Source organism: Mycoplasma sp. 2248 (genome assembly GCF_034863245.1).
Taxonomy (GTDB): Bacteria; Bacillota_I; Bacilli_A; order Mycoplasmatales; family Metamycoplasmataceae; genus Mycoplasmopsis.
On record NZ_JAYFFC010000005.1, the window covers coordinates 1 to 57,498 of the forward strand.

At 28.3% G+C, this 57,498-nt stretch carries 51 protein-coding genes and 1 rRNA gene; 26 read left to right on the forward strand and 26 right to left on the reverse strand.

The window, feature by feature from the left end; all coding sequences use genetic code 4:
- Positions 1 to 145 precede the first annotated feature (145 nt).
- From rpmB to rpsL, 9 genes are all read right to left on the reverse strand, one after another.
- Positions 146 to 337, reverse strand: a complete 192-nt coding sequence (rpmB, locus tag VBM91_RS01870) for a 50S ribosomal protein L28 (RefSeq protein ID WP_323188685.1) — start codon at positions 335 to 337, stop codon at positions 146 to 148.
- Positions 338 to 470: 133 nt separating this feature from the next.
- Positions 471 to 2,405, reverse strand: coding sequence for a DNA topoisomerase IV subunit B (locus VBM91_RS01875; protein ID WP_323189103.1), 1,935 nt, complete (start codon positions 2,403 to 2,405; stop codon positions 471 to 473).
- A gap of 40 nt (positions 2,406 to 2,445) precedes the next feature.
- On the reverse strand, positions 2,446 to 3,303 hold the full coding sequence (ylqF, locus tag VBM91_RS01880) for a ribosome biogenesis GTPase YlqF (RefSeq protein ID WP_257089194.1): 858 nt from the start codon (positions 3,301 to 3,303) through the stop codon (positions 2,446 to 2,448).
- Positions 3,304 to 3,310: 7 nt separating this feature from the next.
- Positions 3,311 to 3,571 carry a hypothetical protein gene (locus VBM91_RS01885; RefSeq protein WP_323176776.1) on the reverse strand — a complete coding sequence of 87 codons (261 nt, stop codon included), beginning with the start codon at positions 3,569 to 3,571 and terminating at the stop codon, positions 3,311 to 3,313.
- Positions 3,572 to 3,573: 2 nt separating this feature from the next.
- Positions 3,574 to 4,299 carry an RNA methyltransferase gene (locus tag VBM91_RS01890; protein ID WP_323188687.1) on the reverse strand — a complete coding sequence of 242 codons (726 nt, stop codon included), beginning with the start codon at positions 4,297 to 4,299 and terminating at the stop codon, positions 3,574 to 3,576.
- On the reverse strand, positions 4,280 to 4,822 hold the full coding sequence (locus VBM91_RS01895; protein WP_323188688.1) for a tRNA (cytidine(34)-2'-O)-methyltransferase: 543 nt from the start codon (positions 4,820 to 4,822) through the stop codon (positions 4,280 to 4,282). The genes VBM91_RS01890 and VBM91_RS01895 overlap by 20 nt, the downstream gene beginning before the upstream one ends.
- 152 nt (positions 4,823 to 4,974) lie before the next feature.
- Entirely contained in the window at positions 4,975 to 7,065 is a 2,091-nt protein-coding gene (gene fusA / locus VBM91_RS01900) for an elongation factor G (protein ID WP_257089179.1), read from the reverse strand.
- A 14-nt stretch (positions 7,066 to 7,079) separates the two neighbouring features.
- Positions 7,080 to 7,550, reverse strand: a complete 471-nt coding sequence (rpsG, locus tag VBM91_RS01905) for a 30S ribosomal protein S7 (RefSeq protein WP_257089177.1) — start codon at positions 7,548 to 7,550, stop codon at positions 7,080 to 7,082.
- 50 nt (positions 7,551 to 7,600) lie between these two features.
- The gene (gene rpsL, locus VBM91_RS01910; RefSeq protein WP_257089175.1) at positions 7,601 to 8,017 is read right to left on the reverse strand and encodes a 30S ribosomal protein S12; all 417 of its coding nucleotides are present in this window, start codon (positions 8,015 to 8,017) and stop codon (positions 7,601 to 7,603) included.
- A gap of 392 nt (positions 8,018 to 8,409) precedes the next feature.
- Here rpsL and eno point away from each other — a divergent pair, with 392 nt between their 5' ends.
- Positions 8,410 to 9,771, forward strand: a complete 1,362-nt coding sequence (eno, locus tag VBM91_RS01915; protein WP_323188690.1) for a phosphopyruvate hydratase — start codon at positions 8,410 to 8,412, stop codon at positions 9,769 to 9,771.
- Between the two features lie 40 nt (positions 9,772 to 9,811).
- On the opposite strand, the gene plsY is transcribed toward eno, so the two are convergent.
- Positions 9,812 to 10,561 carry a glycerol-3-phosphate 1-O-acyltransferase PlsY gene (plsY, locus tag VBM91_RS01920; RefSeq protein ID WP_323188691.1) on the reverse strand — a complete coding sequence of 250 codons (750 nt, stop codon included), beginning with the start codon at positions 10,559 to 10,561 and terminating at the stop codon, positions 9,812 to 9,814.
- A gap of 82 nt (positions 10,562 to 10,643) precedes the next feature.
- On the opposite strand from plsY, the gene def reads away from it, so the two are divergent.
- From def to VBM91_RS01940, 4 genes are read left to right on the forward strand one after another with little or no spacing between them, the layout of a single operon-like run.
- Positions 10,644 to 11,201 (forward strand): peptide deformylase, encoded by a 558-nt coding sequence (gene def / locus VBM91_RS01925; RefSeq protein ID WP_323177696.1) that lies wholly within the window; start codon positions 10,644 to 10,646, stop codon positions 11,199 to 11,201.
- Positions 11,202 to 11,233: 32 nt separating this feature from the next.
- Positions 11,234 to 12,550: a hypothetical protein gene (locus tag VBM91_RS01930; RefSeq protein ID WP_323188693.1), complete on the forward strand. Its 1,317-nt coding sequence runs from the start codon at positions 11,234 to 11,236 to the stop codon at positions 12,548 to 12,550.
- Between the two features lie 2 nt (positions 12,551 to 12,552).
- On the forward strand, positions 12,553 to 13,485 hold the full coding sequence (locus VBM91_RS01935) for an MSC_0882 family membrane protein (RefSeq protein ID WP_323188694.1): 933 nt from the start codon (positions 12,553 to 12,555) through the stop codon (positions 13,483 to 13,485).
- Positions 13,485 to 14,072 carry a DJ-1/PfpI family protein gene (locus tag VBM91_RS01940; RefSeq protein WP_323188695.1) on the forward strand — a complete coding sequence of 196 codons (588 nt, stop codon included), beginning with the start codon at positions 13,485 to 13,487 and terminating at the stop codon, positions 14,070 to 14,072. The genes VBM91_RS01935 and VBM91_RS01940 overlap by 1 nt, the downstream gene beginning before the upstream one ends.
- 74 nt (positions 14,073 to 14,146) lie before the next feature.
- Here the strand turns inward: VBM91_RS01940 and VBM91_RS01945 are convergent, their stop codons facing one another.
- The 5 genes from VBM91_RS01945 to VBM91_RS01965 form a co-directional block, all read right to left on the reverse strand.
- On the reverse strand, positions 14,147 to 14,893 hold the full coding sequence (locus VBM91_RS01945; RefSeq protein ID WP_323189104.1) for a PQ-loop domain-containing transporter: 747 nt from the start codon (positions 14,891 to 14,893) through the stop codon (positions 14,147 to 14,149).
- A 120-nt stretch (positions 14,894 to 15,013) separates the two neighbouring features.
- On the reverse strand, positions 15,014 to 15,841 hold the full coding sequence (locus VBM91_RS01950) for an HAD family hydrolase (protein WP_323188697.1): 828 nt from the start codon (positions 15,839 to 15,841) through the stop codon (positions 15,014 to 15,016).
- 4 nt (positions 15,842 to 15,845) lie between these two features.
- Positions 15,846 to 16,178 (reverse strand): histidine triad protein HinT, encoded by a 333-nt coding sequence (gene hinT, locus VBM91_RS01955; protein ID WP_323176764.1) that lies wholly within the window; start codon positions 16,176 to 16,178, stop codon positions 15,846 to 15,848.
- Positions 16,178 to 17,407 (reverse strand): HinT-interacting membrane complex lipoprotein P60, encoded by a 1,230-nt coding sequence (locus VBM91_RS01960; RefSeq protein ID WP_323188698.1) that lies wholly within the window; start codon positions 17,405 to 17,407, stop codon positions 16,178 to 16,180. The genes hinT and VBM91_RS01960 overlap by 1 nt, the downstream gene beginning before the upstream one ends.
- A complete protein-coding gene (locus VBM91_RS01965) occupies positions 17,407 to 19,560 on the reverse strand; it encodes a HinT-interacting membrane complex protein P80 (RefSeq protein WP_323188699.1) in 2,154 nt (717 codons plus the stop codon). The genes VBM91_RS01960 and VBM91_RS01965 overlap by 1 nt, the downstream gene beginning before the upstream one ends.
- An 89-nt stretch (positions 19,561 to 19,649) precedes the next feature.
- Between VBM91_RS01965 and VBM91_RS01970 the strand changes: the two genes are divergently transcribed.
- On the forward strand, positions 19,650 to 20,195 hold the full coding sequence (locus VBM91_RS01970) for a hypothetical protein (RefSeq protein ID WP_323177705.1): 546 nt from the start codon (positions 19,650 to 19,652) through the stop codon (positions 20,193 to 20,195).
- A gap of 56 nt (positions 20,196 to 20,251) precedes the next feature.
- On the opposite strand, the gene rrf is transcribed toward VBM91_RS01970, so the two are convergent.
- The 4 genes from rrf to rpmH all read right to left on the reverse strand — a co-directional run bounded on the left by rrf (position 20,252) and on the right by rpmH (position 22,963).
- Positions 20,252 to 20,357: ribosomal RNA gene (rrf, locus tag VBM91_RS01975) — 5S ribosomal RNA — on the reverse strand.
- Between the two features lie 78 nt (positions 20,358 to 20,435).
- Positions 20,436 to 22,484: a membrane protein insertase YidC gene (gene yidC, locus VBM91_RS01980; protein ID WP_323189105.1), complete on the reverse strand. Its 2,049-nt coding sequence runs from the start codon at positions 22,482 to 22,484 to the stop codon at positions 20,436 to 20,438.
- Positions 22,484 to 22,807 carry a ribonuclease P protein component gene (rnpA, locus tag VBM91_RS01985; RefSeq protein WP_323189106.1) on the reverse strand — a complete coding sequence of 108 codons (324 nt, stop codon included), beginning with the start codon at positions 22,805 to 22,807 and terminating at the stop codon, positions 22,484 to 22,486. The genes yidC and rnpA overlap by 1 nt, the downstream gene beginning before the upstream one ends.
- Before the next feature lie 9 nt (positions 22,808 to 22,816).
- Positions 22,817 to 22,963 carry a 50S ribosomal protein L34 gene (gene rpmH / locus VBM91_RS01990; protein WP_257089135.1) on the reverse strand — a complete coding sequence of 49 codons (147 nt, stop codon included), beginning with the start codon at positions 22,961 to 22,963 and terminating at the stop codon, positions 22,817 to 22,819.
- A gap of 208 nt (positions 22,964 to 23,171) precedes the next feature.
- Between rpmH and serS the strand changes: the two genes are divergently transcribed.
- Positions 23,172 to 24,437, forward strand: coding sequence for a serine--tRNA ligase (gene serS / locus VBM91_RS01995; RefSeq protein WP_323189107.1), 1,266 nt, complete (start codon positions 23,172 to 23,174; stop codon positions 24,435 to 24,437).
- Positions 24,438 to 24,564: 127 nt separating this feature from the next.
- Complete coding sequence (locus VBM91_RS02000; RefSeq protein ID WP_323189108.1) at positions 24,565 to 25,692, forward strand: HAD family acid phosphatase; 1,128 nt, start codon at positions 24,565 to 24,567, stop codon at positions 25,690 to 25,692.
- 36 nt (positions 25,693 to 25,728) lie between these two features.
- Here VBM91_RS02000 and VBM91_RS02005 read toward each other — a convergent pair whose 3' ends face one another.
- From VBM91_RS02005 to VBM91_RS02015, 3 genes are all read right to left on the reverse strand, one after another.
- Positions 25,729 to 25,941 carry an RNA-binding S4 domain-containing protein gene (locus tag VBM91_RS02005; RefSeq protein WP_323176757.1) on the reverse strand — a complete coding sequence of 71 codons (213 nt, stop codon included), beginning with the start codon at positions 25,939 to 25,941 and terminating at the stop codon, positions 25,729 to 25,731.
- A 2-nt stretch (positions 25,942 to 25,943) separates the two neighbouring features.
- Positions 25,944 to 27,071: a DNA polymerase III subunit beta gene (locus VBM91_RS02010; RefSeq protein ID WP_323189109.1), complete on the reverse strand. Its 1,128-nt coding sequence runs from the start codon at positions 27,069 to 27,071 to the stop codon at positions 25,944 to 25,946.
- Positions 27,072 to 27,194: 123 nt separating this feature from the next.
- The gene (locus VBM91_RS02015; protein WP_323189110.1) at positions 27,195 to 28,601 is read right to left on the reverse strand and encodes a DnaA ATPase domain-containing protein; all 1,407 of its coding nucleotides are present in this window, start codon (positions 28,599 to 28,601) and stop codon (positions 27,195 to 27,197) included.
- Positions 28,602 to 28,864: 263 nt separating this feature from the next.
- Here VBM91_RS02015 and VBM91_RS02020 point away from each other — a divergent pair, with 263 nt between their 5' ends.
- The 6 genes from VBM91_RS02020 (at position 28,865) to VBM91_RS02045 (ending at position 44,169) form a co-directional block, all read left to right on the forward strand.
- A complete protein-coding gene (locus VBM91_RS02020; RefSeq protein ID WP_323189111.1) occupies positions 28,865 to 31,147 on the forward strand; it encodes an AAA family ATPase in 2,283 nt (760 codons plus the stop codon).
- Positions 31,147 to 31,704 carry an aminoacyl-tRNA hydrolase gene (gene pth / locus VBM91_RS02025; protein ID WP_323189112.1) on the forward strand — a complete coding sequence of 186 codons (558 nt, stop codon included), beginning with the start codon at positions 31,147 to 31,149 and terminating at the stop codon, positions 31,702 to 31,704. Before VBM91_RS02020 ends, pth begins: the two co-directional genes overlap by 1 nt.
- Positions 31,685 to 32,560 carry a tRNA lysidine(34) synthetase TilS gene (gene tilS, locus VBM91_RS02030; protein ID WP_323189113.1) on the forward strand — a complete coding sequence of 292 codons (876 nt, stop codon included), beginning with the start codon at positions 31,685 to 31,687 and terminating at the stop codon, positions 32,558 to 32,560. Before pth ends, tilS begins: the two co-directional genes overlap by 20 nt.
- A gap of 56 nt (positions 32,561 to 32,616) precedes the next feature.
- Positions 32,617 to 34,713 (forward strand): ATP-dependent zinc metalloprotease FtsH, encoded by a 2,097-nt coding sequence (ftsH, locus tag VBM91_RS02035; protein WP_323189114.1) that lies wholly within the window; start codon positions 32,617 to 32,619, stop codon positions 34,711 to 34,713.
- Between the two features lie 94 nt (positions 34,714 to 34,807).
- Positions 34,808 to 43,216, forward strand: a complete 8,409-nt coding sequence (locus VBM91_RS02040; protein WP_323189115.1) for an ABC transporter permease — start codon at positions 34,808 to 34,810, stop codon at positions 43,214 to 43,216.
- Complete coding sequence (locus tag VBM91_RS02045; RefSeq protein ID WP_323177717.1) at positions 43,216 to 44,169, forward strand: ABC transporter ATP-binding protein; 954 nt, start codon at positions 43,216 to 43,218, stop codon at positions 44,167 to 44,169. Before VBM91_RS02040 ends, VBM91_RS02045 begins: the two co-directional genes overlap by 1 nt.
- 133 nt (positions 44,170 to 44,302) lie before the next feature.
- Here VBM91_RS02045 and lysS read toward each other — a convergent pair whose 3' ends face one another.
- Both lysS and VBM91_RS02055 read right to left on the reverse strand, forming a co-directional pair.
- On the reverse strand, positions 44,303 to 45,766 hold the full coding sequence (gene lysS, locus VBM91_RS02050) for a lysine--tRNA ligase (RefSeq protein ID WP_323189116.1): 1,464 nt from the start codon (positions 45,764 to 45,766) through the stop codon (positions 44,303 to 44,305).
- A 223-nt stretch (positions 45,767 to 45,989) separates the two neighbouring features.
- On the reverse strand, positions 45,990 to 46,526 hold the full coding sequence (locus VBM91_RS02055; protein WP_323189117.1) for a hypothetical protein: 537 nt from the start codon (positions 46,524 to 46,526) through the stop codon (positions 45,990 to 45,992).
- A gap of 61 nt (positions 46,527 to 46,587) precedes the next feature.
- Here VBM91_RS02055 and VBM91_RS02060 point away from each other — a divergent pair, with 61 nt between their 5' ends.
- Positions 46,588 to 47,202: a ribonuclease HII gene (locus tag VBM91_RS02060; RefSeq protein WP_257089108.1), complete on the forward strand. Its 615-nt coding sequence runs from the start codon at positions 46,588 to 46,590 to the stop codon at positions 47,200 to 47,202.
- A gap of 68 nt (positions 47,203 to 47,270) precedes the next feature.
- On the opposite strand, the gene VBM91_RS02065 is transcribed toward VBM91_RS02060, so the two are convergent.
- Positions 47,271 to 47,657, reverse strand: coding sequence for a hypothetical protein (locus VBM91_RS02065; RefSeq protein WP_323189118.1), 387 nt, complete (start codon positions 47,655 to 47,657; stop codon positions 47,271 to 47,273).
- 91 nt (positions 47,658 to 47,748) lie between these two features.
- On the opposite strand from VBM91_RS02065, the gene VBM91_RS02070 reads away from it, so the two are divergent.
- The 10 genes from VBM91_RS02070 to rplS all read left to right on the forward strand — a co-directional run bounded on the left by VBM91_RS02070 (position 47,749) and on the right by rplS (position 54,008).
- The gene (locus VBM91_RS02070; RefSeq protein WP_323189119.1) at positions 47,749 to 48,303 is read left to right on the forward strand and encodes an inorganic diphosphatase; all 555 of its coding nucleotides are present in this window, start codon (positions 47,749 to 47,751) and stop codon (positions 48,301 to 48,303) included.
- Positions 48,304 to 48,418: 115 nt separating this feature from the next.
- The gene (locus VBM91_RS02075; RefSeq protein WP_323189120.1) at positions 48,419 to 48,607 is read left to right on the forward strand and encodes a hypothetical protein; all 189 of its coding nucleotides are present in this window, start codon (positions 48,419 to 48,421) and stop codon (positions 48,605 to 48,607) included.
- Positions 48,608 to 48,660: 53 nt separating this feature from the next.
- The gene (locus VBM91_RS02080; RefSeq protein WP_323189121.1) at positions 48,661 to 49,152 is read left to right on the forward strand and encodes a hypothetical protein; all 492 of its coding nucleotides are present in this window, start codon (positions 48,661 to 48,663) and stop codon (positions 49,150 to 49,152) included.
- Positions 49,079 to 49,459, forward strand: a complete 381-nt coding sequence (locus VBM91_RS02085; protein WP_323189122.1) for a GNAT family N-acetyltransferase — start codon at positions 49,079 to 49,081, stop codon at positions 49,457 to 49,459. Before VBM91_RS02080 ends, VBM91_RS02085 begins: the two co-directional genes overlap by 74 nt.
- Before the next feature lie 83 nt (positions 49,460 to 49,542).
- Positions 49,543 to 50,343: an energy-coupling factor transporter ATPase gene (locus VBM91_RS02090; RefSeq protein WP_323189123.1), complete on the forward strand. Its 801-nt coding sequence runs from the start codon at positions 49,543 to 49,545 to the stop codon at positions 50,341 to 50,343.
- Entirely contained in the window at positions 50,334 to 51,581 is a 1,248-nt protein-coding gene (locus VBM91_RS02095) for an ATP-binding cassette domain-containing protein (protein WP_323189124.1), read from the forward strand. The genes VBM91_RS02090 and VBM91_RS02095 overlap by 10 nt, the downstream gene beginning before the upstream one ends.
- Positions 51,581 to 52,606, forward strand: a complete 1,026-nt coding sequence (locus tag VBM91_RS02100) for an energy-coupling factor transporter transmembrane component T (RefSeq protein ID WP_323189125.1) — start codon at positions 51,581 to 51,583, stop codon at positions 52,604 to 52,606. Before VBM91_RS02095 ends, VBM91_RS02100 begins: the two co-directional genes overlap by 1 nt.
- A gap of 121 nt (positions 52,607 to 52,727) precedes the next feature.
- A complete protein-coding gene (gene rpsP, locus VBM91_RS02105) occupies positions 52,728 to 52,976 on the forward strand; it encodes a 30S ribosomal protein S16 (protein ID WP_257089094.1) in 249 nt (82 codons plus the stop codon).
- Complete coding sequence (gene trmD, locus VBM91_RS02110; RefSeq protein WP_257089092.1) at positions 52,976 to 53,662, forward strand: tRNA (guanosine(37)-N1)-methyltransferase TrmD; 687 nt, start codon at positions 52,976 to 52,978, stop codon at positions 53,660 to 53,662. The genes rpsP and trmD overlap by 1 nt, the downstream gene beginning before the upstream one ends.
- Positions 53,652 to 54,008 (forward strand): 50S ribosomal protein L19, encoded by a 357-nt coding sequence (rplS, locus tag VBM91_RS02115; protein WP_257089090.1) that lies wholly within the window; start codon positions 53,652 to 53,654, stop codon positions 54,006 to 54,008. Before trmD ends, rplS begins: the two co-directional genes overlap by 11 nt.
- Positions 54,009 to 54,085: 77 nt before the next feature.
- On the opposite strand, the gene ligA is transcribed toward rplS, so the two are convergent.
- Positions 54,086 to 56,233, reverse strand: a complete 2,148-nt coding sequence (gene ligA / locus VBM91_RS02120) for an NAD-dependent DNA ligase LigA (protein WP_323189126.1) — start codon at positions 56,231 to 56,233, stop codon at positions 54,086 to 54,088.
- A 131-nt stretch (positions 56,234 to 56,364) separates the two neighbouring features.
- Here ligA and VBM91_RS02125 point away from each other — a divergent pair.
- A partial coding sequence (locus VBM91_RS02125) for a trigger factor-related chaperone (RefSeq protein WP_323189127.1) occupies positions 56,365 to 57,498 on the forward strand: 1,134 nt, incomplete at its 3' end.

Here is a 57,498-nt window from a genome sequence, read left to right on the forward strand (position 1 = left end):
AACTTCTTTGCTATCAAAAGCATGAATATTATAACACTATTTTTTTTATTCAAAGCTTTTTTTAAAAAAATTAAAAAAAATAAATTACTTGATCAAGGTAATTTATTTTGATTATATGTTTAATTTAAAAGTATTAGAGAAATGATTAAATTAACCCTTTGTTTTTAAGAGTTTTTAATGTTTTTGCACTTACTCTTAATGTCATTTTTTGACCGTCTATTGTAACTCTAACTTTTTGTAAGTTAACATTAAATTTTCTTTTTGTAGCATTTAATGCGTGTGAACGTTTGTTACCTGATTGAGGTCCTCTACCTGTTAAAACGTCTCTTCTTGACATAATTTCTTCCTTTCTATAAGTAATAAATGTTTATAAACTTTTATTTAGTCTTTATAAAAAGAGTAAAAATAAAATTCTTTGATATTATAGCAAAAAACTTTATTTTATTGTTTTTTTATAAAAATCATTTTGCTTAATTAGATATGTTTAATTTTTCAATGAAATTATCTTCAAGTGTAAAGTTTACATTTTGATCAATTCAATATCTTCTGTTTTCAGCATTTTCTCCCATAAGAACTGAAACTCTTCTTTCAGCAATGAGAGCATCTTCAATTGTTACTTGAACTAATGTTCTTGTTTTAGGATCCATAGTTGTTTCTCACAATTGGTCAGCATTCATTTCTCCAAGACCTTTATATCTTTGGAGTTCATATGATTCTTTTATATTTTCCAGCATATCACTTAAATCATCTTCATCTCATGCATAAAGAATTTTTTTACTGCTCTTAAGAGTCACTTTATATAATGGAGGAAGTGCAAGGAAAATTTTTCCTTGTTCAATCATTTGTTTCATAAATCTATAAAAGAATGTTAACAATAGAAGTTGAATGTGAGCACCATCAGTGTCAGCATCGGTCATAATGATTATTTTTCCATATTGGGATTTTTCAATATCAAAATCTCTACCGTATCCTGCTCCAATTGCATTAATAATTGTGTTGATTTCTTCATTTTCAAGAACTTCAGACATTTTTTTCTTTTCAGAGTTAATCACTTTTCCACGTAATGGTAAGATAGCTTGAAATCTTCTATCTCTTCCACTTTTTGCTGAACCACCAGCTGAGTCCCCTTCGACTAGAAATAACTCATTTTGTTCATTATTTTTACCAGTCGCAGGTTTTAATTTGTCGCTTAAAATTAATTTTTCTTTACCTGTTTGCTTTGTTTTTCTACTTTCATCTTTTAATGATTTTTGTTTTTGTCTTAAATCATATGAAGATTCAATTTTATCTATGATTAATTTAGCTTGCTCTTTGTGTTCGCTTAATCAAAAATCTAAATATTTAAAGACAATTTCTTCAACAACAGGTTTTGCGTCTGGAGTTCCTAATTTATCTTTAGTTTGACCTACGAATTCAAGAATACTTTCAGGAATTTTTAAAGAGAGGACGCAACTAAGTCCTTCTTTAATGTCTGCTCATTCATAAATTCTTTGACCTTTAACTACATTTTCTTTTGACACAAAGTTATTAACTGATTTAACAAATGCAGTTTTTAGTCCAACCAGATGTGAACCACCATCACTTGTTTTAACATTGTTAACAAAACTAAGAATTGTATCTTCATATTGAGTTGTTCATTGAAAAGCAAAATCAACAGAGATACCTCTTTTTTCATCTTGAAATGAAATAGGTTTTGAAACTAAATCTTTTGAATCATTTAAAAAGTTTAAGAATGATTCAAGACCTTTAGTGTATTCATAAATTTCTGTTTTATCACTGTTTTGATCTCTTAAGATTATTTTTAAATTAGAAATTAAGAAAGCTCTTTCTTTAAGTCTTTCTGAAATTTTGTCAAAACTTAACTTAGCTCTTTTAAAAAGTGGATAATCAGGTCAGAAAGTCACTATTGTTCCAGTATTTTTAGATACACCTACCTCGTGAGTTCTTTGAAGGATTTTTTCTTGTTGAAATTCAGTTAAATAGATCTTTTTATCTCTCGAAACTTCGACAACAACTTTTGTTGATAAAGCATTAACAACACTAGCTCCAACACCGTGAAGACCTCCTGATGTTTTATACGCACTATCATCAAATTTTCCACCTGTATGCAATTCAGTGAAAGCAGCTTCTACAGCTGTTTTTGTTGAACCTTTAATTTTATCAACCGGAATACCACGTCCATTGTCTTGAACTGAAACACCACCATCATTTCTTAATGTAACAATTATTTCAGTTGCATAACCAGCTAGTGCCTCGTCGATTGAGTTATCTACAATTTCTCAAACTAAGTGATGTAAACCATGTACATCTGTTCCACCAATGTACATACCAGGTCTTTTTCTAACAGCTTCAAGCCCTTTTAATTGTTGAATATTACTTGCATTATATGTATTGTTTTGACTCATAGTTTAAATATTATAAAAGATTAAATAAAAAACATACGAATTAATCGTATGTAACTCCTTCTAAATTTTTAGCTCAATTTATAAAATGTTGGTAAGTTTTTACAGTGTCAATTCTTTGGTTTTCTTTATAAATTTTAAATCTTTCACCATAGCTAAATAATTGTGAGTAAATTTCAATATCATCTTGAGATGGTTTTAGACCTAATTGTTCTAATTTTTCTGGATAATATTTTGAAATTAATCCATAAAACTTCATTGAAACAACCTCTGGTGAGAAATTATCTAATTTAATAGCACCTGTGATTAATAATTTAACAGCAACTTCTTGATCTTCAAATTTAGGAAGCAAAATACCTGGTGTATCTAAAAATAAATATTCACCATTGACAACTCACTTATTTTCTCTGGTTACACCTGGATAGTTAGCGACTTTTAAAGTTTTTTTGTCTGAAACTAAATTGATAAGTGTACTTTTTCCACAGTTTGGAACACCAACAACAAATGATTTCATTCTGGTTATCAACATCCCTTTTTCTCTGTTTTTATTAATTCTTTCTTGTGAAAGTTTTTTAATTGTTTTTAAAATAACTTGTTTTGAAGATGATTTTCTAAGATCTAATCATAATAACGTTTCGTTTGCAAATCTTTTTTCAATTTTTGCTTTTTTGGATTGATCCATTAAATCTGATTTAGTAATAATGAACAATCTCTTTTTTTGTGGTGCAATTTTGTCAAAGTCTTCGTTATATGAACTAATTGGACATCTTGCATCTAAAACTACTATAAAAATATCAGCTAATGAAGCTTTTTCTTTTAATTCCTTGAAAGCCTTAGCCATATGACCAGGGAATCATTGAATTAAATTCTCATATTTTTGTTCTTTGTGTTCTAATTCCATATTTATCCTATTTATTTAATTTTTCCAGTTCTAATCTAAGTTTATTAACTTCTTCAGCAAGAATTTTATTTTCTTTGTAAAGTTCTTTATATTGAGCTTTATATAATTCTGTTCTTTCGGTTGATTCATTTATTTCATTAACAATTTCATTAATTTGTCTAATCAATTCATTTAAATGACTTTCAACTTCTGTTTTATTGTACCCTTCTAAAGATAAATGAAAGTTATAGTTTTTAATTTGTTCAATTAAATTATCGAATTTATTCATAATTACCCATTTCTAACTTTGTTCAACACAATTGCTGCAGCAGTTGCTACATTTAAACTTTCAAATGAAATTGGAATGTAAACTTTTTCATCAGATAATGAAGCAGCTTGTTTATCAATTCCTTTACCTTCGTTTCCTAAAATAATGACAATTTTTTCTTCTCTTGAAAAATCAATTTCATTTAACTTCTTAGCATTTGTGTCTAACATAGTTGCATATAAAATATAGTTTTGTTTTTTAAGTTCCTCTAAAATACCAATATTATTTGTCTTGATTAAATTTAAATCAAAAAGCGCCCCTTGTGAAGAACGAATAACTTTTGGATTAAAGTAATCAAAGTTTTGGATGATAACAGTATCAAAATCAAAGGCTCTTGCCAATCTAAAAATTGTCCCTACATTTCCAGGTTCTTGCAAATTATTTAAAAATAAAACTCTGTTACTAATTGATTTTGAGACATCAGGAAATTTACAAATACCTATAATCCCTTGTGGTGTAGATGTGTCTGATAAATAATTTAAGATTTCATCTGTGACTAAAATCGAATCAGCAAATTTATTTTTATTAACTACTTCAATTGTTTCTAGCAAAATACCCTTTTCTTTCGCTTCATTGACTAAGTGATAACCTTCAACTAAAAACTTAGATTCTTTACTTCTATATTTTTTATCTAAAAGTTTATAAACATCCTTGATAAACTGATTTTGCTTACTGGTTATTATTTTCATCATATTGTTCTAAGTAATGTTTTCCTTTTTCAACTTCAAATTTTGATAAATCTTTAAAATCAAGTTGTCTCATAACTTCAAAACCTAAAATAGCAACACAGTTAGCAAGATTAATTGAACGCATAGCTGAAACCATCGGTATTCTGATGCAATCTTCTAAATTATCTTTTAAGATTCTTTTATCAATACCTGTAGATTCTCTACCAAACATTAATCACACTTCACCAGTTTGTTGGTGAACTTCATTATATTTAACATTTGTATATGTCTCTAAACCATATCTAGTTACATAAAAGATTTTTTTATCTTTATACTTATTGTAAAAATCTTCATATGAGTCATGAATTTCATGTTGAATGTCGCTGAGCATTCTTCCTGCACCTGCTCTTTTAAGATATTTAGGATGAAGATCAAAACTTGTTGGTTTGATAATATGTAATTTTGCACCTAGTGCATAACAAGTTCTGATTATATTCCCTGTATTTGGGGCGATTTCCGGTTGATATAAAACTATATTTAACATAATACTATTATACATAGTATTATGATGCTGATTAATAACTCGTTGATTATTAAGTTAATTTTACTTTTGCAATAGTGTATAAGTTAAATAAGTAAAAAATAAAAGTAGGATATACCTACTTTTTTAAATTATTTAAAGTGAAAATTTAAATATTAATCTTCATCTTTATCTTGAATGTTTCTACGTTTAATAATTTCATCAGCAATTGATTTTGGAGTTTTTTCATAGTGATCAAATTGCATTTGGTATGTTCCACGTCCACTTGTCATAGATCTAAGTTCTGTTGAGTAACCGAACATTTCTGAAAGAGGAACCATTGCTCTAACAATAACAGCTCCATCATTTCTTTGTTCTTGGTCGTTAACAAGCCCTCTACGTCTTGATAAGTCACCGATAACATCTCCGATGTGATCTGATGGAACAACTACTGAAACATCCATAATTGGTTCTAATAATACTGTACCAATTTTATCTTTTGCTTTTGTAAGTGCTTTAGAAGCAGCGATTTTGTAAGCCATTTCTGATGAGTCAACGTCGTGGTATGATCCATCGAATAATGTAGCTTTAACGTCGATCATTGGGTAACCAGCTAAAATACCAGCTGCCATTTTTTCTTCAAGACCTTTTTGAATTGATTTAATGTATTCTTTAGGAATTTTTCCACCAACAATTTTGTCCACGAATTCAAATCCACCATCTGGGTTTGGTTCGAATTTGATTCATACGTGTCCATATTGTCCTTTTCCTCCTGATTGTTTGATGTGTTTTCCTTCAACTTCAGCAGGAATTGTAATTGTTTCACGGTATGAAACTTGAGGTGCTCCAACTTTAGCTTTAACACCAAATTCACGTTTTAAACGATCAACAATAATGTCTAAGTGTAATTCACCCATTCCAGCAATAATTGTTTGACCTGTTTCTTCATCAGTATATGTTCTAAATGTAGGGTCCTCAGCAGCTAATTTTTGTAATCCTAATGATAATTTTTCTGTAGCAGCTTTTGATTCTGGTTCTAAAGCTTGTGAGATAACTGGTTCTGGGAATACCATTTTTTCAAGAACGATTTTTGGTGATTTTTCTCCAACTAATGTATCTCCTGTTGTTGTGTATTTAAGACCAACAGCAGCAGCAATATCTCCAGCTCTACATTCATCAATTTCTACACGTGAGTTAGCGTGCATTTGTAAAATACGTCCAATACGTTCTTTTTGTTCTTTAGTTGTGTTGTATACGTAGCTTCCTTTCTCAAGAACTCCACGGTATACACGGAAGAATGTTAATGAACCTACGTATGGGTCTGTCATAACTTTGAAAGCTAATGAAGAAAAGTCTCCATCATCTGTTGCATTAACAAATATTTCTTTATCCCCATCGAAAGCAGGGATTGGTGGTACATCAAGTGGTGATGGTAAATAATCAACAACAGCGTCAATCATTCTCTTAACACCTTTGTTTTTGAATGATGTTCCACATACTACTGGGAAGAATTCTGATGTTAAAGTAGCTTTTCTAATTGCAGCTTTAAATTCTTCAACACTTAAATCTCCACCTTCAAGAACTAACATCATTAATTCTTCGTCAAAGTTAGCAACCGCTTCTAATAATTCTTGACGTTTTTCAGCAACGATGTCTTTTAAGTGAGCAGGAATTTCTGTTGGAAATTCTTCTTCTTGTGGTTCTCCGTTGTATTTAATCGCTTCTAATGTAACAAGGTCAATAATACCTTCGAAATCTGATTCAGCACCGATAGGTCATTGGATAGCAACTGCATTTCCACCTAAACGTTGTTTAACTGAAGCAACTGAAGCTGCGAAGTCAGCACCAGCTTTATCCATTTTGTTAACGTAAACAATACGAGGAACTTTGTAGTTTGTAGCTTGTCTTCAAACTGTTTCTGTTTGAGGTTCAACTCCTGATTGAGCATCAAGAACTGCTACAGCACCATCTAATACACGTAATGAACGTTCAACCTCAACTGTGAAGTCAACGTGTCCTGGTGTATCGATAATGTTAATTCTTTTTCCTTTTCAGAAAGCTGTTGTAGCAGCTGATGTAATTGTAATTCCACGTTCTTGTTCTTGTGCCATTCAATCCATTTGTGAAGCACCATCGTGTGTTTCACCAATTTTGTGAATTTTACCTGTGTGGAATAAAATTCTTTCTGTAGTTGTTGTTTTTCCAGCATCAATGTGGGCCATAATACCGATATTACGGTAATCTTTTAATTCATATTCTCTAGCCATAAATAAACCTTAGACTATCATCTGAAGTGTGCAAATGCACGGTTAGCTTCAGCCATTTTGTGTGTATCTTCACGTTTTTTGATAGCTCCACCTGTTTTGTTTGATGCATCAATGATTTCATTAGCTAAACGAACATCCATTGTTTTTTCATTTCTTAATCTTGAGTATTGAACAAGTCATCTTAATGCTAATGTTTGTTTTCTACGAGGAGAAACTTCTGTAGGAACTTGGTAGTTTGTTCCACCGATTCTTCTTGTTCTGATTTCTAATTGAGGTGTAATGTTTTCAACTGCTTCTAAGAAAACTTCCATTGGCTCTCTTTGAGTTTTTTCTTTAATAATGTTAAATGCTGAATATAAAATATCTTGAGCGATAGATTTTTTACCATCTAACATAATTTGGTTAATTAACTTTGTAACAATAACAGAGTTAAAAACTGGATCTGCAAGTACTTCACGTATTGGGGCACTTTTTTTTCTTGACATATGTCCTCCTTATATTAATAATTATTGTGTGTATAAATTAATTTAAATTATTATTCTGATTTAGGTTTTTTAGCACCGTATAAACTACGTCCTTGGTTACGTTTTGCTACCCCAGCAGCATCTTGTGTCCCACGAACGATGTGGTATCTAACCCCAGGTAAGTCTTTAACACGTCCTCCACGGATTAAAACAACTGAGTGTTCTTGAAGGTTGTGTCCTTCTCCTGGAATGTAAGCTGTAACTTCCATTCCGTTTGATAATTTAACACGAGCATATTTACGTAATGCAGAGTTAGGTTTTTTAGGTGTCATTGTAGCAACACGAGTACATACACCACGTTTAAATGGTGAAGCCATTTTTTTAGCTTTTTTAATTAATGAGTTGTAGCTAACGCTTAAAGCAGGAGCGTTTTGTTTTTTAATTTTTGAGCTACGACCATTTGTAACTAATTGATTAGTTGTTGGCATTTTATGCTTCCTTTCGTTTGTGATTTGATAAATTTTAAGATTAATATTGTTAAGCTATTTATTTTGATAATAATTTAGCAAAGCAATTATATAACAACTTACCCGTGTGTATCAATATTTTTTAATTTTTTTATTTAGTTTTATTAATCCCTGAAAAAATACTTTTAACACTTAAACATAAATGTTTTGGTAGTTATATTGAAAGTTATTTTTAAGAATATCCAAGCTTAACAGAGTTTAAAAATCGAACAAAATTAAACAAAAATGTGAAATTAATCGCAGATAAACTTGCTAAAAGTATATAAATTTAAAAATGTTATAATTACATTACTTTTCTAAAAGAAAAGTTAATTAATTTAAATGTACATTAAAAATTAAATAAAGGAGACTAAATGTCAGCAATTAAAAAAATTCACGCACGTGAAATTCTAGACTCACGTGGTAACCCAACTGTTGAAGTTGAAGTATTCACAGAATTCGGTGGATACGGTATTGCTAAAGTTCCTTCAGGTGCATCTACAGGATCACGTGAAGCTCTTGAATTAAGGGACAAAGGTTCTGAATATGAAAGTAACTGATTTGGTGGAAAAGGGGTTATGTTAGCAGTTGATCACGTTAACAACGATATTGCTCCTTACATCGAAGGTATGGAAGTTACATTACAACGTGAAATTGATAGAAAAATGATTGAATTAGATGGTACAGAAAACAAATCTAAATTCGGTGCTAATGCTATCTTAGGAGTTTCATTAGCTGTTGCTAGAGCTGCTGCTAATGAATTACAAATTCCACTTTACAAATACTTAGGTGGATTTAACGCTCACGAATTACCAGTTCCTATGTTAAACGTTATCAATGGTGGAGAACACGCTTCAAACACAATTGACTTCCAAGAATTTATGATTATGCCAGTTGGAGCTAAAACATTCCGTGAAGCTTTACAAATGGCTAACTTTGTTTTCCATAACTTAGCTAAATTACTTAAAAAACACGGACACGGTGTTCAAGTTGGTGATGAAGGTGGATTTGCTCCAAACTTCAAATCACACGAAGAAGCTTTAGACTTCTTAGTTGAAGCTATTAAAGCAGCTGGATATGTTCCTGCTAAATCAGGTGAAAATGCTGTTGCTATTGCAATGGACTGTGCATCAAGTGAATTATATGAAGATGGTGTATACACATTCAAAAAATTAAAAGCAGCTGTTGAAAAACAATTACCTGGATTTGAACACTTAACAGATACTAAATTCACATATACATCAGATGAAATGTTAGATTACTTAAAACACTTAGTTGACAAGTACCCAATCATTTCAATCGAAGATGGGTTTGCTGAAGGTGACTGAGAAGGATTCAAAAAATTCACAGCAGAATTAGGAAACAAATTACAAATTGTTGGAGATGACTTAACAGTTACAAACACAGCAATTTTAAAACGTGCTATTGAAGAAAAATCAATGAACTCAATCTTAATTAAAATTAACCAAATTGGTTCATTAACAGAAACTTTTGAAGCTATCCAAATGGCTCAAAAAGCAAATATGACAGCAGTTATATCACACCGTTCAGGTGAAACAGAAGATACAACAATCGCCGATATTGCTGTTGCTATGAACACAGGACAAATTAAGACAGGTTCATTATCAAGAACAGATAGAATTGCAAAATACAACAGATTATTAGCAATTGAAGAAGAATTAGGTTCAGTATCTTCATTCAAAGGTAGAGAAGCATTCTACAACATTGAAAAATAATGATTTAATTTAAAAAAAATAGAGAGACTTTAAAATCTCTCTATTTTTTGTTACTTCTATCTAAAAAAGATAACTTTCTTTCCTGATTCTTAAAAATTCTAACTAAATTATCTCTGTGCATTATAACTATCAGTAGCACTGCTGCTATAAAGAAAATTCCACTAGTTAATTGATAATTATAAAGTGATGCGGTTGTATGTTGACTATACTCAGCAAGTCATTTCATATTAGTTGCTCAAGAAAGATCTGAACTTAAAAATCAGTGACCAAACATAATTACAGGTGTTATTAAAATAGCTGACACAATACTTGCTAATGAAACATATTTTTTTCAGAATAATACTGCAAAGAATATAACTGCAGCAATTGGTAAAAGTGCAATGTTGATTGAAATTAATAAACCAATTGATGTAGCAACTCCTTTTCCTCCCTTGAATTGGAAGAAAATAGGAAAACAATGCCCAACAACAACTCCTAAACCACATAAAATTGGAAATACATATAAGCTCATATTTAAACTATTTTTATTGATAGCCTTGCACAATCCATACGCAATTGAAACCATTAAAATTGTTTTAAAAATATCTATTAACAAAATGTACAGTCCTGCTTTTTTCCCTAGCACTCTAGAGGAATTAGTTGCTCCTGCGTTTTTTGAATGAAGCTGTCTAACATCTTTTTTAACAATTTTTCCTCATATAATTGAAGTGTTCAAGGAACCTATAATGTATCCAAAAATGAATAATAAAATATTGAACAAAATTGAATTGCTAAGTTGAATCGCTGTCATTGTCCCTCCTAATTAATTGAATATACTTCGTTAGCTAATTTATATTAAATTATAATTAATTTAATATATTATAATTAATATTATGAATAAAAAATTTAAAGTAGAAATCGTACAATTACCAGAAAAAGTACTTAGAAAAAAATCACAAGATGTACCTCTTCCGTTAACAGATGAGGATATTGAATTAGCTGAGAAAATGATTTATCACATTGATGATTCGCAAAAAGAGGGTTCTGAATTTAGAGCCGGAGTTGGAGTAGCAGCAGTTCAATATGGTGTTCTTAAAAATGTCTTTTATGTTTTTATACAAGATGAATTAGGTAACACAATTTATAAAGATGTTTTATTTAACCCTGTTATTATTGCTAAAAGCGATAAGAAAATTGCACTTTCTGAAGGTGAGGGTTGTTTAAGTGTTTCTGAAGATTGACCAGATCAAGAAGGATATGTTTATAGATCTGAAAAAATAACAGTCAGAGCTTACAGCTATTTTGCTAGAGAATTCCAAAACTTAACAGTTGACGGATATTTAGCAATAGTATTTCAACACGAATTAGACCACTTAAACGGAATGTTATTTATCGATAGAATTGCTAAGAAAAACCCTTGAAAGAAACTACCTAAAGCTAAATTCTTGTAATTTAACTAACTAAAAAATATAGAAAGGAAAATATGCTTACATTTTTTGAAACTCAAGCATCATCAAGTAGTGAGTCATCGAACGCAATGGATAAGTTATATGACTTCTTCGCGAATTTGATGTCGTCTAAAATTTCAGACCCAACTATTTGAATGCCTATTTTAATTGTTACACTTGTTTTATTTTCATTTGTAACAGGTTGATTCTTAAGATGAAAATGAACTATTTTCAAAACAGTTTCAATAGTAATCACAATTATTGTTTCTGTTATTTTATCAGTAGCTCTTAAAGCTGCATTTGAGAAAAAGGCACAAGAAGATCAAAAATTTGAATCTGCATATGAAATTCTTACATTTGCAATAACATTCATTTCTTTAGGAGTTTACTGAGGCACCAGAGGATTTTTATGATTAATAATCGGAATCATTCATTTAGCAACAATAAAGAAAAGAAAAGAGAAAAATAAGAAAAGATCTAAATTCTCTAGAGCAGGTTTCGGTGGTTTATGAGGAATTACAAACGTAATTCTTACCTTACCCGGTTCATTATTACTTGCTAACGTAATTTCAACAATGGCACCCAACTCGAATAAAGCAAATAAAGCTACAGAACTTGGTGTTAAAATTATGACTGGTGGTCAAGGTTCATCTGTAACAAACTTGGCTTCAGGAATTTACTCAATGGTTCAATTATTTGTTGACTCAGAATTACATGATTTAGCAATTAAATTTATCAAGGATCCAAGTTCATTATCTAAAGATGATATCGAAAAATTACTTAAAAACTCAAACACTATTGCGGCTATGTTAGAAAATGAAAAATTTGTTGATATAGTTGCTAAAAACATTCCTACATTATTAGATGAAAAATCTAAAAATGAAATCGAAAACAATAGAGAGCTTGACGCTTACATTACAAAATATGAAGCTCAATTTATTGCAGCAAATCCTGGCTCAACAGTGAACTCAAGCGAACAAAATAAAGCAGACTTTACAAAATTTGTTGTTGATAAAATCAATGAAGAATTACAACAAAATTCAATTACATTAATTCCAGAAGAAGTCAAAAATGTCTTCGGAATGCTAGGGTTAGCAGCAGCTAAATCAGATAGTTCACAAGAGCAAAACTTATCAAAAATTGTTGATGCGATTTTAAAAATTAACTCAACAATCTCTGAAAAAACAAACACAGCAATTTTAGCTTCGGGAATTTTAGGAAACCTTAAAAACTCTGTTTTAAGAGATCTTAATAAACAAGAAACAACTGAAACCTTAGGCAACACAAATAATCAACCAAATACAGAGAATCATCAACCAGATGCAAATATGTCAACAGGAGCAAGTGAGTAATTATGAATAATCAAGAACAACAAAATCAAAATCCAGTTTCAGTTCAAAACTCATCTGGTTCAACTGGTGTTTATGCAAATCAAACACAAGTTCAAAATGTTGCCACAAACGAAGTTACTAATGTAAATCCAAAAAGCATAGTTCCTGAAAATATTCTTAAATTATTTAAAAGAGAGAGAAAACTAGCATTACTTTCTTTCTCGATATGATTTACCATTTTCTGTCTTTGTATAGTTGCTGCAATTATTAATTATTTTGTCAATACATTTAATTCACAACCACCTCATACACAAGGTATTGCTTGATACATTGGAATAAGCATTGTGTTCTTAATTTCATTAAGTTTATGAATTAAAGCTTTAACAAGACGTAAGTCATGAGTTAAAACTGAAGAAATAACCAAAAACAGTTACATTAACGGAACACAAATGAATGGTGTTCTTATTGCTGAAGCATACAGAGCAATTACACTCAAAATGCTTCGTTTAAGTTGAATTTATGCTTTCTTCTTAACATATACTGGGTTGTTCATTGCTGTAGTTTGCTTACTTTACTTTACATCTCCTTGAGAAGTAAATATGGGTCAAGAAGGTTCATGAATTTACATTAACTCAAAAGTTGAATGAACCGACATTTTAGACAATGCTTTTGGAAGCACTAAAAATATGCTCATTATTTTAGGAACTACAATAGCAGCTTCTGCGATTGTATTTACCGTTCTTAGAATTTACGATAGAAAAAGACAAGCTGAAATTAAATTAGCAATCTTAAACAACCCTGAAGAAGTTGTTGCTAAAACAAATACAGATAGAAGATTAGAGAATAAAGCTTGAATTAAAGCTTACATTATTGTTTTCATCTTAGTTGTATTATTACCTTTAACAGTATTCTTATACTTAATTTGAAAAGGTGTGATTAAAAGAGGTAAAAAATAATGAAACTTCTTGTAATAATTGAAGATAAATTTAATGACATAGAATTAAACACAACTTTATCTGTTTTAGCCGCTTCAGGCAAACTAGAATCAATTACTTATTATTCTCCAAACTTAAAAGAAGCTTCAGGACAATTTAATATTGTGAAAATAACAAACATTGTTAATTCAGTTAATTTAAATGAATTTGATTTAATGTTCGTACCTGGTGGTAGAGGCTGTCAAACACTTAGACAAAATCAGCAGTCATTAGAATTAATTAACAAATTCTTTAATGACCTTAATAAACCTCTTGCAGCTATCTGTGATGCACCAAACGTTTTAGCTGAATTTAATATAATCAAAGAACAAAAATACGTTTCATTCTTTTCTGAATGAAGTAAGCCATTCTGAAAAGATGGAAAAATAATTAACTCTAACAATTGAAAACAATCTCCATTCACTAATATAGATAGGAACCTTATTACAGCGTCAAATGCAACTGCTTCATTAGATTTTGGGTTTGCTATATTAGAATACTTTTATGGTGAAGACTCCTCTGATACTGTACGTTCAAACATGACTTTTGGGAAGCTTACACAAATATAATCAAAATTACCTACACAATATTTGTGTAGGTTTTTTGTTAAAAAAACAACCAAAATTGGTTGTTCATTCAATTATTAAGCACGGTGTGAATGTCTTACTGTTGTTTTTTGTGTTGTAAATTTATCGTGTAATGTAAATCCTAATTGGATTGAGAATAGTGTTAACGAAATTGATTGTCATACTAATCCACCGATAGCTGATGTGATTGACTCTCCACGAGATTCATTAATAAGGATTAATAAGATTCAATAAACTATTCAAATAATGTTGTTTACAACATATAAAACATACATTCAGTATGAAACACCTTGTCATTGTTTTGTTTTAAACGATGTTATTAACTGAGGTAAGAAAGCAAATGTAGTAAATGCTGGGAAAATGAATCCCATAACAGTTGAAATTGAAGAAGGTAATTTTCCAATTATATATGGAGCATCTGCGCTACCATTTCTACCGTAATCAATAATGTAAAATACAGTAAATATTCCAGCGATAATTCATGTAGCTAAAACAGCAAGATAACCTTGTAATTTTTGTTTCTTAGTAAATTCTTTTTTGTAGTAGTAAAGTAAACCTGTCATAATTCCGTTTACAAGTATACCTACTCCATCTGCGACCATAACAGTTATGAATTTTTCATTATTCGCATCTGTTGCACCTCAAATTACTCAAAGTAAAATCCCAATATGGAAAATTCAGAATGACACAAAGTTAACAGGTCCTGTCTTTTTATCTTTAAGAATTTTCAATAATTGAGGAATACTTAATGAGATAACAGTAATCGCACAAATTCATTTAATAATTTCAAATGCAGTTGACATAGTATTCCTTTCAAATATAAATTGTTTCCTTTAATATGATGTATATTTTATATTATTTTTTATTTTAAGTAAATTAAAATAAAAAAGCACAAAATGTACTTTTGTGCCTATGTATAGGTGTTAAAAGTTTTCTGAAATGAATTGTCCAATTGTGTTTGTGTCATTGTCGCCAATAACAAAGTTAGCAGCTGATTTTGCTTCAATTGTTGCGTTTCCCATGGCTACACCCACGTGTGCTTCAGAAAGCATATGAACATCATTTCCACTATCACCAAATGCTACAACTTGATAATCTTTTAATTGTTCTAATTCAACAATTTTCATAATTCCAGCTCACTTAGAAATATTTTTAGGGTTAATATCTGTGTAAACTGAGTTTGTTAAGTAAACTTCACAATCAAAATCTCTTAAACTATTCATAATGTTTTCTGTAGCATCTTTAGCATTGTATGCTTGGTTTCTCATGGCCATTTGAGTTATTTTTGTTTCAGGATTACTGATTGCTTCTTTTACTTCTTCAATTGTAGCTTCATTAAAAATGTTCATATTTTTAACTTGCTGTGGTGACATTCATTTTGGATAAGTTCCATTAGGTAAAATTGAACCATTATAGTTATTTCCATCAACCGAAAGAACTAAATCATATTTAAGTGCATGTGCGTGAACTGTATCTAACATTTCTTTTGATAATTCACCTAATGTGTATGTTGTATTAGTTTTCATATTGTGAACTAATGCACCATTTGAACACACTAAATAATCAACAAATTTGAATGTATCGTGATTTAATGCAAGCATCTTAACTAAACCACGACCTGTTGCAATAACAATTTTATTTCCTTTAGCTTGCTCTTGAAGTAAAACTTCTTTTGTTGAAGGGTGAATTGTTTCGCTTTTTGTAAATAATGTACCATCTAAATCGAATGCAAATATTTTTGTCTGCTGCATAATTCTATTCTCCTTGTTCTTTGTATGGAATGACGTGAATGTGTGTATGGAACACAACTTGTCCTGCTTCTTTACCTGTGTTGATTAATATTTTAAAACCTGGGATGTTGTTATCTATAACTCTCTGTTTAGCTAACATTCTAGCAACCTTCATAGCGTGTAAGAAAGTTGCTTCATCGTGTTCTAAAATATTAGATTTCTGCTCTTTAGGAATAACTAAGAAATGCCCTTCTTGTTGTGGAAATGCATCTAAAATCGCAATAACAACATTATCTTCATAGATGATGTTTGAAGGAATTTCTCTTTTAATTATTTTTGTAAAGATTGAATCATTCATTATTCAAGACCTGCTGTTTTATCTTTAAGTTCATCAATAGATAAAATTTTGTAACCCATTGTAATGTAAGCTGCTTTTGCATTTTTGTATAAGTTTTCATCACTGATTGAAATGAAGATAGCTAATTTATCTAATGAATCTTTGTAAATTGTTTGGTCGAATGATAAAACTGTTTTTTCTTCTTTTGTTCCGTTTTCAGCTGCATCAACTTTAATTTTTTTAGCAACCGGAACAATTTTAGCAAAGTAAGCTACTTCAACTTTTTTACCATCTTTTGAAACAGGAATTGCTTCAGCTAATTGTCCATTTTCATCAACTGAAACTAATTTACCATTTGTTAAGTTATAGAAACCAACTAAATTTTCAGGTGATGTTACTTTTAATAATTCATCAACAGTATAGTCTGATTTGTAAGGGTTAGATTTAATACCTTGGTATCCACCCATTGTAGCTTCAAATTCAGCTTTAGCAGGAACATTATTGAAAATTAAATCTGCTGTTGCAATGTTTTGAGCTTCTTTAGAATTCTTTAATAAGTTATTGTAATCTAAAACGTGTTTAATAACTTTATTAGCATCTGTATACATTTCATTTACATTGTCATTTGTGTAACTTCATAATTGAACTGTTTTATTTGAGATAACATATTTAATTAAGTTAAATTGCTTGTTATCGTATTTTTTACCATATAAATTAAATGAACTTGGATCAATTTTTTCTAATGTAACAACATCTGAAATAAAGAAGTAGTTTTTAACTAAAAGAAGTTTATTAACAGTGAAAGCCACATTTGTATTTTCGTTGTTGTATAAGATTTGGAATTGTTCATTTGTTAAGTTAATGTTGTAAACATCTCTATATAAAGCGTTCAATGCAGCTAATTCAGTTTCATTGAAAATTCCGTTTGATTTTCACTTGTTTAATTGAGTAGCTAAATATAAGTTATTCTTTTGTGATTCTGTAGCTAAAAATCCCTTGTAAGCAATTAGAGCTTCATTAAAGAATTTTTCATTTGAAAGTAAGTTTGTATCTTTTTCAACTTTGTATTGGTCTTGTAAAACTGATTTTAATCATAAGTTTTCTGCAATAGTTGAAACTGCTGGTTTATCAAATAAAATGTTTTGTTTATTTTTTTCTTCTGTGTTTTTATCAACCCCACATGAAAGTGCAACTAATGGTGTGAAAGCAACTGGTGCTAAATATAAAGATTTTTTAAATATATTTTTCATTATTTGCCCCCTTCATTTTTTTTGAAGATTGAATAAACTAAGTCATTAATAACTTCAATAGCTTTTTTATCGCTATATACATTATCGTTATGGTTGTAAACTATTTTTGTAAGACCTTTATCAACTATAAAGTTGTAACTGTTTCCATAGTTTAATTGTTTTTGAATGAACTCACTTACTGATGTTAATACTGAAATTAATTTGCTTGTGTCTTCTCCACTTTTTACACTAGTAGCTTTTGCTTGCAAGCTTGCTACATCAGCATCTGTATAGTTTGCTCCTGTAGTTGTATTTGTTTTTGTTTTAAGTTCTGCAATAAATTTTTCATCGCTTAAAGCTAATGAAAGAATTTGTGAACTTGATAAGTTATTTGAAATTTGTGCAGGTGTGTTGAAGTATGAAACATTTCCTAAAGCTAAGTTTTTAGCATCCTCAGCAATAAATTGCTTGAATTTATCTAATTCTGTAATTTGTGAATATCTTACAATTTGCACATTACTATCTGTAATTATCATAAATGCATCTTTCATATCTGATAATTTAAACACATAAGGAATTAATGGATTATTTGTTGTTTGTGCATCTTGCACTTTTGAAAATATATAGTCAGCAATAACTTTGTTAATTGTGTTAAATCTTGATGGTTCAAATTTTAAGTCTTCTAACTTCTTATCGATTTGAACATCGTAATCTTTAACAATTTTTGCTGCTTCATCAAAGTTTGTAGCTGATGTTAAATCAGGTTGCTCAAGAATGTTTAAAGCACCTTTGATTGCATCAATTAATTCTTTTAATGAGAATTCAGGTAAGTTATTTTGTTCGTTAGCGAAAATTGAAGTTGCATTTACACCTAATGCAAGATCTAAATCTTTAGTAAATAAGTTGATGTTTGATGTTAAACCTGGTGTTGCTAATTTTTCAACATCAGAATTTGTGATTGATGATAAGAAGTTTTTATATTTTTGAACTCTACTTACAAATTCTTCTTTAGTTTCATTTTCTTTTTGGAACGCATATTCTTCTGCTTTATTAAATTTTGTTAATGATGCAACGTTTGATTCTGCAATAAATGAATCAGCTGTTGGAGTTACATTTCATTTTAATAAGTTAAATAATTTCACTTTGTCATCGTCAGATGAAATTTTTCACGGATAAACTACATCATTTTTAGAAATGGTTCCTGCTAATTTGTAAACCGTAGGAATGATGATATTGTTTTTGTTGAAGTATTCAGAAATGAAGTTTGCTGGTGATTTGAGTTCTGTAATGAATGATTTTGTTGTTAATAAAGTAACTTTTGTCGAATCTGCTGATGGAGCAAAGTAATTAACATTTTCTTCTAGATATGGGAAAACTTTGTCACCTTTACTGAATAATTTAATTGGTTCACTGTTTTCACCTTTAACTTTGTTTCCGTTTTTATCAAGTTTATAAATATCTTTTGTAGCAGTTCTATTTACAAATGTTCTATCAACAACTTTGTATTCTAATTGATATCTACGTGTAGCAATTTCTTCAACTTGTTTGAATAATAAGAAATTTGTTGCATCTGTTTCATTAGCTGAATTTCCGTATTCATCTTTTTTAAGTTCTGCAAAAAATTGTTTTTCTCAATTTTGGAAACCATAAACTTTTTTGAAGTTAACTTTTAAATCTTCAAATTTAGCTTTAATTTGTCTTTTGATTTCATCTAATGATTTAAGTTCGATTGAATTGTTAACTTCTTCATCATTTTGAAATGAACTATTGTAAATGTTTTGATATTGAATTGATGCTTCAACTTCTTGTTCATACATATAGAAAATTGCTTCTCTGTATGCATTTTTGATTTCTTCTGAAACTTCTTGACTTTGTGATTTTACTAAATCTGTTAATTTACCAACTGTTAATGAGTTAAGTTCATTACCTTTTGCATCATTAACAACAAAAGCAGATTTTTCCCCATCAACTGGTTGAATGTAGTTGACCTTTGTAGTTGTAATTGTTAAAGGAATTGTGATAGATGCAATAACTCCAACTGTTAAAGCAGAAAAAATACCGATTAAGGTTTTAGATCTTTTTGATTTGTTAGTTGAAGTTTTATGTTTCTTCTCGTCGTGTCTATCATTTAACTCAACTAAACGTTCAAAGAATGATTTTTGTCTTTTAGCCATTAATACCTCTTAGTTTTATAAAATTTATTTATTATGTAATAATAAATATTGTTTTAATTATATCAAATTTAATTTATTATAATTTCACTATGAAACAAGCAGAAATTAAAAATGTTTTTGAGGAATTGCTCAAAATTAGCAAGGAAGAAAAATTCATTTTTTCCCTATTCTCTAGCACTTTAAGTCAAATTAAAGAGAAAAAAGAGTTAACTAAGCCAATTCAAATCGTGATTGATGTTTATGCATTTTTGAAATTAAAAAACAAGTTTCCTGAGTTAATTAATATCTCTAATAAAATGAATAAAAACGAGAAATTTCTGCCTATTTTTTCTTTAAATAACACTGATATTATCCTTAATTTGCTGATTCAATCAACTGATAATAATGCTAAAAAGATTAATTTAGCTAAGAAAATTGTCGAAAAAGAAAATAACAAACAAAATCAATATTGTCATGAATTAATTGAAGTTTTGTTTTCACAAAACCCAAATACAAGGTTTTTAATTTCTAGAGATAAGGAAGCTAAATTAGTTATTTCTAGAGTTAAAAATCTTAACCCGAACTACTATGATGTAATTGAATTTGATGATTTAAAACTTCCTTATTTTCATATAGAAAATGTTGATTTAGATTAAAAACACCACCTGAAAAGGTGGTTTTAAATTATTATTTTTATAAAAAGGTATAAAAAAAGCAGCGGCTCCCTATTTTCACTGTAAAGCTATCTTCGGCACTAAAGGGCTTAACTACTGAGTTCGGAATGGATTCAGGTGATCCCCTTTGCTATAACCACTGCATATATTATAACACTATTAAAATAAAGTCAAGTAAATTTTTTATTTTTTTAATGCTTATTATTTAAATGAAAAAGTTATTTATCGAGTTTTCTTATTTATGAATTTCTCTTTAAATTTCTTAGAATGTATGAGTTTGTGAATAATTAATGTTTGCATAATTGTTCATATTGAACCGAATAATCAATAAACTTGAACACCAGCTGTAAAAATTAAGGTAATTGCTGTGAACACAAGCATCATAATCTTTTGTGTTCTTTCAGATTTCTTAAGTGCTTCAGCTTCTGCAATTGTTGTTTTACGTTTCATTTTCTTTCTATTAAGAAGTCTTGGTAAGAAGCTTGAAAGTAATTGGAACCCAACAACAAGCACTAAAATTCATAAGTAAACTCATTCTCCCTCAAACAATCTCTTATATGATGTTGAGGCGAAGTTAATACCAAGCCATGTTGTTTGTTTGATTTCAGGAATACTTTGAATAACTCTTCACATAGCAAGGAAAATTGGCATAGTAAGTAACATATTTCCAAATTGGTCTAATGGATTTATGTTGTATTTTGTATATAAAGCTTGAATCTCTTGATTTTTCTTAAGTTTCATAGCTTTATTATCTTCTAAACCTTTATATTTAGCTTCAATAGCAGCTTTTTTGTATTTAAGTTCTTCCATTACCGATTGCATTACGGTTGTTCTAAATGTAAATGCAAGTGTAATAAGACGTGAAATAATGATTGCAACTATAATTGAGATAACAGAAGCTCATCCAAGCATATCAGGCATTGATTGACGCATTGATTGCACCAACACTGAAAGTGGATATACTAATAAACCGTAAAATGGTCCATATTTTCAAGCTTCCCCTCAAGTTGTAATAGCTTGTAATGGTAAATCACCTCTTAAAGGAAGTGTGTTAATGTTTTCAGAATAAAGAATATTTGTATTGTAGTCATATTTATCAGTTCTATTTAATTTGTATTGATTTTGAACTTGTTCTCTTCTTTCTTTATATTCTTCAGAAGATGAGTTAGGAACTTCTCCATTAAAGAACCCTAATTCATTCATGTATGACTGCATTGTATTTTGATATTCAATAAGCAATTGGTATTGTTCTTGAGTTAAGGTAAATAATGTGTTATTGTGTTCTGAGATATTTTCTTCTTTAACATTTGCTGGAATGTTATCAACTAATTCTTTAATAAATAAAGAAGGTTCTTTTCCTAATTTTGTAGCAAATTTAGATCCTTCACCAAATGAATATGTATATAACATTTGGAGAATATCTCGAGCAAACTTATTAGAAACAGATTCTTTTTCTGATGTGTAGTTATAAATTTTTTGAATACCTGAAATGTATGTAATTTCGTATTCTTTTGCATCAGTAAGAACAGGGATTATTTTATCTACTTCTTGTTTACCATTGACTTCCTTGTATTTTTTTTCTGTTTTGAAAGTCATGTAACTTTGAAGTTTACCTTTATCGTAGTTATTTTTTTCATCTTGTGGGAAAGTGAATGGGAAAATAAAGATATCTGTAGGTTCTTTTACAAAGTTGTAAGTTTTATCAGATGCTGTTGCAAATAAATAATTTTTAGCATCATCTGAACCTGTGTAAATTAATTTGAATTTTTCATCAAATTTGTAACCTGCGTTTTTAAGAATTTCAGAATTAAATGGAATTCTTAAAACAGACATGTATCCACCAGGGATACCATATTCACCCTGATGTGATTTTGTTTGTTCTCTAAGTTTGTTTAATATCTCTTTATCAGTAACAAAAATGTTTGATTCAGTATCAAGTGCTAATCTGTCGTATTCAAATACTTTAGATGTTTTGTTTTCTCCATTTGGATCTTGAAGTGTTACTAAATCTCTTTTTTGATTTGTGCTCTTTAAAGTATTAACTCTAGGTGCTATGTCACCTTTATCTCTATAAAACTCAAGTCCGTTACCTACGTTGTAAGAGTTTTTAATAACAAAGGATTGAACACACCCTGTTACAGTAAGTCCAAAAATTAACACATAGAAAACTATTTTTAATCATTTAAGGATTTTTTTAGTTAACTCTTTACGGTTGGTTTTCGGATCGTTACCGTTAGTAAAGTATGAAAAATTTTTTGCGTTTTTCTTCATTATTTAAATTTCTCAAAGAGTTTTGCTATATGTTGTTTTTTGATAGCAAAATCTTCCTTCATAAATTCTTTACGAACAATTAAAACAAAATGATATTTGAGGTGATATAAATTCAACTCATGCATAATTGCTCTTAATTGTCTTTTAAAAAAATTACGACCTACAGCTTTTGCGAATTTTTTTGGAACTGTAATTCCTGCAGCGAAGTTTTTACGTTTCTTGAAATAGATGATTAAATATCTATTTGAAATAAAGTTACCTTGTCTTGCATTAATTACATCTTCAAATTCTCAATTCTTCTTTAGTCGATATTGTTTTTTCATTGTTTAGAATTATTTGTCAGAAACTGTTAATCTTTTTCTACCTTTAGCTCTTCTTCTTGCTAATACTTTTCTACCATTTGCTGTTTTCATTCTAGCTCTAAAACCATGAACCTTAGCATGTTTACGCTTGTTTGGTTGATAAGTTCTTTTACTCATAATTTCCTCCTTATGTGAATAATTTTATATATTTTATATAAGCGTGTTTAAATTATAGCAAATGACTAATTTTTTAGCATCTATTTTTTTAGTATCATTTTTTGAATTATTTTGCTTAATTTAAGGGTTAAAAAATCTATTTTCAACATAATAATTCATTAACTCTTTATTAATGTATAATTTAAACAATTTAAATTACGAGGTCGAAATGTTAGATATAAAATATGTTTTAAATAATGAAGAAAAAGTAAGAAAAAACCTACAAAACAGAGGTTTTAAAATTGAAATTTTTGATGAATTTGTTTCATTAGCTAAACAAAGAGGTGGCGTGATGAAACAATCACAAGATAAAAAAAATGAATTAAACAATCTTTCAAAACAATTTGGTTTATTTAAAAACGATAAAGGTAAATTAGTTGAATTAAAAGCACAAATTGAAGTAGTTAAAAACGAAGATTTAACTTTATCTAACCAAGAGCAGGAGTTAAATAGCAGAATTAATGAATTAATTTTACAAATCCCTAACGAAACTTTAGAAGAAGTTCCTGTTGGAGAAGATGAAAATCAAAATGTAATCATTAAAGAACATGATAAATTAGGTAGAAGTCTTGTTAAAGATGTGTTACCTCACTATGAAGTTGCTAAAAATTTAGGTATCTTAGATATTGAAAGAGCTGTTAAATTATCAGGTTCAAGATATGTAATTTACAAAAACAATGGTTCAAAATTAGTTCGTGCATTAATTTCATTTATGTTGGATTTACACACTTCAAAAGGTTATCAAGAATTCACAACACCTGTAATTGTTAAAGATAAAATGTTATATGGAACAGGTCAATTGCCTAAATTCAAGGAAGATTTATATAAATTAGAAGGATTAGATGAATATTTAATCCCTACTGCTGAAGTTACATTAACAAACATTTACAATGATGAAATCATTGACTTAACAACTCCTTTTAGAGCTACAGCATATACAGAATGTTTTAGATCTGAAGCAGGAAGCTCAGGTAAAGATACAAAAGGTATCTTAAGACAGCATGAATTTAAGAAAATTGAACTTGTAAAAGTTACATCTGCAAAAGATGCTATGGTTGAGTATGAAAAAATGGTTGAAGATGCTAAAGATGTGCTTGAAAAATTACAAATTCCTTACAGAGAATTACTTTTATGTACTGGTGACTTAGGATTTTCTTCAAGAAAAACAATTGACTTAGAATTATGATTACCTTCAGAACAAAGATATAGAGAAACATCTAGTGTAAGTTATATGGGTGATTTCCAAGCTCGTAGAGCTATGATTAGATATAAAAATGATGAAGGTAAAACTGAATATGCTCACACAATGAATGGTTCAGGTTTAGCTGTTGATAGAGTAATTGCAGCTATCTTAGAAAACTACCAAAACCCTGATGGAAGTGTTTCTGTTCCTGAAGTTCTTGTGCCATATATGGGTGGATTAAAATCATTATAATAACGCTTATGCGTTATTTTTTACACATTTTGTGAAAAAAATAACTATTTACTTAACTTATAGTTAAGTATGTAATAAAATGAATTTATATTTATTATTTTATTCACTCAATTTACTAAGGAGATTTATGAAAAAATTAAAATACTTATTATTTGGAGCAGGTTCAATTATTTTAGCCGCTGCACCTATTGTCACTAACTCATGTCATTCAGAAAAAAAACTTGAAGCACCTAAAGTAAAAACATACACAGAAGAAGAAGTTGCTGAAAAAATTAAAACAGCTCAAACTCTAATTGCAAATGGTGGAGGAATTGGTAGTTCAAATGCATGAAACTCATTTTCTGGAGAAAAACACGCTATGGGGATGCAAGTTTACAAAAATGCTAAAGCTGCTTTTGACAAAATGATTACACAACCAAATGTTGATTTAACTAAAGTTAATATTTCTGGTAATGAAATTGTTGTTTCAGCACCAGAAGAAGGTAAATTCATTCCAGTGGTATTTATGGATTTAGATGAAACTGTTTTAAATAACTTTAAATACCAAAACTATTTATTCCTTAACAACAAATCATACGATGGACGTGCATGAGACGATTTTGTTAGTCAAGCTATTTCTACAGAAGTTCCTGGAGCAATTGATTTTATTAAGCATGTTTACTCAAAAGGTGGGGTAGTATTTTTCAACTCTAATCGTTCTCAAAAATGACATAAAGAACCAAGTAAAACAAACTTAATTAATTTAGGGCTTGAGGCTAAATATATGCCTGATTTTGTTTGATGAATGCAAGGTGTGGATTTAGCTAATAAAGAAAAACCTTATTCATCAACAACCACTACAAGATCAGAAAAAGAAGAAAGAATGCATCTTGTAAACAATAATAAAATTACAATTGGTGAAACACCAGTTCAATTCAAGGTTGTTATGAGAGTCGGAGATGATATTTCTGATTTCAATGACAACTTCACTAAAAAATCAGGTGTAACTTCTGAACAAGTTGTAGGTGAACTTAAATCTGATTCAAATAGATATGGTGATTTATTCGGAAATATGGATATTTCTGTAATGGGAACATACTACAACAAAGAAACAGGTACTTGAGAGGATGAAACTCACTCTGAATCATATGTTTTAATCCCTGGAAATTCATCATATGGAAGTTGATTATCACATTTAATCGGTCAAAAAGGATACAACTACGCTAAGATTGCTGAAAAATTAAAAGGATTCATTTACGTTCCATCAAAAGGTTAGTTAATTTAATATAAAAAAATAAACCAATAAAATGGTTTATTTTTCTTTTTCAATTACATAAATTTGGTCGTTTATTCAAACAACATCACCTGGGTGTATTTTTGAAGATCTACCTTCAGGTTTTTTATTATTAATTTTAATATCATTTGTCTCGATAAAGAATTTAGCTTGACCACCTGTATCAGTCTCATTAATTTTCTTTAAAAATTGACTTAATTTGATTGAATCACCTGTTATTTTAATTGTCATAATTAATTGTTATAAAACTTTCTTAATGGTGTAATTAACTGAATATGTGAATTATCATTTTCCGTTAATAAAAGTACTCTATCTTCTTTTTCAGAAATGAAAATATTAATATTACCTGGTTCTAACTGTGAAACTGCATCTTTAATATAAATGTAGTTAAAGTCCATATCAATAGGTTTTCCTTCTAAAATTTGAAATTTATTTGAAATAGCCTTACCTGTTCCGATCTCAGGAACTTCAAATAAAACTTTAATTTCATTTTCATTAAATGAGAATTCCATTTTTCTATCTTTTTCTGTGATTTGGAATAAAGCTGTATTAATAACTTTTAATAATTCATCTTTTTCAATAGAAAATCTTCTTGTATATTTTGTCTGGAACAATGATGAAATATCAATATATTGAATTTTACTTACAGAAATATAAATTACTGTATTTTCGTAAGAAATACCTATTTTATGCTCATCAAAGAATAATTGAACTTTTTCTGGTGCATCTTTTGTAATAAGTTTTTTAAGACTTTTTGCATCAACTGTTAAATCTATATCAACTTTCTTATCAACTTTTAAAATTTCAGTTGAAAGTCTATATGAATCAGTTGCTACAAATCTTACATTTTCTGAATTTTTAGATGTTATATTAATACATTTAAAAACTATTGAGTTTAATTTATCATTACTTATTGTTGTTGAAATCGAAACATTGTTGATAATTTTATCTAATCTCTGAGCGTCAATTTCAAGAGTATTTTTTTGATCTTCAAAATTTGTATCAATATATTGTGTAATATCATTTGTTGTTAAAGTAAATGAAGTTGAACCTTCATAGATATCAATTAAATTACCTCTTTGTTTAAAGGTGATTTCTTTATTAAATTTCTTAATAATGTTTTTTAATAAAGAAGCTAAAATACAAAGTTTTCCTGCTTTTTCAACTTTAATTTTATCTTCATCAACTTTAATAACTTTTCTAGCTGCTATAGATGCGTTAGCTGCTGTTAAAACTAAGTTTTGACTATCTAATTCAATCTTAATTGTTCTTGATAAATAATGCATATCATTATTATCAATATAATTAGACATAAATTCAATCAATTGATCTATTAAATGTTTTGAAATTGTAAATTTCATATCTTCTCCTTAATATAAATATTAACAGTTGTTAATATGTTTATAACTTTCAAAAAGTTAAATTTTAATGTGTTTTTCTATTATTTTTTAAGTTTTTAGTTAAAAATAAATGTTTATAAATTATTAATAATTCTTGCGCATCTTATCTTCTACTTCATTTATAACTTTTTTAACTTTAATATCATCTTTAGTATTTATTTTCTTTAAAGCACTTAATATAGTTGAATGATCTCTTTTAAATAATTTACCTAATTCATTAGATGAATAATCTAAATGTTTTTTAATCATATAAATCGCAATTTGTCTCGCTAAAAAGATATTAGATTTTCTTGATGTGCTTAAAATATCTTTAACTGGTATTTTGTAATATTCAGAAACGGCTTTTAAAATTATTTCATCAGTAATTTCTGCTTTATCTTTAATAAAATCACCAAAAATATTTTTAATTGTTTTTATAACTAAAGTTTTTGGTAATGATTTAATTTCTTTTTCGTAGAAACTTAATCTTTTCACAGCTCCTGTAAGTGTTCTAATTGAATTTGAATGATTTCTTATGATGAAATCTTTTGATTCGTCGTCTAATGTATTTATGTCGAAGTTGTTTTCTGTAAGTAAGAAATCCAAAATCTTATGTAAATCTTCTTGTTCAGGTTGTTTGATTTTTGTAATAAACCCAGATTGAATTCTCGAAACAAGTCTTTCATCAAATATTTTAGAAATTCCATTTATATCTGTGTCTGAACAAAAAATGGTTAATTTACCTTTTTCCATTCTACTATCTAGAACTTGGAAAATATAATCCTTTGTAGCTTTTTTATTACCTGAACCATACAATTGGAAATCGTCAAACATTAAAATGTCGTAATTATCAATCAATTTCTTCTGAAATTTATTAAGAACATCAACTGAATTTTCTTTTAATAAAGGTTGAATTCATCGAATAAACTCAGTTGCATTAACAAGAAATGATGATTTACCTTCTTTGTTTAAAGCGTTAGAAATAGCTTTTAAAAGATGAGTTTTACCTAAACCGGAGTTACCTGTGATAAATAAAACTTCTAGTTTGTATTCATCATCAATAATTGATTTACAAATATTTAAAGCTTCATCATTGAATGAACCGTGAATATAGTTATGAAATGTATATTCAATACCATCTGTTTTCTTTTTATTTGTTGTTGGTATATGAATATTTAAGTTTTTACTTTGTTTTTCAGTTTCTTTAAGTGCATCTAAAGTCTCTTTATCAATTATTCTGTAAGCAACATTCGCTCCAAAAATTTCTTTGACTGACTTATCAAAAACATTTTTGTAATAATTTTTAAATGAACTTAAATTAGGATGGACTTTAGGGAAATAAATAACAACTTCATTGTTTTTGAAACTAAGAATTGTTAAATTTTTAAAAAACGTTTTAAAAGCGAGATTATCTTGAATTTCATTCTTTATATACTCAATATAAAGTTCGTTGTAAGAGTTTAATTTCGCTTCTTCCTTGTTTTTCTCTTCATCGAAATTATTAATATTCATAGCTAAATTTTATTACTATATAAAAAACATATTTAAAAATAAGTTATAAACAACCTTAACAACATAGTTATGCTAAAGTTATCCACAACTAAAGTATCTAAAATGTAAGTGAAAAAGTACTTATTAACATATTTATATTTTATTGTTTTAAGTATGTGGATAACTTATCAAAAACAATCCGATTTCACACCTAAAATAAAGGGTGATATATAAAAATTAAATCTTTATAATTTAAATAAATAGATAGAAAGTAAGGAGAGAAAATGAAGGGTAAATTTATTAAGCAAATTAAAGGTGGTAAAGAATTAGGTTGAGCACTTATGTTATTTTTACCTGAAGGTAAAAGTCAAACATTCTTAGTTTTTGTTACAAATGTCTTTCCAAATTTATATAAAAAATACGAAGTTGAGTTTGGAGATAATCCTAAAGCTAGTTACAAAAACTCAAAAATTATTAAGAATTTAGAGTTGATAATCGAAGATGTGCAAACAGATTGAGTTGATTATCTTTCAAAAAATGTACCTAACATCGGAAAATTAACTGCTAAAAAAATAATTGATGAATTTGGACAAGATTTATTTGCTAAACTAGCAGATATTGAAAATTATAGAGATGAATTATTAAGTGTAATTACTGATAAACAACTAGAATCATTAACTAAATATTATGAAGAAAATAGCGCAAGATTAAAATCACTACTAAACTTAACTGAAGAAGATAAGAAAAATATAAATTTATTTAATAACCCAAGAGTTAGTGATTTAGTTGAAAAATTAGCAACTATTCACGGTTCTAGAGAATTTAATTTCATTGAATATTACAAAAACAACTCTCCTTATTACTTGTTTATAGATAAAGTAATTGATGATATTTTTAAAGTTGATACTTTTGCATTCTTATTGAATTGAACTAAAGAAAATTATCAAAGATACGTAGCTTACTTATATAAAGTTGTTTGAGATTTAGAAACTCAAAACAGTACAATTTTTGATTTAGACACATTGCAAGCGAAATTCAAAAAAGCTATTGAAGATACGAATATAAAATGAAATTCATTAATAAACGAAGAAGAAAGTGATTTTGCATTCATAAAAAACGAAATTGATGTAGATATCATTTTTGAAAGATTTATTAGAGATGAACATTTAATTCAAGTTTTACCTGGTTTCTTTACTTTGAAAGCTACATTTGATAAAGAAGCATATATTTATAACAGATTAATGAAATTAGCTAATTCAGAATTAATTTGCAAATTAAAACCTGAAGCCATGATTGATTTAAAATTCTTATCAAAGCAACAAAAAGCTGCTTATGATAATTTCATAAACAAAAATATTTCAATAATAAGTGGTGGACCAGGGACAGGAAAAACATTTGTTATTAAGCATATTTATGAAACATTAAAGAAAAACAAAGTTAAAGCAAATGAATTCGCTATCTTAGCACCAACAGGTAGGGCTGCAACTAATGTTTCTATAAAGATTAAACATCAAATTAGAACAATTCACAGCTATCTACAAATAGCTAATACTGATGAAAAAATTTCTTTAACTAATTTAGAAGAAATTGTTGATTTAAGAATTTTAATTATTGATGAGTTTTCAATGATTGATGTTAACTTATTAGATAAATTGTTAAAAGCAAGTCCTAAATTAGAAAAGATTGTTTTAATTGGGGATGCTTTTCAGTTGCCTGCAATTGGACCAGGTAACTTATTAGATGATTTAATTTTTTCACAAAATATACCTACAACATACTTAACTAAGTTTTATAGAAGTGATTCAGAAACAATTTGAAAACATTTTTCAAGCATTAACAGAGGTGAAGTTGATGATTCAATGTTTAAACCTTCTGAAGTTGATTTAGTTAAAGTAGATAACAAAAACTTTCATAATGATTTATTAACGCTATATACAAAAGAAGTTGAAAAATTCGGAATTAATAACGTTATTATCCTTATTCCAACTTACAGACATCAATATGGAATTAATGAAGTTAATAAGAAAATTCAAAACGCAATAAATAAAAATGATGTTTTTGCAACAAATTGAAAAAACTATAGTCAAATTGAATATAGAATAAACGATAAAGTTATGCAGTTAGAAAATAGAAATAACGAAAATATTTCTAATGGTGATATTGGTTATATAACTGATGTTGTTTATGAGGATGCGACCTCTAAATCAGGTAACAAAAAAGTTAAGAAAATTAAAGTTACTTTCTATAGAGGGGATGAATGAAAAAAAGAAATTGAGTATTCATTAAGAGAATTCCAAGAACAAATTCAACTTGCATATAGCACTACAATCCACAAATTCCAAGGTAGTGAAATTGACTCTGTTATTATGGTCATTCATAATGAACACGCATTTATGCAAAGTAAAAAAATGCTTTATACAGGTGCATCAAGAGCAATTAAACACTTGCAAATATTTATTGACCAAAGTGTTGATTACAAAAGTTTAATTGAAAAAATACACGCAACAAGTGCTAATCAAGTGCATACAAACTTAAGATTCTTTATCCAAACAGAAAGAAGGGTTTAATGAAATTAATAGTTGGTTTAGGAAATCCAGGAGATAAATACAAATACACTAGACACAATGTTGGTTTTATGGTTATTGATAAAATCTGTAAGCAAATGGGTGTAGAGTTAAATAAATCTAAATTTAATGGAGAATATGTTAAGTTAGATGATTTAATAATTGCAAAACCAATGACTTATATGAATAAATCAGGTGAATTCGTTCAAGCAATAGCTCAATTTTTCAAAATTAATCCTGATGATATTTTGGTTATTCACGATGAAAAAGACTTTCCGCTAGGAAAAAGTGCAATTAAAATTGGTGGTTCAGGAGGAAGTCATAACGGTGTTTTAAACATTGTTCAAATACTTAGTACTCAAGAATTTAAAAGATTAAAAATTGGAATTAATACAGAACACGTAGAACCATTAAGAGATTTTGTTTTAGGTAATTTTACACCTGAACAAATGTTGGTTTTAGAACCTGTGTTAAATAAAGCTGCAGAAGCTTCAATTTCATTTGTCTACAATGATATCTTAACTGTTATGAACAAATACAATGTCAAATCAAAAAACTAAATATTTACTAGCTGTTAGTGGTGGACCAGACAGTATGTTTATGTTAAATGAATACAAAAACAAAAACATAATTGTTGCTCACGTTAATTACAATCAACGTGCTGATAGTGGTTTGGATCAAAAAGTAGTTGAAGATTTTTGTAAGAGGCATAATATCAAGGTTTATGTTTTAGAGTTATCAAAAAATGATTATGTTAAAGGTAACTTTCAATCTTGAGCTAGAGAGCAGAGATACAAATTTTTCAAAGAAGTTTATGTAAAAGAAAATTGTGACAAATTGTTAATTTCTCATAATAAAGATGATTTTTTCGAGACTGCATATATGCAAAAGCAGTCTAAAAGAAATGTTTTATTCTACGGAATAAAACAATCAAATCTTATTGATGGAATTAATATTTATAGACCTTATTTATTTAAGTATTTTAAAAATACAATAACAAGGAAAAATCAAAAAAATCACACACCTTTTTGTTTTGATTATACGAACAATTTACCTAAATATTCAAGAAATAAAATAAGGTTAGATTTCGCTAAAAAAACACTCTATAAAAATACATTTATAGCTTGTACACTATTAAAAAACTTCTTTTTAAGTTTCAAAAGAAAAAAAATTCAAAAAGAATTTCAAATTTGAAAAGAATCAAGATTTAATCAAGATGTTTTTGAAAAACTCAAGCACAAAAAACATTTAGTTTATCAGTACATTCACACATATTTTTCTGATGAAAACGTTGAATTAAGTTCATCGAAAATCAAATCAATTATTGATTTTATCCTGTCTAAAAACAGAACTTCAAAATACCTTCTAAAGAACGGTTTATATTTTGTCAAATTAAAGGGTGAATTGCTAAATTAATAAGGTATAATATAAAAAATATTAAATAATAAAACATCTCAAAGAAAGGAGATAAAATGCCAAGAAAAAGACGTTGACCTGGTATATTGATAGCTTTTGTTGTTGTTTTAATAATATCAGTTGGACTTTACTTAATTATCAGTAAGTTAACAGGTCCTCAAAATATTTCAACAAGCAAATTTGTTGAATACATCAAAGATGCAGCAAATAGTCAAGATGATGGAACATACTTTAAATTAATTAAGTTTGATCCTTTCACTAATCAAATGCATGGTACCCTTATAAAAAATAATAATCAACTTGAGATTGTTGCACCTGGTTCATTCAACTTCATAAATGAAGTGTATGAAATTAAAGATCCTCTTAAAGAAGCAACAAAATTTGTAAATAATGGTGCGGTAAGTTCAGGAGAAATTCAAAATGCAGCAGCACCACAACCAGGTTTTTTCTCAACATACATTCTTCCGTTTATTCCTACGTTATTATTCCTTGGAATAATGTTCTTTATTTTTAGATCACAAGCTAAAATGATGTCAGGGCAAGGTGGAGCTATGTTTGGTGATAATAGTCCTGCTCAAATTATTAAATCAGATAAAAAATTCTCTGATATTGCAGGAAATAAAGAACCAATTGAAGAAATTTCAGAAATAGTAGATTACTTAAAAAATCCTAAAAAATATGAAGTGTCAGGAGCCAGAATGCCTAGAGGTATTCTTTTAGGAGGTCCTCCTGGTACAGGAAAAACTTTATTAGCTAAGGCGACAGCAGGAGAAGCTGATGTTCCATTCTTCTTTGTATCAGCATCTAACTTTGTTGAGTTATTTGTTGGTATGGGAGCTAAAAGAGTAAGACAAGTTATAGCAGAAGCACGTAAAAATGCGCCAGCAATTATTTTTATTGATGAGCTTGATGCTATAGGTAGAACAAGAGGAAGTGGTATTGGTGGAGGTCACGATGAACGTGAACAAACACTTAACCAACTTCTTGTTGAAATGGATGGTATTAAAGAAAACTCAGGGTTATTATTTATTGCAGCTACAAACCGTACAGACGTTTTAGACCCTGCTTTAACAAGACCTGGACGTTTTGATAGGGTTATTACAGTTGGATTACCAGATGTAAAAGAACGTGAAGCAATTTTAAAACTACACGCTAAGGGTAAACGTATTTCAAATGATATTTCGTTTGAAAATGTTGCAAGAAGAACACCTGGTTTCTCAGGAGCTCAATTAGAAAACGTAATTAACGAATCCGTTCTTTTATCAGTTAGAGAAAATACAGGTATTATTACAAGAGATCAAATCGATGAGGCAATCGATAGAGTTATGGCTGGTCCGGCTAAAAAATCTAGAACTATTACTAAGGAAGAATTAACATTAGTTGCTTACCACGAAGCAGGACACGCTGTTGTTGGTATAAAAGTTCCTGGTGGTAATAAAGTTCAAAAGATTACTATTATTCCACGTGGTCAAGCTGGTGGATATAACTTAATGATGCCTGAAAATGAAAAATACAACTATACTAAAGAAGAATTATTAGCTTCTATAGCAAGTTTTATGGGTGGTAGAGCAGCAGAAGAAATTATTTATGGAGAAGATAAAATTTCAACAGGTGCTGCAGATGATATTTCGAAAGCAACAGCAATTGCTAGAAGAATGGTTACTGAATTTGGTATGTCTGATTTAGGTCCGATTAAATATCAAGAAGAAGAAGGTTCTCCATTCTTAGGAAAAACTTTAGCTACAAGTTCATCAATTTCTAACCAAATTAGCCACGAAATTGATCTTGAAGTTAGAAAAATAATGTTAGAAGCTAAAAATATAGCTACAAAAGTTATTAAGAAAAATAGAGAACTTTTAGAGTTGATTAAAACTTCATTACTTGAAAAAGAAACAATTGTTGCAGAAGAAATTGAATACATTGCTAAAAACTTACAATTACCTCCTGAAAAAGAAAAATCAGAAGAAAAAGCTAGTGCTGTAGGTTTAGATGAATTAATTCAAATGACTTCTGACCCTAATATTGGACAAAGTACACAAACTGATTTTTACGATAAAAAAGAAGAAAGTATTTCTGCTGACTTAGTTTCAGATGTAGTTATTGATAGTGATAATCCGGTCACAGAAGATGGAACTGAAATTGAAAAATTATAGTGATTAAACAACTGGTTTTCCGGTTGTTTTTTTTATACAAAAATGCTTTATAATTAATAAATTAATTATAAGTAAATTTTTAAAGGTGGATTTTATGAAGAATTTGTTTAAAGAAGTCTTTAAGTCATTATTTAAAAATAAAGCTACTGTTATAGGGTTAACTATCCTTGTATTTTTAACAGCAGGAGTTTTCACTGTTTTAAATGATGCTGCTAAATCAATGAAGCAACAATATGAAGCTGCTAAGAAAAAATCAGTTTCACACAATATTACAATCGATTTAAATCTATCAACAAATGCGAAAGCATACAATGATGGATATTTTGTTAACGGACTTTCTAAATCAGATTCACTTGTTTACGAAAATAAAAGTGTTTATGATAAGGGAATTAACTATATAACGGATAATTACAAAAAAGAAGGTTATGTAATTGACTTAACAAGAATTACAGATTCATTTATTCCATTAAGTTTATTTGTTGATGAGGAAAAATATAAAGACAAATATATTGATAGAGTTGACTTTATAAAAATCTACAACACTTATGACTTCAAGAATGAAAACGCAAGTTCATTAACATTGGATTTTGATAAAGCTATCAAAACAATGAGAATGAAAACTGATTTCATTGTTAACTTATACAAAAAAGAAAATGACTCATATTCACCTGTTACAACACAAGTTGTTTTAAATTTAAATGACCACTTTGTGCTTGATAAAACTTATAAATTAGAAGATATTGGATACATTACAACAGATACTGAAAGTAATGTTATTCTTTCTCAAGTTAAAACTTTATTCTTAAATATTGTCACAAAAGAAGCTACTTTTGACGTTGTTAAAGGTAAAGAATGAATGTATGAAAGAGTTTGTTTAAGTGTTGAACCAGCAACACTTGCTGTCAAACTTGGTTTTGATAAATATCAAGGTAACAATTACATTTTCATCCTTAATAAAGATAAAAACTCAACTTTAATTAACATTCAAGATGATGCTAAACCAACTGATGTTGTTAATGTTGAATTAAATACAGAATTTGATTATTCATCTTTATATGACGAATCAAGAACTTTAGACAAACCGATTCCATTTGTTTTTGAAACAAATCATACTTACAACATTCCTTTAAAATGAGCTGCAAAACAAGAGGAATACACATATTACCAAAGAAAAGTTTATGAATCAACATATGTAGATCCATTCAAGAAAAACTGAGATGGAGCATATGTTACATTTATGGAGAATTTAATTAAAGGAAACAATGGTGAATTACCATCAGAATTTAAAAAATTCTCATATTGAAACAAAAACTCACTTAAATACTTTATCCACTTTGATGAACAAGGTGTTTTAAAAGAAAACAAAGAGTTAATTTATGAGAACAATTCAGTTCTTACATATGATTTAACATACAATGAGCAACTTAGATTAGCTGATTTATCAGACCAACCAGGTTATTTAGATAGAGACTTTGCTATTAAAGAAATTATTATTAATGACTTAAAAACTCTTATTTTAAAAATTTATAACTTCACAAGAAAAGAAGTTGACAACCACCCAGAGTACAAGAGTAGAGTTCCAGAAATTGATGCGATAGCTAACGATGTAAACACAAGATTGCAAACTGCATCAATTAACAAATCACAATCAGTTCCAGAATTAACTGATATTTACAACAAGTTACTTAATGATGTAAGTGCTATTGTTCCAAACAATGTTTTACTTTTACCAGTGTTAAATTATGAAAAGAGAACGAAGATTCCTAATTATGCAGAATATGCATTTGATGGATATAAAACAATTGCTCAAATCGAAACATCAAGAGATAGATTAACAGAAGAAGAATTTGAAAAGTTATCTAATAAAAGAATCTGAGATATCACATTCACAAAAATTAAAAATGGTGCTTTAGATATTGTTAAAAAAGATATCTACAACCAAGTTTCAGAAAAAGTTGGTGCAGATAACATAGGTATCAAGGAATCAATCACAATTGATGCATTCGACACATCTAAAAATGAAAAATTCGTATATCACTTTGTTAATACGGGTGATAATGAACAAAAGATTGATGGAATCAAAAACAATGTAAATAAACTTTTCAATGAAATTGATAATCCAACAGGTTTATTTAATCTTTATTCAAATGTTGATGGTTATTTCAAAACTAGAGAATTACCATATTATGCAATTCACAAGATTTTAGGTGAAATTATTAACAACGTCATTCCATATGAAAAATACGTTTCATTAGATATGACATATGGACAAGTGAAAATTTATCAAAACTACCCAGAAACTAAATTATTTGAAGTTTGAGATAGATCGAAAATTTACAAATTAGCAAAATTTGTTGGATCAGAAAGAGATGCACAAGGTAATTTATTACCTGATAGCGACTTTAATCAATTTGCTGAATTAGGAATTACTTTCGCTCCATCAAGAGAACAAGATACATACTACATAATTAAACCTGTTTATGATGCTAATAAAAAGTTACTTTACTGACAAAATGTTTCATTATCAAGAAAAGGTGTTTCTGAATTTGATAAAGAACGTTTATCAACTGGTAGATTAACTTGAGAAGAAACAGATTCATACTTAGAAAACAATAAATTGACATTAATGGCAAAAATCAACCCAGAAGGATGAGTTGAACATAGTAATGAATTTGATAACGTTGTTTACTTACCTTTTGGTTATAGAGCTCCATTAAGTGATGTTTTAAATGAAGCGGCTACACAACAAACTTTAAATAAAGCTTTTGAAAATATCCAAAAAGTATTGTTAGATAGCGATTTAACAAAACAAGGATTTTTAACTAAAGACATTATTTATGCATTTATTGAAGCCACAGAATATTCAGCTAATATAAATAAATTTGCAACAATTTTCTCATCAGGACGTATTGATTTAGGGATTATTCCTAAATTGTTCCTTGATTTCCTTTACAAGTTATCACACAATGTAAATGGTGATTATGCAAACAAACTTATTGTTAACTTATTTACAAACTTAAGAAGATTTATTGCACAAAAAGATACTCTTGAAGAAAGAAAACAATATTTGACTGAGCAAATCCAAAAATTATTTAATGTTTTAAATGTACTTGGTGTAGAAATTCCGGTTAAAGTGGGGACTTTATCAAAATTTATTAAAGATCCTGTTGTTATGCTTGATTCAATTATTGGAATTATTGAATCAGTTAACTTTGTTAAGTTCACAGAGCAATCAAACAACTTTTTCTTAAATGAACATGATCATTTAGTTGATAGAGAAATTACAAAAGCTGATGGAACTAAAGAAATTGTTAAGTACGTAAGAAAATTATCAACGCTTGAATTAATTGAATGATTTATTAGATCAGTTGATCAAAAAGCATTCAAAACGCATTTATTTGACTTATTAGACAATATTAACATTGCCTTATTAGCTGATGTTAATGATCAAACTAACCCATTATATGACGTATTTAATTCATTTATGCCTCAACTTAAACCTATTTGACAAATTATTAACTTGTATCCAGGTTCAGCTGATAAATCATTTAAAAACGTTATAGATTGAACTAAGTATGTAATTAACTTATTTGATTTTGACATCTTTATTGATGCTGTTTTAAGTAAAAAACAAATGTTCTACACTGAACATCAAAGTGTAGATAGAGTAAACAAATATGCGACATCAGGAGTTGGATCAAAAGACTTTATTTATGCACTTATTAAATCATTATTTGCATTACCGGGTTCAAATAAATCATTTAAAGAATCAATAATTTCAATGTTTAACCTTTCAGATAAAGGGACAAATATTGAAATTGATGACAACGGATTATATTTAACAATTCCAGTTGCAGATGATGAAAAATTAGACTACTTTGACCTTCTTAACATCTTTATATCTCCTCAACCTTCTTCAACAACTGAAGCAGGAGCAAATACTAGTACATCTACATCAACTCAAAATTCGTTAAGTTTATTTGACAAACTTTACAACTTTGTTCACTCATACAAAGTTAGATTTGAAAATTGAAATGGAAACACAGTTTCACTAACATCATTCCCATCATCAGAAACAAATGATGCTATGGGTGTATTTGGATTTACTAAAGACAAAAGAGAAATACCTTTAAGTGAAGCTAAGCAATTAATTAATGAATGAATTCAAGTTCTTAACTTAGTTGTGCAAACAACTTCAAATGTTAAATTACAACCCAACTTATCAATTGGAGATATTTACAAATACTTTGCAGAATACAAGCCAATTGAAAACAATTCAGTTCATTCATTAGTTCAAGAAGCTATTAAGAAATTCTTAGATATTTCCAACAAAAATAATGACCCATTCTTCTATGTGAAAGAAGCATACCCATTATTCAAAGTTTGAATGAAAATGTTTGATAAATCAGTAAACGCTGACAGTGTAAAAACTAAAGAGTTTGCTCTTGAATTATTAAAATTAGCTAACAATTCGGAAATATTATCTGATTTTAGTTCATTTGATTTAATTCAACCATCATCACAAAACATTGTTTCATTTGAAAAAACGGGATTTGGTATTACTAAATCACTTGCAAATACTTTAAAACTTAAAGAAATCTTCTTTGCAAAAGATGAACAAGGTAACTATACAAATTCATTATTAGCTGAATTAATTAAAAAATTCCCTGAATATAAACAATATGTGCAAGATAATGAGTTAGAAATTATTCAATCATTTGCATACATTGCGACAGCTGAGTTATACGGTAAATTCAACCCGGAACACTTCAAAGATGTTTACTTATCAGAATTTACAAACATCGATTCAGTTGTGTTAGAAAACTTAATTAAAGGTGTATTTTCAAACGAATTATTTGTAAAACACTTTGATACATTTAACATTTACTTAAGTAACTCAATTAATGAAATTCCAGTTGTTAGATTAGGAATTTCGGATGCATTATTACACCCATTAACAATTGTTAAACATCCTGAAGTTGCAGTTTGATTCTTAACAAACACAAACAACCTAGGAGACAGTGGTAAGAATAAAGCAAATATTGCTTACTTGATAATGGATAAGATTATTAACTTCGAGGAATTAGCTAGAAATGATGTTGAATTAAGTGAATTTATTAGTTCATTCGAAAAAGGAAAACCTGTGTTTGCAACTATTGGTAAAGAATGACTTTTAAATGTTGCTTTTGACAACGAAATTATTCAATACTGATATTCAAAAGTTGGGAACAACATTGAAAATTATTCACCATTTGGTGTAAACATTATTAAACTTATTGAAGATGTTTTAAACACAATTACAGGTGTTAACAAATTAGATAACACACTTAAATTTGACCAAACAAGTTCATACATTGCAAAAGTTAACTATGTATGATTAGCTAAAAACAACAAGAAAATTTACGATGGTGAATTGCCAAATAATCCAATCGGAATGGTTGAATTAATCAAAAATCTTCCTGAGGATTACAAAATTAATGTAAATGGTTCAGAATTTATCATTATCGGTGACGATTATACATATGACAATATTTATCCAGTTGTGGATGAAGCAAACTTACAAGTTAATACAAATAACCAAGCTATTGTTTATGTTAACTCACAAGGGTTTGACAAAATTGCACAAGCTTACAGAGGAAATGTTGTTAAAGAATACTTACTTGTTAAGAATTCAACAAACTTAACAAATGAAGACCTTAAACAAGAATTAATTCAGGTTGTTAATAAAGCGACAAATAACTCAAATGATTTACCTAGAGTTTATCTAGATGATGAAATTGATGGAATTAACCCTGAACGTGCAATTAGAATTACTGCAGTTAAAAACTTCATTAAAGTAATCGGTTTCGTTTCAAAAATCTTATTATCTATCTTAATTACATTAGTTGCTATCTCAATTATTTTCATTATTAAGAGATACATTACAAACAAAAACAAGGCTATTGGTATTTTAGTTTCTCAAGGTTATACACCATTAGAAATCTCGTTATCAATGACTGTGTTCGCGTTCTTTACAATCATTATTGGAGGTATCGCAGGATACTTAACCGGTTTCTTAATACATGCTGAAGCTGTTAAGTTATTAAGTGATTATTGAGCTATACCGATTCAGACGCTAAACTTCTCAATAGTTTCATTTGGAATAAACATCATATTACCACTTGCAGCTATGTCTATACTTATTATTGTTGTTTCAATTCGTTCATTAAGATATAAATCAATTGACTTAATGAGTGGAATAACAGAAGTAAGTACAGGTGACTTCCATGCTAAATATGCAAACTTATTCAAGAAGAGAAATATTAAAACTAAATTTAGTGCTTCGTTAATCTTCCACAGCTTCTGAAAACTGGCATCATTTGGTATTTCAATCATTTTAGTTGCTATAACTACATTGTTCGGAATAGCAACCTTTGGTGAATTTGAATCATCAATTAGAAAAACATATAAAAACAGAAGTTACAATTACAAATTTGACTTAAGAACACCTACAATAGAAGGTGGTGGAATTAATCTGTTCACAGCACAAGATTTAGAAAACACACTTTATGTACCTGTTGGAGATATTGCTGAAATTAACCAATATCAAAGCGATTACTTCAAACCAGGTATATCAACAGCTGTAAATAAACTTGCAATCAAAAACCCTGATGGAACTACATCATATAGATATCCAAACGGAAATCCTACAGATTTTGATGGACACGTAATTTCACAATTCTCAGTTAACATTAAGATTGATTCATCAGTTTCAATTGATCCTTGAGATCAAGTTTACAATTCATTACCTGACTCACAAAAATCAAGAATTACATCAGTAAGAAATGAAATTGGTAGAAGACTTGAAAGAACACAACCAAACTTACATTACAAACAAGATGGTGATAGAAAAATTCTTGATATGACTAAAATGATTGAGTTAGTTCAAACAGGAACAGTTTCAGGATTCTTCCGTTATGTAGAAAATGAAACTAGCCCAGAATTAGGTAAATTTGTTTATCTTCAAGCTAACAAAAATAAAACTGATTTTGATGAAATAATAATTTCAACATCAGCTTATAGAGATGAATATAGAGAATTCTTAATCAATGGATACAAACAAATCTATAAAGAAAATGGTGAATTATTAAAACGGAATCCTAATGCATCAGTTGTAAGTGACTTCTTAGTTTCATTTGGTGGCTTATATTTTGACCCTGAATTTGATGAGCTTTACACATACGTAGATGCAAATCAAATTAAGAAAGGTAAAATCAAGAACGAAACTATTAAGTTATATGGTTACCAAGAAGATTCAAAACAAATTAAGATTAAATCTACTAGTGGAGAGGATTTACTTAAATTAATTAACGACGAGTTTAGTCAAAACGGATTTGACGTTAACGATAAACCTATTCCACTTATCATTAACGAAGTTTCATCAAAAGCATTTAACTTATTAGTTGGATCAAAATTTGAAGTTGTTGTAAACAATAATGTAAATAGATTCAAAGATAAGATAAATGAATATTATGAGAAATTAGTTAACCCCGAATATAAAGAACCGGAGAGACAAACTTACAAATTCATTGTTAGAGGTATAAACCCAACATATATTAATAATGAGTTTATTATTCCTAAAAAAGCTGCTGATATACTTACAGGATTAGATAAAGTTAAACATAACCCTAAATATGAAGTGTTTAACGGTATTATGTCTAAACACCCATTACCAATGCAATTATTATCATCAGCTGGATTATATTCAAACAGTGGTTACTGACCTGCTATCCAATCATTTGACACATCTACTTTAACAACTAAATATCTTGAAGATATGTTTGATGCATTATTTGGATCAAGACAAACAGTAGATAACTCAACAATTGATGGAGTAATGAGTACTTTAGGATATTCAGACTTACAAATTGCTAAATTTATAAATCCTGAATATAAAGAAACTGAAAACATTAAAGATAACTACTTATTAGCAAGAGCTAATGCAGAACAACACATTAAGAAGTTTGCTAATATATTCAATAACGACTTATATATCCCTATGGCTAATACTTTAGATTCTAAAGTTATTGAAGTGGGTTACACGATGTCTATTGCGCAAACAGTTCAAAAAATTGTAACTATTGTAACAATCTTAGCATTCATAATTTCTATAGTTATATTAGTAATCATTTCAACAATTCTTATTGGAGAAAATGAGAAGAATATAGCTATCTGATCAATACTTGGATATAATGAAAAAGAAAAAATTAAGATTTTCTATGGAATTTACTTACCATTTATTCTTATATCTATCTTAATAGCTATCTCATTAGCATTTGGATTTATATCAATCTTTAGTGGTTTCTTAACATCAGCTGCATCTATTGCAATTCCTATTGTTATTTCACCTCTAAACATATTAGTGACAGTATTAGTTATTCTAGGAGTATTCTTAGTAACATCAATATTATCTTGAATCGGAATTAACAAAGTTAAACCAATTGATTTATTGAAAGGTAAATAATGGAAAATAAAAACGTAAATGTAAACAATGATACAAATAAAGATACTCAAGAAGTTGTTGTTTTAACTAAAAAAACATCAGATGTCAAAATTACAAAGAAAAATGTATTTGACATTCTTGATGCTGATGGTGGAAGCAACAAAGTTGTATTAGACAGATCAATTGCTAGAGTTATTAGAAAAGCTTCAAACAAAAAGAGATCTAAAGATGGTAATGAAAAACTTAAAAACACAGGTAACGCAGTCATAGAAGTTAAAAACGTAAGTAAGTTTTACTTGTCAGGGACTACAGCTACTAGAGTTTTAAAGAATGTTTCATTAACAATTAACAAAGGTGAATTTGTTATGATCTTTGGTAAGTCTGGAGGTGGAAAAAGTACATTACTTAACCTTATAAGTGGACTTGATAGACCAAGTAGAGGACAAGTTATTGTATGTAATCAAAACTTACCTTACTACTCAGATTTCAAACTTACTTTATTTAGAAGAAAACACGTTAGCTTTATCTTCCAAAATTACAACTTATTACAAAATCTAAATGGTTATGACAATGTTGAAACTGGTGCTTACTTACAAAAAGATAAAAGCAAAAGATTAAACATTGATAAGTTATTTGAAGAATTTGAACTAGAAGATGTTAAAAACAAATATCCATCACAAATGTCTGGGGGACAACAACAACGTATTTCAATCCTACGTGCATTGGCTAAAAATGCTGAAATCATTTTCGCTGATGAACCTACAGGAGCACTTGATGATGCTACTTCTAAGATTGTTTTAAATTACTTATATGACATTAATAAAAAATATGGTGTTACTATAGTTATGGTTACTCACAACCCTCTTATAGCACCAATTGCTGATAAAGTTTTCACAATCAAGAACGGAAAAGTTGCTAACATCACAGTTAATAAAACTACAAAACATCCAAAAGATATTGATTGAAAAGAATAATTAATTATGTTGAATAATACTTACCACAAAATAGTGGTGAGTATTTTTTTATACCTTGGAGACTGTGCAATAAGTACAATTGGAATACAAAAAGTATAATAAAAACAGACTTTAAAAGTCTGTAATTTAAATACTATTTACGTTTCATTGTAGGGAATAAAAGAACATCACGAATTGAATCTTTTTCAGTTAATAACATTGTTAATCTATCGATTCCAATTCCACATCCACCTGTAGGAGGCATTCCGTATTCTAACGCTTCAACGAAATCTCAATCAATGTCACTAGCTTCATCATTTCCATTGTTCTTTTCTTTTAATTGGTCTTCAAAACGTTCTAATTGGTCAATTGGATCTGATAACTCAGTGTACATATTTGCATATTCTTTTGTGTTAATGAACAACTCAGCTCTTTCAACGAATCTTGGGTCTTGACCTTTAGCAGTAAGAGGAGAAATTTCTAATGGATGTCCATATACAAAAGTTGGTTGTATTAATGTTTTTTCAATAAGTTCTTCAAAAAGTTCATTAATAATGTGCCCTAATTGATGGAATTTTTGAATTTTAATACCATATGATTTAGCAACCTCAACAGCTTCATCAAATGAAATGTTTCTAAAATCTTTACCTGTAGCTTTAGAAACAGCTTCAACCATATCAACTCTGTTAAATGGTTTTGATAAATCAATTTCAACACCTTTGTTAATAACTGTTGATTTACCTAATTTAGCTGCAACTCTTTTAATAAGTTCTTCTGTACGTTGCATCATTCCTTCAAGGTTTGAGTAAGCTTCATAGAATTCAATTGAAGTGAATTCAGGGTTATGAGTTGTGTCGATTCCTTCGTTTCTGAAAATACGACCAATTTCATAAACTCTATCAACTCCACCAACTAAAAGTTTTTTAAGAGGAATTTCAGTAGCAATTCTAAGAACAAATTCTTGATCTAATGCATTGTGATGTGTTTTAAATGGACGAGCAGAAGCACCTGATAAATAATCGTGTAAGAATGGAGTTTCAACTTCCATATATTCTCTTTCATCAAAGTATCTTCTAATTTCACTAATGATTTTTGTTCTATTTCAGAACACTTGCATTGATTCATCATTAACAATTAAATCAACATATCTATGTCTGTATCTTTCTTCAACATCAGCTAATCCATGGTATTTATCAGGAAGTGGTTTAAGAGCCTTTGTTAAAAGTTTAATATTTTGAACTTTAACAGTAACTGCACCTGTGTGAGTTTTCATAACATTACCTTCAACATAAATAATATCTCCTAAGTCTAAAGATGATACTAATGCATTAACAGATTCATCATGTTCTTTTTTGTTGAAGTAAGCTTGAATTTTTCCGTGGTAGTCTTTGATCAAAATGAAAGGTCCACGCATTGTTAAAATTCTACCTGCAATAGCAACGGAAACTGGATTTTGTTCTAATTCTTCTTTAGATACATTTTCATATTTAGAATTTAATTCATCTGAATATGATCTTTCTTTTAATCCATCTGCTTTCGAGAAAGCTTCAATATTATTTTCTTTGTAAAAGTTTAATTTATTACGTCTTATTTGTTCTTGTTCTGTGTATTTTGTCATATCTTTTACTCCATTAATAAATATGTTTAAAGTATACCACTAATATTAAAAATATTAGTGGGGTAATATTAGAAACATAATTAATAAAATATCGATAGTAACACACTTGTTTTTTATAGTGCTATAGAAATTGTTTCATTTGAGTTTTATTGTCTAAAAAAACAAAAAAACTACCGAAATAGGCAGTGATTTGAAAATAAAATTCTTTTGTAAAATGGTTGCTTTAGATTCTATCTTCTTTTACTTTTCTAGCTGAAATTGTCACGTGTTTTGGACATGTTAACAGTTTTTGATCTGGTGTGAATTGAACATATAAAACATTCTCATTATATTTACGGTCATATTTAACAGTTCCTTCAGGTCTTAGAAATTCTAAATGAACTAAAGGTACATTAAATACTTCTCTTTGTTCTTCAGGAATTCTTAAATCAACAATTGGGTAAATTTCTACTGAACCACCTCAAAGTATGTTGTTTTTAATCATATCTTTTTCTTCTTGAGGGAAGAATTCATCAACCTGTTTAAATGAAGTTTCTAAAACTTTATCTTGTTGTTCATAAGATAAAGTTTTAAATTGTGGATCTTCAGCTAACTCTTTTCTCAACACTTCTTTATACACTTCAAAGTCTAATAAATATTTTTGCTCTTTAACCATTAATTTAAGAACAATATCAAATGGAACAACATCAGCAATTGTTCCAAAAGCATATCTATAATCTTTATTGCACATATCACAATGTGCTGTAACTAATGAACCCATAATATCTCCTTGTTTGGAATAAAATCATTATATTAATTATATTTAACTTTATAATTTACTTATGTTAGATTTTGAAAAGAATTATTGAGACAAATACGATGTCATTATTGGTTTAGATGAAGTAGGAAGAGGTTGTTTAGCTGGTGAGTTAGTAGTTGCTGGCGTGATTTTTCCTAAAGGATACTCAAATAGCAAAATTAAAGATTCTAAACAGTTAACTGAAAAACAAAGAGAAGAACTTTATGAAGAAATAGTCAACGATTGTGTTGAATATGTTATTGAAGTTAGAACTCTTGAACAAATCAATAATTCAAATCCTAAAAGAGAATCAATTTTAGGTATGGAATCTATTGTTAAAAAATTTAAAAACAAACCTGATTTGATAATTACAGATTATGAAAAATTAAATTTAGAAAACTATGAACAAATTAATTTAGTTAAAGGTGATTCAATTTCACTTTCAGTTGCTGCTGCTAGCATTTTAGCCAAGGTTACAAGAGATAGAATGCTTAAAGAATATTCAAAAATATACCCTGAATATGATTTTGATAATAACAAAGGTTATGGGACTAAAAAACATTTAGATGCTTTAAATGTGTTTGGTCCAACTAAAATACATAGAACTAAATACAAACCAGTTGTAGCATCATACGAAAAGCATCGAAAATATAGATAAATTGACTAGGATAACCTAGTTTTTTTAATAAAAAAGCACTCAGAAAACTAAAGTGCTAGAAAATTAATCTATTTCATATTTTTTTCAGATTTTTTAGCTAATATTGAGCCTACAAAACTAAAGATTGGGCCAAATACACAGACTAAAATATATAATACTGCTATTGCAATATCATCTTCGCTTTTTCTGCGAAGAAGTCTAACAATAGCAATGATTTGTAAAAACATTAATATTATGTGAAGAATAAATGTAATCGTTGCTATGATTCAGATATTTATATTTGTTCCTATTGCAAGTATATATATTCGAGCAAATGATCCTGAAGAATAATAGTAAATTTGTAGTTGTACCACAACAACTGATCATATTATGTGTAGAATTCCTACAGAAATAATAATTATTCAAATTAATGATAATCAGAATATTGGTTTCGTATAATATTTTTTGTTTTCCATATATATCCCTTCGTTTTTATCTATATCCTTATTCTAAAAAAAAAAAAAAAGCAAAGTAGAAAGTGAAATATTTTTGTTTTATAATATGACTATGAAAAAAGAAGTGCAAATTAAAATTGAAATTCAAAAAAACTCAAGAATCAAGTATGAATACAACAGAAAAACAGGACAAATTGAAGTAGATAGAATCTTACGTGAAGATTTTGTTTACCCTTGCAACTATGGTTTCATTCCTGAAGCATTAGACTGAGATGGAGACGAACTTGATGTATTATTATATTCATCAGAACAATTCATTCCAGGTTCATTATTAAATGCAAGAATTATTGGTGCTATGAAAATGATTGATGACGGTGAAACTGATACAAAATTAATTGCAGTTCACGCTGATGATTACAGATTAGATCACATTAACTCATTATCAGACTTACCAAGACCATTTTTAGATACAGTTAAAACATTCTTTAGTACATACAAAAACTGAAAACGTCCAGGAATTACATCAGTTGATGGATTCGAAGATGTTGAATGAGCTATTGCTGAATATGAAGAATGTGTTGATTTAATGAACAAATATGGTTCAATTGATAAAAAAGAATTCATTGAATTAATGAAACAAAAACATCCTGAAAAATATGTTGCTTAATTAGATAATTTTCTATCCCTTAAGGGATAGATTTTTTTATTTCTTAACAAAAAATTTTATGAAAAAGTTAGATTTTAAGTAAAAAATTAACTTTTTACAAAATAAAAAGGAAAACATGAAGAAAGTTTTGTTTTTAAATAGTAATCTTTCGTTTAAAGAAAACTCTAGCTTAAGTAAAGTTACAAATAATGTAATTAAGTATTATCAAAACAAATTAGGAATCAATTTTGAATACATTGATTTAAGTGAGACAGAATTTTCTGAGCAGATAATTGTACCTTTTTCTATACTCTACAAGTTATAAAAGTAAAATTCATAGTGATATAATTAACTGAAATTTGTCAACTGAGGAGTTTTATGACTTTAGACTTATTAAAGGAAGAATGATTTGTAAATAATTACTATATTTTTCTATATGAAAACAACTTACTAGAAAATAAATTAGAAAATAGCTGTTCCATTACCTATTTCGAAAATGGATTGGTAATTAACACTTTTAGAAATGATGCATATTCTGCATTTATATCTAATGTAAACTACAAAAAAGAAAATGTGGAGAAAATTATTAATTTGCTTTCAGATTTTTCACCAACTGTAATAACTTATGGCAATGCTTGCTTGAATTTGGTTCATCAGATTAGTAATCTTAATAATTATGAAATTTACAATCAAACTATTGCTGCATTAGATAAAGATGATTTTGTTTTTATTGAAGCAAAAGAAGAAGCATTAGATAAAAAGATATTAATTAAAAGAGTTGATTTATTTGATTTTGATGAAATCAAAAAAATTCCTCGAAGAAGAAAATTTTTATCCAAGCTCAAGAAATCATTGAGTTGATTCTTATAAAAAATATGTTCTAGAAAATAACTTAAACTATGGTTATATAGCTTTAAAAGATAAAAAAGTAATTTCTCACGCTTGTGTTGTTTATACAAATTCTAAAAACGCAGTAATTTGAGGAGTAGCAACAAATCCGGAATTTAGAGGTCTAGGTTTAGCTTCGCATTTAGTTTCACTGCTATGTAAGGATATATTAAACAATAACCTTAAACCACTTTTATATTACACAGAAGAAAAGATTGGTAACTTATACAAAAAGTTAGGATTTAAAGATAAAGCACAATATTTTATAGCTTCAAAAGTGGAAAATTAGTTAAATAAATTAAATTTATTTAAAAATAATAATTTTCCATAAGAAAGCTATCAAAATATTGCTTTTTTATTAAAATTATATTTATGATTAAGGTAGATAACATTACATTCAGATATAGAGAAACAGATACTCAACCAGCATTGAAAAATGTTTCTTTTTCTATTGAAAAAGGTGAGTATGTTGCTATATTAGGACACAATGGTTCAGGTAAAAGTACTTTGTCAAAAGTACTTGTAACTTTGCTTAAACCTCAAAGCGGTTCAATTAGCATTGATGGAATTGAATATTCAAAAGAGAACTTACTTAAGATTAGAAAGAAAATTGGGATTATTTTTCAAAATCCAGATAACCAGTTTGTAGGTTCTAGTGTCGAAGATGATATTGCATTTGGATTAGAAAATAGAAACATTCCACATGAAGAAATGCATAAGTTAGTTAAAAAATATGCGGCAAAAGTTGATATGGAAAACTTACTTGAAAGAGAACCTGAAAGCTTAAGTGGAGGGCAAAAACAAAGGGTTGCTATTGCTGCAATTTTAGCTTTAAATCCTGATGTTATTATTTTCGATGAGGTTACATCAATGCTTGATCCAAAAGGTAAATCAAGTGTTATTCAAATAATCAAGGAAATTAAAGAACAAAAAGATAAAACCTTAATCTCAATTACACACGATATGGATGAAGCAATTTTAGCTGATAAATGTTTAGTTTTTGCTAAAGGAAAATTAGTTGCAGCTGGCTCACCAAAAGAAATATTAAAGAACCAAGAAATTATTGAAATAGCGAAAATTGAATCTCCATTTATTTACAGAATGAGCACAATGATTAATGGAATTGAACCAACATACAATGAAAGTGAGTTAATAGAAGAAATATGCAAATAAAAGTAAAAAAATTAACTCATACATTTAGTGTAAAGACACCTTGAGAATTTACTGCATTAAAAGATGTATCTGCAACAATTAAACAAGGTGAATATGTTGGTATTATTGGTGCTACTGGTTCAGGAAAGACTACATTAATCGAACATTTAAATAGATTACTAGAACCTACAAATGGAGTAATCGAATGAGTTTATAAGGATAATATTAGAAGAACATATGGCTATGAACTATCAAAACTATTAGTTTCATTAGACAAAAAATATTCTGATAAAAATGATCCTAAATATAAAGCAGAACTTAAAGAAAAAAGTGCTCAAATTAAAAAAGAAATTAAAGTTAATGATAAGCGAATTAAAGAGTTAGAAAAAATCTATAAAAAAGAATACAAGATAGCTTACAACAAATTTAGTGAAGAATACAGTCAGCATCAAACTGAAAGAAAATCAAAACTTAAAAACAAGTTTAAATTTTCATTTAGTAAGGAAGTTGAATTGTTTAAAAATGAATTTGATGCTAACTCTGAGACATTAAAGAAAATTAATGAACTTAAATATGTTGAAGATTTTGTGACTCAACAAACCTACAAAAACAAAATCAAATCATTAAGATCTATGCCTAAAAAAATTAGACAAAGAGTTGCTATAGCTTTTCAATTTGCAGAATATCAGTTATTTAAAGGAACAATAATTGAGGATATTGCATTTGGTCCGATGGCTTATGGTGTTCCAAAAATTAAAGCTTATGAAAAAGCTAGAGAATGTTTAAAACTTGTCGGATTAGGTGAAGAATATTTAGAAAGAAGTCCTTTTGAACTCAGTGGTGGACAAAAAAGAAGAGTTGCTCTTGCTGGAATTCTAGCAATGGAACCTGATTTCTTAGTTGTTGATGAACCTACAGCTGGACTTGATCCTCAAGGTGTTGATGAAATTTTAGAAATTCTTAATAATTTGCATAAATCAGGAAAAACTATCATCAATGTAACTCATGATTTAGATAACATTTTAAAATACTCAAAACGTATTTTGCTTATGAAAAATGGACAAATTGTTAATGATGGTGAACCTTATGATGTTTTAAATGATGTTGAGTTTTTAAAGGAAAACAATCTTCAACCACCACATTTATTAGAGTTTGCTAATAAATTAAGAAAAAGAGGTGTAGATATACCAAAAGTAACATCAGAAGAACAATTGGCTTTCTATATTAATAAACATATGGAAAGTAAGAAGGGAGTGTAATGAAAAGTGTATTTGGACGTTACATTCCAGGTGATGGATTTTTATATAAATTAGATCCTAGATTTAAGTTACTTATGGTTATTGTTTATATTGTAATGGTGTTTATGGTTAGATATTTCATTGATATGGTTATCTTACTTTTACCTCTTATTATTATCTATATTTACACAAATAAAAGAGTAAGACCATTACTTAAAATGCTTAAGCTACCTATCTTTGTGTCTGTTGTAATTTTTGCAGTCAACTTGTACACTATAACGAACGAAACGGTACATAATGATGTTGCTAATATGTTGAGCAAATCATATTTAAAAGATCATCAAGATGTAAATAGGTTAGCTCAAGCTTACTGGACGAATGGTTTCTGAAGTTTTAACACTTCAGCAAGCAAAACTTTTTATAACACAATAATAGACACAAATGGTGCATTATCTGTTTTTAAAGGTGAACATTCAGATGCTCTTATGCAAAAAGTTCAATATGGTGTTTCATTAGATAATATCAATAAAACATTGAGTTTGTTTTTAAGAATTTACACAATGATTTTAATTACTACATTATTAACGAACACAACAAGACCAATATTATTAACAAAAGCAATTGAAGATCTTTTATATCCACTTAAATTCATTTTTGTACCTACACACGTTATTGCGATGATTGTTTCAATCGCACTTAGATTCATACCAACATTAATTGATGAATCAAATAGAATTATTAAAGCGCAATCATCACGTGGGGTAGACTTCAAGCACGGTAATATTAAGGAAAAAATTGATGCATTTACTACATTGATTATTCCTTTATTCGTTTCATCATTCTCAAAAGCTGAAGATTTAGCTAACTCAATGGAAACAAGAGGATATGATCCATATGCTAAGAGAACTAAATATAGAAAAATTAAACAATCTTGAATCGATTTAATTTCTTTATTAGTTATATTAGCTATATTATCATTCTTAATTGTAAATATTGTGTATCCAAATTACTTACCATTTGGGTACATTGCAACAAGAATTATTTAATTTTTAGGTCTATAAATCACACGTAAAAAAATGCGTGTGATTTATTTTTTTATATTATAATATATCTAAATTTATACAGCTGTAAAGCACTAGCGCTTTACACTTAATTAAGGAGGTAAAAATGGTTAAAATTAGATTAAAAAGAATGGGTGACAAGTTCAGACCAGTATACAAAATTGTTGTGGCTGACGCAAGATCACCACGTGATGGTAAATTTATCGAAGCTTTAGGGCACTACAATCCATCTTCTAAAGAATTTGTTTTAAACAAAGAATTAACTGCTAAATGATTAAAACAAGGTGCACAACCTACAATTACTGTTGCTAACTTATTTAGAGCTCACAAATTAACTTCAGAACTTAAAAAATAATGAAAATTAATTTTCTTACTTTATTCCCTAGATACTATGAACCTTTTGTTAATGAAAGTATTGTTAACTTAGTTAAAGAAAAAGGACTAGTGGAATTTAATGTGGTTGATTTCAGAGACTTTTCTAAAGATAAACATAGAAAAGTTGACGATGAGATTTATGGTGGTGGTCATGGGCTACTTTTACAAGTAGAACCAATTGACTTAGCTTTAGAAAGTTTAGAAAATAACGGTGGATATAGAATTTTAGTTTCTCCACAAGGTAAACAATTCACTCAAGAAATAGCAGAGGAGTTATCTAAAAAGGATCAAATCACTTTCATCGCCGGAAGGTATGAAGGGTTTGATGAAAGAGTACTTAATTTTGTTGATATTGAATTATCAATAGGTGATTATGTACTTACAGGAGGAGAGTTACCATCAATGGTAATGGCTGACAGTATTATCAGATTACTTCCAGGAGCCATTAGAGATGAATCACATCAAAATGAATCTTTCCAAGGTAGAGGTTTATTAGAACATCCACAATATACAAGACCAAGAGAATACAAAGGTTACTTAGTACCTGAAGTATTGCTTAATGGAGACCATAAGAAAATTAAAGAATGAAAAGAGCAGGCTAGTTTAGAAAAAACTAAAAAGAATAGACCTGACCTTTATGAAAGGATAATTAAAAATGAGAAATAGATTATTAGAGTTAGTAGAACACCCACAATTACGTACAGACTTACCTGAATTCAAAACAGGAGACAATGTTAAAGTTCACGTACGTATCCGTGAAGGTGAAAAAGAACGTATTCAAATTTTTGAAGGTTTAGTAATCAGTAAAAAAGAATCAGGCACAAGAGAAATGTTCACAGTTAGAAAAATTTCTTACGGAATTGGTGTTGAAAGAACATTTCCAGTTAACTCACCTTTAATCGCACACATCGAAGTAGTTCGTTCAAACAAAGTTAGAAGAAAAAGACTTTACTACATGAGAAATCTTAGTGGAAAAAGTGCTCGTCTTAAAGAAATCAAAAAGAACAAATAATTTAATCACAATACCTTATTACATATGAAACCAGTTATAATGACTGGTTTTTTTGTATAAAAAAATAGCAACAAGTGCTATTTAATCATTTCGTATAAGTCTTGTTCACTTATAATTGGAACATTTAATTTGTTCGCTTTATCAAATTTAGTCGCTCCAACATTTTCTCCAGCAACTAAGTAATTTGTTTTACTTGAAATTGAAGATGAAACAGTTCCTCCATTTTGCTCAATGATTTTTGAAAGTTCATCTCTAGAAATTGAATGTGTACCAGTAATTACAAAAGTTTGATTTTTAAGTTTATCTGATTTAGGTTCATTATTTGATGATTTGTAAATTAACACACTGTCTAATTTTTGTATCAATTCTTTATTTTTATTATCTGCGACAAAATCTTTAAGTGATTGAACTATTTCAGGTCCAATTGAATTAATTAAAAGGTATTCATCAAAGTTAATTTCGAATAGGTCTGAAAGTTTTGTTAATTTTTCTGAAATCATTTTTGCAACTACTAGACCTATGTTTTTGATTCCTAAAGCAAATAATGCTTTATGTAATTCAACATTTTTTGCTTCTTCAATAGAAACTAAAATGTTGTTTAATCTTTTGTCAGCAATCTTGATTTTAACTTCAGGATTTGATGAATTTTCTTTGAAGAATTCAAGAATTTCATCAGCTTTATCCTTTAGATTGAAAATTGAATATTGGTCTGTAATTCAACCTTTATCAAAGAAGAAGTTAAGTGTCTTTTCACTTAGTGAGACAATGTTAAGTGCATCTCTAGAAACAAAGAATGATAAGTTTCTAGTTAGTTTTTCATAACAGTTTGGATTTTCACAAAATTGATCAACAATTCCTGGGTATTCAACTAAAACTGAATTACAAGAAGGACAATTTAGGACCTTAGGGAAAATTGAATTTGTATATTTAGTTTTTAACTCAATAATTTTAGGAATAATTTCACCAGATTTGATTAAAACAACTTGGTCACCTATGTTTATGTTCATATTAGAAATAAAATCATAGTTGTGAAGTGTTGCGTTTGAAACTGTTGTTTGAACTAACTCAACGGGGTCAAAACTTGCTACATAAGTTATTTTTCCGGTTCTACCAACTGTGGCTACTATTTTTTTAATAATCGGATATGCTTCTTCGGTTTTGTATTTATATGCAATTGCATATCTAGGGAATTTAGCAGTTTTACCTAATAAATCTCAATATTCAAGTTGATTTAGTTTAATGACAAAACCATCACAGTCATATTCAAATGAATCTTTAACTAATTCAAACTCATTAATTCTTTTGATTATTGATTGAAAATCTTTTTCTACATAGTGATATTGATGTGTAGGTAAGTTTAATGATTTTAAGAAATCAACAATCTGTGATTGTTCTTTTAGTTCGTGTTCTAATGGATCTACAATATCATACATAATGATTTGAAGATCTCTCTGAATGATTAATTTACCATTTTTCTGTCTTAAAGTACCTGCTGCCATATTTCTAGTATTAGCAAAATAATCTTCTGTAGGTTCTTTTGGTTCCTTTGGAAGTGCTTTTTTGATTTTACCATTATTGTAATCAGCTAATTTAGCTAAATAAGCTGGTCAAGTTTTATTAATAAATTCAAGTTTCTTCTCTTCGAATTCTTCTTTTAATTGTTGATTAATTTCAAGGAATTTAGATTTGTTAATATAAATTTCCCCTCTTATTTCAATTGGTTTTAGATAATTAATTGTTTTAGGGATGCTTTTGATGATTAGAGCATTTTTAGTAACATCCTCACCAACTTTACCATCTCCACGAGTTACTGCATTTGCTAATTTACCATCTTTGTAAATTAATGAGATCGATAGACCATCAATTTTAGGTTCAAGATTGAAGTTAATTTGTGATGAATTTATAGGTGATGTAGTATTTTTAATAAAATCATTAACTTCTTCTTGTGAATATGCTTTAGCAAGTGAAAGCATTGGCTTTTGATGGGTATATTTAGAGAAGTTTAAGCTTGGAACACCACCAATTTTAGTTGTGGGAGAATCTTCTTGAATAAACTCAGGATACTTAATTTCAAGCTCCTCAAGTTCTCTTAATTTACTATCATAAACAAAGTCATTAACAAGTGGTTTATCTAGATTGTAGTAAGCGTGATTGAGTTTATTTAACTCATTTGTAAGTTCAATAATGTAGTCTTTTATTTCATTTTTTGTAGCAGGTATTTTCATATTTTTAAATTATACAGCTTATATAAAGTTTTAAACAAAATAAGCAAATTAGTAAGTTATTTGCTAAATTTTCAGACATATTATTTTTATATTTGTATATAATTAAAATATTAATAGATTGAGGAGAAATTATGAAGTTCGAAATTAGAGAATTCACAGTTGATAAAAAAGAATGATTAACTGTACAAAATAATGTTTTAAGTTACTTAGAATCAAATAAAAGAGAAGGTCAGAAAATTGATCAAAAACTTATTTTAACATCAGCATCAAATGCTTATATGGATTCAATTAAACAAAAATTAATGGAAGAAATAAATCTTAAAGATGCAGATAAAATTGCATTTTTACCAGTTCCACAAGATGTTAAATTCACAATTGAAGATTTTTCATTTAAATTAAAAGTTTTCTATGAAGATAACCTTGAAAAATATAATTTAGATATTAAACCTGAACCATTTAAGTTATTATCAAATGACTATAATGCAAAAATTGATGAGTTTTATAACTTATTTATTTCAGGTTACAAATTTAAACTTAATGTTGATAGAGATGTAGTTGAAACTAATGATAATGTAATCATCGAAACTAAACCTGCAGATATGCAAGAAGCTAAATTTGAAAAATATCAAATTATTGCAAATCCTGAAAGTGAACATCAATTTGAAAAACAATTAATTGGTGTGAAACTAGGGGAAGTTGTTACTGTAAATTATGCTGGAAGAGACTTTTTAGTTAAACCTATTCAAATTGTTGAAATTAAAGAAATGCCAATTACTGCAGAAAATGTTCACTTGTTAAATATTGACCAAATTAAAAATATGGATGATGTTAGAAAATATGTTGAAAAAACAATTTTAGAACAAATTGTTAATGATTCTGTTTTTGCTTATGGTGAAAACATTTTAGGTCAATTATTAAAAGAATTTAATCAATTACTTGAAATTGATAATGAATTAATTGAAAACGATATGAAAGAATTTAGATTTAAAGAAGACTTCGCAGGAGATAAAAGAGAAGTTGTTAAATCTACAATTATGAACTACTTCTGAACTATGCTATTCAACAAGAAGTTAGGAATTAAAATTGAATACAGTGAAATGGAAGAAGAAAGACAAAAATTATTCACTATTTTTGGAGAAAAAGCTAACCAATTCGGTGTTCAAGCAATTTCAAATATTGTTTTACTTAAAAAACTAGGGACATACTACTTATCAAAAAATGAACCTGCAGTTTTTGAAGAAAATAAAGAATACCTACAAAAGTAT